The following is a 50353-nucleotide window of genomic DNA, read 5'->3' as shown; positions in this document are numbered from 1 at the left end:
AAAGGCAACTCACACGGCCCTATTAAAGTGAAATAAATTTTTATTGTTACAGCGATAATCCGCCGCGTGCTCTTGCCCGTCTGTCGCGGATGGACTGAATCACCGGAACCAGGAACATAGCCACAAGGCCGCCTGCGAATCCGTTGTTATAAAGATTCATACCTCCATATACGATTCCCACATTCAGTGCTACGGAGGAATGTAAAAATCCTGCGATCACACCGGCAATGATTCCAAACTCACCGGCAATCGGTGCCAGGGTCGTAGATAACAGCAGTGCCAGGATCGCGGACGGATCCGTGATGCTCCAGCTTTTCGCCTCGCTGGCGATCAGCACACCTGCCATGACCGGCAGGATGTTGCGCAGATGCTTACCGGTGGCACTGAAGCCCACGACGGTAAAGATTCCGCCGATTGTCGGGCCGTTTAAGTCCCCGCCGACCATAACGACAAACAGCATGGCAGCCAGGCCGTTCACGCCCATATTAATCATGACAGCCGCGCCGCCCTCCGACTTATAATAATCCGTACCGCCCAGGCCATAGGACCGCAGGATGCTGCGATAATCCTCCAGTGCCATCGGATCCGTCAAAATGCCGTAGGCGATCATGGTTCCGAACAGAATGGACAGCAGAAGGATAAAGGTCTGGTTCTGCCCGGTAAACCAGATCAGGCGCGATTCAATGGTCACGCCAAATGATTTCAGGATAGACACGATGACTGTCGCGATGATGCCGCCCGCAAATCCCACATTATAAAGGGAATAACCTTTATGGGAATAATGGACATGGGTACTGAGAGGCGGTAGCACAAAGCCAATGATGATCCCTGTTGCCGCACAGAGCAGCAGTCTGAGCGGAAGCGGCAGGTTCACGATATGCATGACCTGGCTCACGATCGGTGAGAGGCTCGTCCCATAAAAGCCCACATACAGGTAACGCTTCACCGTGGTCTTATGGTATTTCGCATAAAGAAATACTCCAAGCAGGATCATCCAGATGTTCAATAGGTTTTTCCCAAACAGGGAGAATCCAAACATCAGACAGGTCGATGTGATCGTATGTCCGTCAAAGTTCATATCCAGGGCATACATGATACCGATGCAGATCAGTGTCAGGACACCCGCGTTGATAAAAGCCGCACCGACACCACCGATCACAAAGTAGTCTGTGATCAGAAAGTCCGGTTCCCGTATGATTTCCACGATCCCGTGAAAAATTCCGTCTATCGGCTGCATAAATAATCCGGCCACAATAAAATAAACCGGAAGCAGGGACAGGATCAAAAAGCATTTGTTTTTTGAAAGTGGTCTCTGTATTCCAAATCGGTTCATCAATTCCTCCATTATCCAAGAAATGCAGTTACCCCGAAATAGAACAGCACGATGACGCCCAGTACGATCCGGTAATAACCAAATACCTTAAAGTTGTTTTTTCTGATGTAGCCCATCAGGAATTTGATGGAATACACCGATACCACAAAGGCGATCACCATACCGGCAATCAGGTAAAACAGCTCCAGCCCGGTAAAGTGGAAGCCAAACTTCACCAGCTTTAACAGACTTGCCCCGAACATGACCGGGATTCCTAAGAAGAAGGAAAACTCTGCTGCCGCACTGCGGGAGCAGCCAAGGATCATGGCACCAAGGATGGTGGATCCTGAGCGGGAAGTGCCCGGTACCAGGGAAAGCACCTGGAACAGGCCTATCAGCAATGCTGTTTTGTAAGAGATCTGTCCCGTGCGCTGGATTGGGAAATCTGTATACTGGTTATGGTTCTCCAGAATGATAAACAGCACACCATAGATGATCAGCGTCGCCGCTACCACATAGCCGTTATAAAGGTGGGCATCCATCCAGTCATCCAGCAAAAGTCCAAACACCGCCGCTGGTACACAGGCTACAATGATCTTCAGCCAGAGTCGTACAGTTCCCACCTTCTGCGCCCGGCTCTTTCCCGGATCAAATGGATTCAGTCTCCGGAAATACAGCACAACAACCGCCAGAATGGCACCTAACTGGATCACCACCCGGAACATGGACATAAATGCGTCGGTTACATTTAAATGGATGATCTCATCCACCAGGATCATATGACCGGTGCTGCTGATCGGAAGCCATTCGGTAAAGCCTTCCACGATGCCAAGCACCAGAACCTTTAAAAATTCAATAAAATCCATATTTCTGCCTCATTTCTATTTGTCTTTCTCCACATTTTCGATCTGCCAGTCGATCGGGCTAAGGCCATGCTCCTCCAAAAATGCATTGGTCTTGCTGAATGGCCTGCTGCCAAAAAATCCCCGGTACGCAGAAAGCGGGCTCGGATGCGGTGCCTCTAAGATCAGATGCTTCGGATTGTTCAGCATCGCCTTTTTCGCCTGCGCCGGACGCCCCCAAAGAATAAAGACGATCGGCCGGTCCTGCTCATTTAAGATTTTGATCGCTGCATCCGTGAATTCTTCCCAGCCGATCCCATGGTGGGAATTCGCCGCATGCGCCCGCACAGTCAGCACGGTGTTTAACATCATCACGCCCTGCTTCGCCCACTTTACCAGATAACCATTGTTCGGTATGTAGCAGCCCAGGTCATCGTGCAGCTCCTGGTAGATGTTGACCAGGGACGGCGGGATCTCCACATCCGGCTTCACGGAAAAGCAAAGGCCATGCGCCTGCCCCACATTGTGGTATGGATCCTGCCCTAAGATCACCACCTTCACCTCCGAAAGTGGTGTAAACTCAAACGCATTGAAAATATCGTTTGGATCCGGGAAGACCTGTCTGGTCTCGTATTCATGTTTTACTGTCTCATACAGCTTCTTGTAATATGGCTTTTTAAATTCCCCGCTCAGCGGGGCAAGCCAGTCATTTGCAATGGCACCCATTTTTCCATCCTCCAATTTCCGATGTGTTACTGTACATGCGTACAGTAACTTCGATATTTCTCCCTGCCTTCCAAGGTAGCAGTTTTTTCCTCTCTGTTTTTTCTGGTGCCGCTAAAATTCCGGCGCACCGGCATTCCATTTTCCGGCACTGCCAGACATCTAAGCAGCCGCTATAACCGCACGGAAATTCCGCGCTCCCGCAGATACTCCTTCAGATCACGGATCTCCAGCTCTTTATAATGGAACAGGGATGCCGCCAGAGCTGCATCTGCCTTGCCCTTCGTCAGGGCATCGTAGAAATGCTCCTTTGTTCCCGCACCGCCGGAAGCAATGACCGGAACCGACACGTTTTCAGCGATCATGGCAGTCAGCTCATTGTCGTAGCCAGCCTTGGTGCCGTCGCAGTCCATGCTGGTAAGAAGGATTTCCCCAGCACCTAAGGCATCTGCCTTCATGGCCCACTCTACCGCATCCAGCCCGGTATCGATCCGTCCTCCGTTTTTGTAGACATTCCAGCCGCTGCCATCTGCCCTGCGTCTCGCGTCAATGGCTACTACCACACACTGGCGGCCGAATTTGTCCGCTGCATCGCTGATCAGCCTTGGGGTATTGATTGCGGAGGAGTTAATGGAAATCTTATCTGCACCTTCCCTCAGAAGGCGTCTGAAATCCTCCACGGTGCGGATTCCTCCGCCCACAGTGAACGGAATAAATACAGTTTCCGCTACCCGGCGGACCATATCCACCACCGTCTCCCTGGCATCTGAGGATGCTGTGATATCTAAGAATACCAGTTCATCTGCACCGGCCTTATCGTAGGCGGCCGCGATCTCCACCGGGTCCCCGGCGTCACGCAGATTCACAAAATTAACGCCTTTTACCACCCGCCCATTATGAACATCCAGGCAGGGAATGATTCTCTTTGTAAACATATACGTCCCCTAACTGCCTTATTCGTTACAGGCTGATGAAATTTTTCAGGATCTGAAGGCCCACCTCACTGCTCTTTTCCGGATGGAACTGGCAGGCAAAGATATTCCCCTGCTCCACCGCCGCATGAATGTGGGTACTGTACTCCGTGGTAGCTGCCACAATATCCGGGTCCTCTGCCTTCAGGTAGTAGGAATGGACAAAATACACATAGGCACCATCCGGGATCTGGGCAAACAGGCAGGTGTCCGGCTTGATTTTTAAGGAATTCCAGCCCATATGCGGAATCTTAAGGCCCGGGCTGTCCGGAATCTTCAGGATCTCACCCTTTAAAAGTCCAAGGCCTTCCACACCATCGCTTTCATCGCTGCGCTCAAACATAAGCTGCAGTCCCAGACAGATTCCCAGGATCGGGATGCCCTTATCCTTTACCGCCTCCCGGATCACATCCACCAGTCCGTACTGGTGCAGGCGCTCCATCGCATCACCAAATGCGCCAACTCCCGGAAGGATCAGCTTGTCCGCTGCAAGGATTTCTTCCTTTTTTCTTGTTACAACCGGCTGCTCCCCAAGGGCAAACAGCGCTTTTTCCACACTTCGTATATTTCCGGCATCGTAGTCAATAATCGCTATCATCGGTCTTCCTCCATGCAGTATTGGTCTGTTCCCGTCCGCAAATCCGGGCAGGAACCTTTCTCCTCTCGCAGCCTTGCCTTGCGGCTACAGGATTTTATTTATACATTATAATCATTTTTCAGTATCCAGTCTACCGAATTTTGGTGAACACCGGCTGCACGTTCCTTCAGTTCTTCGGTTGTCTGCGGAAAGGTCTGGTTCACCCGCAAAAAGAAGGAGCCCTGGTTAAAAAATGCAGTCTTCTCAAACGGGAAACGGATCACGCCCGGATTCGCAAAGCCCACGCCCAGCTCCAGGATCACCAGGTCCTTATTGAAGGTTTCCGTCAGCCACCGGGTATAGCGGTTCCACTGCGGCAGATAGCCTTCTTCGATATACGGGTGTGCCTCGATGGTATTTCCTGTAAGCGGTGCCCCGCAGTGCGGACAGATGCCGGACGGGATCTCATCCGGCTCCCAGATATCCTTTGTGCACCCGGCAGAGCACTGCTTCCAGGTTTCGTTGCCACACGGCGCCACGATCCGCTGCACCCGCTTATCCTTCGGCTTTTCCTTGACCGGGAAGATACGGTCCATGAGTGCCTGGGTCTTATCATCTGCTGATGGGCAGGAAATCTCCTCCATATGGATTTCTTCTGTCACTGCGGTTTCTGTCTCACTGCCAAGCGCAGTATCAAAGATCAGCGCATCAGTTGCCATGGTGATGATAAAATAATCCTTGTCCTTCACCAGCTCATAAAGATTCCAGTAAGCCGCCCGAAGGCGCTCCTCCTGTTCCTTGTCACCACGTTTCCATTTCCACTCCTCGCCCAGGCCGACTAAAAGCTTCTGACAGCCCGAAAGGCGCGTACTAAATTCTGCTGTATTCATGATAAATATTCCTCCTCGTATACGTCATACCATTCCATGCACTGTTCATGCCAGCGCTCCCAGGCCTCATCCATTGCCGTTTTAGCTGACACCAGATACTCCGGAAACTCCTGCTGGCATTGCAAGTTCATGTTCTCCTGTACAAGAGCTTCCTTCTCTGCCAGAGCAAGAGCCCAATATTCTGCCGACTGTCTCCACTCTGCAAGAAATCCCTGGTACGCTTCCTCCAGCTGCGCATACCGCTTCTCCTCCGGCTCCAGCTTTTCCATCACCAGACGGAGCTTCCAGTCTGCGTAGATCTCCTCTGTGGAAAATTCCCGCAGCCGGTGGCGTTCCGCCTTCGGCACGGCCCGCATTCCCTCGATCAGGGCTGCATCCTCAGCCTTCACCTGGGCCGAAAGCTCCTCCCCGTACGCCTCGGCCTTACGCTGCTTTTCCAGATAATGCTCGTAGCCAAACGGATAGTACATCGGCCCATCCTCCGAAAAGATCAGGACGCTCTCTGCCACCTGACGGATAAAGTACCGGTCGTGGGACACAAACAGGATCGTTCCTGTGTAGGCCCTAAATGCCGATTCCAGCGTTTCCTTCGCCTGCACATCCATGTGGTTTGTCGGCTCATCCAGGATCAGAAAATTCGGACGGCTCTGTAAAAGCTCCGCCAGCACAAGTCTGGCCTTTTCCCCGCCAGACAGGTCACTCACCCGTCTGGATGCCTGCTTTCCCCGAAATAGATACGCACCCAGCACACTGCGCACCTCTTTCTCTGTCATCGACGGGAATAAGTCATGAAAATGCTCCGCCACAGACTTTTCCGACTGGATCTGTGCGGAATGCTGGTCAAAATACCCGATGGTGATGTGGTTTCCCAACACACACCGGCGCTCCACCGAACGGTCCTTTTCCCGAAACGGCGGCAAAAGGCCGGCAACCGTCTTTAAAAAAGTGCTCTTTCCGGCACCATTGGCACCAAGCAGCCCGATCTTTTGTCCGCGCCGGATCCGCAGGGAGATTTCCAGAAGCGGCCGGTCATAGCCAATCTTTAAATGTTCCGCCTCGAAGACCCACTTGCTTCCTAAAACCAGCGGCTCGATATTTCCCGGAAACAGATGTACCTCATCCTCTGCCGGGCGCTCCACCCGTTCCATACGCTCCAGCTGCTTTTTTTTGGCCCGGGCAAAGGACGCCTTCGTTGGCTTATGACGGAAGCGCTCGATCACGCCATTTAACCGCGCTTCCTCCTCCTGTTGCCGCTCCCAAGCCTTTCGCTGCCGCTCAGTGCGCTTTCTTTTTTCTTCCCGGTACTGGCTGTAATTGCCTGCATACCGGGTCAGCATTCCGCCGGACACCTCCACGACTGTCTCCGCCACCTGGTCCAAAAAGAAGCGGTCATGGGAGACCATCACCACGGCATGCTCATACCGCTTCAAATACTGCTCCAGCCACTGGATCGTTTCGATATCCAGATGGTTGGTCGGCTCATCTAACAACAGGATATCCGGCTTCTCCAAAAGCAGGCGGATCAACGCGATCTTCGTCTGCTCGCCACCGGAAAAGGAACCGATCTTCCTTGTCTTGTCCGTCCGGTGAAAACCAAATCTGGTAAAGATCCGGTCATATTCCTGCTCATATTCAAACCGCTCCCTCGCATAGGTATCCCGGAACGGGCACGCTGCCAGAAGGATCTCCTCCACGGTCTGTTCCCGGTCTGAAAACGCCTGCTGGCGCAGCATGCCCACCGTTAACTGCCGCGACTGGCTGATCCCGGCCCCCTGGCGTTTATCGTCCCGCTCCAGATGCAATTCACCTGCGATCAGTCTTAAAAGTGTTGTCTTTCCTGCACCGTTCTGGCCCACCAGGGCGATTTTTTCATTGCCCTTTATCTCAAAGTTCACATGGGAAAGAATTACATTTCCTCCCGCACGGACCGTTCCATCTGTAATCTGATATAACATAAAAAGCCTCTTTTCTCTGTCACTGCTAACAGTGTAACAAAAAAAAGAAGCTTTTAAAAGAAAAATCTCACGCTCTATAGCATATTCCCTGTTCATCCTCTACCGGACGGACCTTGCCTTCTGCCTTCAGATGGTCCAGATGCGCCAGACATTCTCCCAGCGCAAACCAGCGCTGTGCCGCAGGAAAGTCATCCCAGCCTTTGCTGCGGATTTTCCAGTGCATCCTGCCTGTGATCTCGTACAGGCAGGGTCTCACGCCCGGCTCACTCTGCAGTGCTTTTACGATCTGTAAGCATTCCGCCAGTCTCCGCTCATGGTGTGCCTTGAGCGCCAGAATGCGCTGCTTCATATCGCCGGCTTCCCGGTGCGAGGGAAGCGGAATGGAGACCTCATACGGGTAGATCTTATCCAGGCTCTTTAAATAATCTCCCAGGGAATCCTCCACACCATCCCAGTCTGTAATGTTCGGCGTAATGTCAAACAGCACATGGTCTCCCAGGATCATGGCGCCGGTATTTAAGATTTCAAAGCACAGATGCCCCGGCGTATGTCCCGGTGTCCAGACCGCCCGGACCTGGTAACGTCCGGCCGGAAGCACGGCCCCATCCTCCAAAAGCGTGTAGCCGGTAAAGGAAAGCGGGGCAGCCATCGTCCGGGACGGCGTGCAGGCAAGCATTGCCTGGATCATATCCTCACTGATCCCATGCTCCCGGAAACGCGCAGTTTTATTTCCCTGCAGGCTCCCATCCATATAGCGGTGATCGATCCGGCTTACAAAAACCTTTCCTCCCGGAGCGGTCAGATCTGCCACATTTCCACTGTGGTCTGCATGCAGATGCGTCAGAAGAATGTCGGTATCCTCCATGGAAACGCCTAAAAGCCCAAGTCCTTCCAACACAGCAAGGCGACACCCCTCTGTGCGAAAGCCCGTGTCTACCAGAAGATTCCGCTCCCCGGCTTCCTTTCTTCCACGGAAAAGATAACAATTTAATTCCTTTAAAGGATTTCCTGCCAGAGGAACCGGAATCCGGAACACCTCCGGCAGTACCTCCCTGATATCATCCCCAGTCATGATGTTTTCCTCCTAGTGTCTTATAAACTGCCTGCCGCGAAACTACAGCGCACAAAACGCGCCAGAGCATAGTTTCGTACCCGGCACGTTTTCTATGCAGCAAAGGGCGGGACACAAACGCATCCCGCCCCTTTGATAAAGGTTCCTTTTAAAATCAGTCTTTTGCTTCTACCTTGTCCAGCTCTTCGATGATTGCCGGGATCACTTTGTACAGATCTCCTACAATACCTACGTCTGCGATCTCGAAGATCGGAGCAGACTCGTTGGTGTTGATGGCAACGATCAGCTCAGAGTCCTGCATACCTGCTACGTGCTGGATTGCTCCGGAAATACCGCATGCAAAGTATACCTTCGGTTTTACGGTGGTACCGGTCTGTCCTACCTGGTAGGAATGATCGATCCAGCCTGCATCTACTGCTGCACGGGAAGCTGCTACTACGCCGCCCAGCTTATCTGCCAGCTGCTTTAATAAGTCAAAGCCCTCCGGCTTGCCAAGTCCCATACCGCCAGATACGATGATCTTTGCGTCGGTCAGGGAAACAGTCTCTTTTAAGCTCTTAACGATCTCCAGAACCTTGGTACGGATCTCGCCTTCCTTAAAGGAAACGTTTAATTTTATAACCTCACCCTTACGGCCTGCCTGGTACTGTGCTTTCTCCATAACGCCAGGACGTACGGTAGACATCTGCGGTCTGTGATCCGGGCAGATGATGGTTGCCATTAAGTTTCCGCCGAATGCCGGACGGGTCTGCTGAATCTTCTTATCGGTCGGGTCGATCTCCAGCTTGGTGCAGTCTGCAGTCAGACCAGTGTTGCAGTTAACTGCCAGACACGGGCCAAGGTCACGTCCGATATGTGTTGCACCTAACAGAACGATCTCCGGTTTGTATTCCTCAATTGCCTTGCCAATGGTAATGCTGTAAGCGTCGGTACGGTAATCCTTTAATTCCGGATCATCTGCCAGATAAACCTTATCTGCGCCATATGCAAACAGCTCATCGGTCAGTCCTCCTACGTTTTCGCCAAGAAGTACGGCACACAGCTCACATCCAACTGCGTCAGCCAGCTTGCGGCCCTCTCCGAGCAGCTCGATTACTACCGGCATGATCTTGCCTTCTCTCTGCTCTGCAAATACCCATACGCCTTTGTAGGCGCTTAAATCCTTTACGTCTGCCATTTCTTCGTACCCTTTCCTTTCACTTGTGCTTAGATGTAATGCTTCTCGACCAGTTTGCCTACAAGCTTTGCACCCATCTCCTGAATGCTGCCCTCAAGCATTTCGCCCTTGCCCTTCTGCGGCGGGGTGAAGGAACGGAATACACGGGTAGGAGAAGCTTTCAGTCCACAGTCTGCCGGATCCAGGTCAACTGCAACGTGATCCCATACGGTGATCTCTTTCTGGTAAGCATCTACGATACCGCCAATGCTCATGTATCTTGGGGTATTTAACTCTTTCACTGCAGTCAGCAGGCACGGCATGCCAACCTCGATGACCTCGTAGCCATCCTCAAGCTGTCTCTGTACGATAACCTTGTCGCCTTCTACTTTGTAATCCTGTACATAGGTAACAACCGGAACACCAAGTCTCTGACCGATCTGCGGTCCAACCTGAGCGGTATCACCATCGATTGCCTGACGGCCAGCGAAGATGATGTCAACCTTGCCCAGCTCATTGACCTTGCGGATACCAGCTGCGATGGTGGTAGAGGTTGCGCAGGTATCTGCACCACCGAATACACGGTCGCTTAACAGATATGCTTCATCAGCGCCCATTGCCAGGCACTCACGCAGCATGTAGGTTGCCTGAGGCGGTCCCATGGTCAGGACTGCAACAGAGGTTCCCTCCGGGTCTTTATCCTTTAACTGGAGAGCTGCCTCCAGTGCATTTGCATCATCCGGGTTTAAGATACTCGGAACACCCTCACGGATCAGGGTTCCCTTAACCGGATCAATCTTTACTTCTGTGGTGTCTGGCACCTGTTTTACACATACTAAGATTTTCATTATGGTCTGCTCCCTCCTAATTACTTCAGTAATTTACCAGAAATTACCATCTGCTGTACCTGGCTGGTTCCTTCGTAGATCGTGAATACACGACAGTCACGGAACATACGCTCAATCTTGTAGTCCTTGATGAAGCCATATCCACCATGGATCTGAACAGTCTTTGCAGCGATCTCGTTGCAGACCTCAGATGCATAGAATTTTGCCATGGAAGCTGCCATGGAAGCATCCTGACCATTATCGATCAGCCATGCAGTCTTGTAAACCAGGTTCTTGGCTGCCTCAAGCTTGGTTGCCATCTCAGCCAGCATAAATGCGATTGCCTGGAATTTTGCGATCGGACGGCCGAACTGCTTTCTCTCTTTTGCGTATTTGATTGCTTCGTCGAGACAGCCCTGTGCAACACCGATAGACTGGGCAGCAACACCCATACGTCCGGTATCCAGAGTCTTCATTGCATTGATGAAGCCCTTGCCCTCCTGGCCAAGCAGGTTGTCTTTATGTACGCGTACGTTCTCCAGAATGATATCACTGGTTGCGCAGCCTACAACACCCATCTTCTTCTCTGGCTTACCACAGGATACACCCTCCTGCTTCATGTCTACGATGAATGCGGAAATACCCTTGGTTCCCATGCTCATATCGGTCTTTGCATATACAACAGCCCAGTCAGCAAGAGGTGCCATGGTGATGAAGGTCTTACGGCCATTCAGGATGTAGTAATCACCGTCTTTTACTGCAGTGGTCTGCATGCCGCCTGCGTCAGAACCAGCTCCCGGCTCTGTCAGTGCGAAGCAGACTTTCTTTTCTCCGGTTACGACCGGACGTAAATATTTCTCCTTCTGCTCAGCGTTTCCAGAAAGAAGGAACGGACCGCCGGAAAGGGAGTTCGGGGAGGAAACATAGATACTTGCGACACCGGATACTCTCGCGATCTCTTCCATTACGATAACGTAGGAACGGGCATCTCCACCCTGTCCACCGTACTGTTTCGGAACCTTAATTCCAAAGAAACCGGCTTTTGCCATCTTGTCGAGGATTTCCTCTGGGAAAACCTCCTCCTCCTCGACTTTATCGAGGACTTCTTTTGTCAGCTCTGTCTCTGCAAATTCTCTTGCCAGCTTTCTGACCAACTCATGCTGCTCTGTGAAAAATGCGTCTGCCATCTTGCTCTATTTCCTCCTTTATGTTGTTATGTATCAAAACCGGATTTCTCCGGCAATACGCTTACCTGTTAGTGCGCCTCGCAGGCTTCCCGCTGCTTTGCCGCACGCGCTGCCGCCTCCCGGCGCAGCTCCTTTAGATCAATTTTACCGCTTGCATTCATTGGGAATGCATCGAACCAGAATACATAGGCCGGAACCTTATAGTCTGCCAGACGATTCTTTAAATAGGAAAGCATCCGTTCCTGGTTTATCCGGGCTCCCGGTCTGGCGATCACACATGCTGCGATCTCCTCCTGGAGTACCTGGGCCGGAACGCCTACCACCTTAACGTCTGCGATGCCTTCATACCGGCGGATCGCATGCTCGATCTCTCGCGGGGAAATATTTTCCCCGGCCCGGATGATCATCTCCTTGATGCGCCCGGTGATATGAAGCTCTTTTCTTTCATCAAAATGACCGACATCTCCGGTTCTGAGCCAGCCGTCCTCCGTGAAGACCTTTGCATTGGCCTCCGGCAGATTGTAATAGCCCATCATGACATTATAGCCACGCACCTGAATCTCACCATCTTGCCCGTCTGCTACCAGGGCACCGCTGTCCAGATCCATGATCCGGGTCTCAACATGCCCGATCACATGTCCGGCGGATACTGCCTTGACTTCGTTTGGATCGTCCCAGTCTGCGATCGCAATACAGGGCGATGTCTCTGTCTGGCCATATGACGGCTGAAGATGCATATGCGGGAATCTCCTGCAGATCTCCAGAAAATCCTCCGGCGTGCACGGTGACCCGGCAATAATGCCCGACTTCAGCTTCGGAGCCTTCCGCTGTGCATACTGCGGTTTGCGGATCAATGCAAGAAACATGCTGGGGACACCATTTAAGATGGTGCATTCATACTTTTCAATGGCATCCCATACATGGGCCGTCCTGAAATACGGGATCAGGCACATGTCCATTCCTCCTGTGATACAGGCGATCACCCCGGCTGTTATGCCAAAGCAATGAAAGAGCGGGACAGTAATGCACATTTTATCGGATGCTCCCCAGTGCATCGCCTCTACCATGGCGCGGCTGTTATTGATCAGCTGCTCATGGCTTAAAAGAATTCCCTTAGGAAGCGAGGTTGTTCCGGAGGTAAAGATCATGCAGGCTGCATCTTCCGGTTTTACCCGGCTCTCTAATTCCAGGATATGGCTTCTTGTCTCAGCAGAACGCTCCCTGTTTCCAAAGCTTTCCACGCTCATCCAGGTGCCTGCTTCCCTCTCATCTAAATGAAGGAAACGCTTTACCTTTGGCGTATCCTGCCGGATCCGGGCGATCACATCGTCGTAAACAATGTCTTTACATCCCATTCCGCAAAACACATATTCTACATCGGAATAATTTAAAATGCCCTTCAGTTCTTCATCCCGGTAACAGGTATTGATCAGGACAGGCACAGCTCCGATCTTCACCAGTGCAAGGAAGGTAAATACCCAGTTCGGGCTGTTGAGACTCCAGATCCCCACATGGGTTCCCCGGGTGACTCCCATTTTGTCCAGCCGGCCTGCCAGCAGGCCGGAAACTTCATCTAACTGGGCAAAATCACAGCTCCATCCAAACATTTCCATTGCGGTATGGCTTCCGATGACAGCTGCCTGTTCTTTCAGATACTGTCCGATTGTTTTTTTCATCAGTTCCATGATATCTCCAACTTGTATACAAGTCATTGCCGCACAGAGGGCTGCCGGACTTATGAAGTCCGTACAGCCCTGTTTCCTTATTCAGATGATAAGGAACACTTACTCATTTTATTTCTTATTCTGCTTTTTTCGGATCTTCCCAGATATAAAGAGTTCCGTTTGCTTTCAGTGCATCAATCTGCTCATCATTATAACCGATTTCCTTCAGAACATCAACACCCTGCTCACCGATTAACGGTCCACGTCTGTAATCCGGAACACCCATATTTTCAAACTTAACAGGTGTACGAACCAGTCTTCTGGTATTGCCATTAGAATAGGTCATATCGTAGAAGCAGTGATTTGCTTCTGCCTGCTTATCGTTACGGATCTCGATCCAGTTCTGGCACAGTGCGAACGGAATATCTGCTGCAGTCAGGATTTCTCTCCATTCTGCTGCGGTCTTCTTTTCGAAAGCTTCCATAACAATATCATAAACTTCCGTAGTCAGACCCTTTTCCTGACAGGTCAGGATCGGGAAGTAATTCTCATTCTCTACCAGATCCTCACGGCCTACTGCTGCAATGAACTTCTTGTAATAAGTGTTGTAATCCGGCATACAGGTCTGAATATAACGGTCATCTGCAGTATGCCATGCGGAGTTGAACGGGTTAGCACCATTGCGGATGTTGATTGGATACTGCTGTGCAATACCTTCATAGTTGGATGCCTGAACCATCATGCCCATGTTGTATACAGCACTCTCAAACAGGGAGGTCTCAACCTTCTCACCGACACCCTTGGTCTTTGCCTGATATAATGCAGCCAGAATACCGGCTACCAGGTTCATACCTACGTTGTGGTCACCGACACCAGGTGCACCGTTAAACGGAACATCGCTTCTCTGACGCAGAGTCTCAAAGTATCCACCTCTTGCAAAGAATGCGGTAAAGTCAAATCCCGGAAGATCCTTATCCGGACCATACTCACCATAACCGGTACAGATTGCATAAACCAGCTTCGGATATCTTTCCTTTAAGGTTTCATAGTCAAGACCAGCTCTCTGAAGAGCCTGTACGCGCCAGTTGGTGATCAGGACATCTGCGGAATCCAGCAGCTTGAAGAATGCCTCCTTGCCCTCCGGAGTTTTCATGTTCAGGGAGATACATCTCTTATTGCCATTCTCCAGATCCCAGGTTGTATTCTCATACATATCTAACGGACGTCCCTCAGACGGAGCGGTATATCTTAACGGATCACCCTTTGCGGACTCAATTTTAATAACATCCGCTCCAAGGTCAGCCATAAATCTGCCTGCGGTTGCCGCAGCGATAAAGGTTGCCAGCTCAATAACTTTTACACCTTCCAATGGTTTGCTCATTTTATGTTACACTCCTTTTTTGAATTATAATGTTCCAGAATCTCAATCTTTGGTATCGAACTTGGTAGCTACCATATGTACCAGATACGGGATCATGATAACCGGGATGGTTAAGTATCCAAGGTACTTATAGCCAACTGCAACGATCTTGTTCAGGCCAAGCTGTGCGATACCGAATGCTACTACGGTACAGATCAGGGTGACAATGATAACCTTTGCGCCCGGTTTTGCAGTCGGGTCAAAGTTTTTGTCCAGAGAAGAACATACACGGTTTGACATACCTGCGATCATGTTTACTGCAGTAGATACGGAGCCAAGTACGATCAGGATGGAAATGATCGGACGAAGGACACCCGGTGCTACGCCCTTATTTACCAGGATCAGCAGCGGAATACTGGAGGTTGGGAAGTCTGGATCATTTGTGATTGCCATCAGACCGAGAACTGCCATCAGACAGATCAGTACGTTTACGAAAAAGCCCTGAAGCATAGAGGTCTTCGCGTCATCCGGAGATGCGAACGGTTTTGCGTGCTGTACTAACAGACCGATGGATGCCAGCTGGAAGGCTGCATATACGAAGCCGATCCACAGTGCCTTGCCAAACGGTGCCGGATTTGCCATGCTCGCGGAAATGTTTGCGGAAATATCACCCCACTGTGCGATGATATTCGGAATATAAACGATCAACAGTCCCGCAACAATCAGTACCGATAAAGTAGCAGCTACTTTACGTACTACGTTGGTGCCATATACAGCTACCGCAAAAATAAAGATTCCTACAAAGATCGTTCCAACCCAGTGATTAATACCAAACGCACTTTCCATAGTGCTGACGCCGGTTGCGAATGCTGCTGCCGGAGCTACGCAGATCGTCACAATATATACCAGCTCATACAGATTGGAAAAAATCGGTGCGTACTTGCCGTAAAAACTGTTGTTAAAGCTTCTGTAATCGTATACCTCATGCTTTTTTGCATATTTCAGTGCATACCACTGGAAAAAAGCACCAAGAAACTGAGCCATAATGCAGGTTACGAATGCCCAGATTCCGAACTGTACGAAATACTGACGAAGCTGGTTGCCTGATGCAAAACCGCCGCCGAACTGTGTCGTAAACCACACAAATGCAACACCTACTGTTACGGACATTTTATCTTTACTGATCATAATGTCTTCCCCCTATTTTTTTCTGCAGATCCTGTTCTATGAAAGGCTTCCCGCCTGACATAGTTCCCACAGTTTCTTTTATATCGCGAAGCGGACGATTCCGGCCCGCCCCGCGGCCAACATTTTGTTACAGCATCTCCTTGAACGCCTGGATCATGGTGGCTGCCTGCTCGTAGTTTACCATCTGGCGGTCAACCTCGATATTTAAGTTCATGAGACCTGCTTTCTCACATGCTCTCTTGATCGGAACGTAATCGAACTCCTCCGGATCACAGAACTTGGTCATCAGAACGATGATGCCTTTTGCATTGTGTGCCTTTGCCTGCTCAACAATGTAATCCACACGTTTCTTTTCTTTATCATAAAGCAGTGTGCAGTTGTCCATGTTTGCGAATTTCTGTGCAAGGGCATCGACCGGATTTGCCATCTCCGGAGTATCGGTACGGTACTGTCTGGTCTCGTCTGCAACATCATCTGCAACGATCTGGATACCGTTCTCATCGAAGATCTTTAACAGGCCAGGAGCATCTGCCAGAATACCGCTTACCAGAACGCGTGCGGTGCGGGTGCTCTTCGGGCCGGCTAAGAGCTCAGCAGTCAGCTCTTTTACGATCGCGGTGTGCTCCTCCGGAAGCATGAACCATGCGCTCTTGAATACATCGCTTCTCTCAGCTGCGGTGATATCTGCATTTGCTGCTGCCTCAGAGAATGCTCTCATAGCTGCGTTGTGCTCGTTGTATACCTTAATGGACTCAGCCAGTGCAAACTCAGAGAACTGTGCTCCGGTTGCAACGGTCAGGTCGTTGATGACTCTCTCGTAGCCAGCCTTGGTGAACTTAATACCGAAGTCCGGTTTACGGTTCTGCGGATAAGTCATCGGGATGAACGGAATGTCTTTTACTGCATATTTCCAGTTCTGTCCCAGAGTTTTTAAGGAGTCACACAGAGACGGAATGATGATAGCGGAAATACCTTTGTACTCACCCTTGATTCCTAACTCCAGAATGGTCTGCATAATGGAGCAGATGAATGCCGGATAATATTTTTTCGCCTCGTTGATCTCCATGTCTGCGCCCCAGACACCCATCGGTACCAGACCCATGGAATGAACGATCTCCTGCGGTGTATAATAGGTTACTGCAACGACTTTCTTTCCCTCAGCCAGATATTTGTCAAGCTGTTTTCTGGGATTTGCAGCAACTTCATGAAGCTGTGCTAATAATTCCTTTGCTGCCATCTCTATTTCCCTCCTTTATTTGCTTCCATGATCTCTGTCAGGCCCTGTACACGGGTATCGTACTGTGCCTCAGAGAAGTTTCTCGGATCTGCCTGGTCGCCATCGAAGGAAACAACCGGGATGCCACATGCCTCACCGATCTGACGGCTCATCTCCGGCATGAATCCGGACCACAGTTTGCAGGAGCGGTTGGTATGTACTAACAGTCCCTCAACATGATTCTCTTTGCAGAGCTTAATACGTTTGTCTCTGGAATGCTCCAGGTTCATAGCGTTCGGAACGTTTGCGTATGCACGGCACATTCCGTCAAAGTCATCGTAGATGAAGCCGAATGCGTCAGCATAAATGGTGGTTACCATGTTGATGCCTCTGCTCTTTAAGCCGGTAGAGGTAACACGCAGCCACGGCCAGCATGCAATACCTTCGAACATGATACGGTATTTCTCTTCTGCGCGGAAAGTAGAAGTGCCCTTTTCATGGTTCTCTTTGTACTCTTTTAACAGGGTTTCCATAGCGTCGCCTGCCTCTTCTTTACCACGTGCGGTAACCATAACTGCCATGTGGTTTAACAGGTCAAATCCGTTAAACGGAGATGGAACATATTTTGCCTGGGAGGTTGCCTCGATCCATGCGCGGCTTGCGCGTCCGGAGGAAGCCATAACCTCTTTGAAGCGCTCATCGCTCCATTTCTTGCCGGTATACGCTTCCAGACCATGGATAACATCCCAGAACTGAGCCTTGATGTACTCGGTCTCCGCATCGGATACCTCGTAATCCGGGTTGAACGGAATATCGATCATGAACATTGGGATGTTCAGCTCTTTTGCCAGGTTTTCGTACCATTTGATCATACAGTTACAGATGTTGTTGCAGCAAAGTACGAAGTCCGGCATCGGCATATCCTGCTCAGGAGCGGATTTCAGTTTTGCATAAGCAAGGGAGATACGTGCGTATGCGCAGATATCGTTGGAGTAGCCATCGCCCTCTGCTTCGTTACACATTCTCTCGCCGCCGCCTCTTGCTGCAATGCCGGCTGCCTGGTTCTCCGGGTAGCAGACATACAGTCCGAGTGTTTCCGGGATCTCTACCGGGAAGTTACTTGCGCACCAGCCAACCATCTCTCCGCGTTTCTTGGCCTCCATTGCATCACTGTAAGCCTTTGCCGCGATCTGGCCCAGCTTATACTTTGCCGAGTTCGGATCTGGAGCCGGTCTGCTCTTTTTTACTTCTTCAGCCATTGTGAAAAACCTCCTTTATACATTTTCGTTTTTGTTTCCTGAAATAGGTTTTTGCATTGCCGTTTCCGGTAATGCCTTCTGGCCGTCCGCGCGTCTTGCGGCGCCTGTCCGGTCTGTATATCAGCCCGCGTTCCTCCGCAAAGGAACGCGTTAAGCTTTCTTAAATAACTTATGCCTGGGCAGATTTCCCATATGCGTAGATCGCTGCACCAAGAGCTCCAAGCTCCTGTGCACGCTTGTCGTAGTAGATCTCCACGCCAAGCTCCTTGGCCATCGCATTTCTGACTCCGCCATTCTGTGCAACACCGCCGCTCATGCAGACCTCCTCACGGACGCCCACACGCTTTGCCAGGGAAGCAACCCTGGTTGCCACGGATTGGCAGATTCCTGCGACCAGATCCGGGATGTCCGTTCCTGACGCCAGCTGGGAAATAACCTCAGACTCCGCAAATACGGTACAAGTGCTGGAGATGCTGGCCGGCTTTACAGCCTTTGCAGCCTCTGTTTCCAGCTGGGAAATATCGAGCTTTAAGATATTTGCCATAACATCGAGGAAACGTCCGGTTCCTGCTGCACATTTGTCGTTCATGACGAAGTTTACCATGCGTCCCTCTTCATTTAAAGAAAGGACCTTAGCATCCTGACCGCCGATATCAATGACGGTTCTTGCACCCGGACATACAAAATGAACACCCAGGGCATGGCAGGTCAGCTCACTGACCTGGTAATCTGCACCGTCGTAGGTCTGGCGGCCATAGCCGGTTGCCACTGTGCAGGCCATGTCAGCCTGTGTAAGACCACTCTCCTTCATGACATTGTCGAGTGCCTGGCTGACACCATCTGTTCCAACGGTAGCTACTACGATCGAGGATGCCACAATTTCTGCCCCATCCTTCAGGATGACGGCCTTGGAGGTTGTGGATCCGATATCAATTCCCAGTGTATACATAACTGACACCTCTTCAAAATTTTAAATGTTACCGCTCGCGTGTTATAGTTGTTAAAAATTAAACAAGTTTGAGCAAATAAAAATGACGTCACCTGTGTGGCTTACTTTTGGTATTCTAGTATACAAGATAAACGTCATAAAAAGTTTGTCGTCCTTTTTCCTATTTTGGACAACAAACGGCTTAACTCATGCTCTTATCTTATCAAATTTATCAATAGATGTAAATAGTTTCTTCTGTTTTTTTGTTGTTTTTCTCTAATTTCTTTTTTTCTCCAGTTTTTCCCTTTGCCTTTAGTTTACATAACTTAAGCAGAAATTGTTTATTTTTAAACAGATGCTTCCCGTACTGTTTTTGCCGGAAAAGTACGAAAAGAGCCGGAAATCCGCACTTTTCACGTTTTCCGGTTCTTCTTTCCCCTGCCCAACCGGGTCAACCATTTTTAAAATAGGTCGGGTACTTGGCCGTCGCCCGGTCTGCGATCGCCGTAATGGTCTCCAGATGCTCTCCCATACATTCCTGGGCCTTCTGGATATTTCCCTCCCGGATCGCGGCAACGATTTTTTTATGCTCCTCGATCAGCTGCGGCACACGGTTGTCGAACGCTACATCAAAGTTTCTCCACCGGGACAAATGCAGCATCAGGCTGTCTAACATGCGCATCATGGCACTGCGCCCTACGCTGTCGATCATGATCTTATGGAAATCTGCATCCAGATCTGGGAACCGGCCAAAATAGTCCGCCTCATCCCTATATTTTTCCTGCTCCTGCAAGTTTTTTTCCAGACGCTCCACCATCTGCCTGCGCTCTGCCTCACCCAGATCAGCAAAGATTTCATAGAGCACTTCCTTTTCCACGGCAGTACGCAGCGTCAGAAGATCGGCAATATGACTCAGATCCATAAGACTGACATACGTTCCCCGCTGTGGGTAAATTTCAATAAAACCCAGCTGTTTCAGGCGCGTAAAGGCAGTCCGGATGACTGACCGGGAGACACCATATTCTGCTGACATCTGGTTTTCACTGATCAGCTGCCCCGGTTCCAGACGCAGCTGGATGATTCTGTTTAATATCTGTTCAAAGATCTCATCCGATGTGATCGGATGGTTCTCCACGGACTTTGCATAGATCATATCCATTCCTCCGCTGCTATTATTCAAAACTCTAAATCCTGTTTGACACAATTCTACGGCAGAATTTCCCACCTGTCAACCGCCCAAAATTTCTCCTTTTAAACAATATCACGCGATAACAAACGAGGGGTGAAAGCTCCCGCAGCCGCCATACATGGCGGCTGCGGGAGCTTTCGCCCCTTTGATTTACTGTGCGTTATTTTTACTTTGCGGCTTTCGCTGCCTTGATCTCCTCGATCATGTGCGGAACTACCTCGAACAGGTCGCCAACAATACCGTAATCTGCACACTCGAAGATCGGAGCTGCCTCATTGCTGTCTACTGCAATGATCGTCTCAGAATCCTGCATACCAGCCTTGTGCTGGATTGCACCGGAGATACCAAGTGCTACATAGATACGCGGATGAACAGTCTTACCGGTCTGTCCTACCTGGTGGTCAGAAGACAGCCAGCCTGCATCGGTAACTGCACGGGATGCGCCTACAACGCCGCCGCCCAGAGCCTCTGCTAACTCCTCTGCCAGCTTGATGCCCTTCTCCGGATCCTTGCTGATACCACGGCCTACACTGACAACGATATCTGCACCGATCAGGTCAACCAGTTTCTTGGTTTCCTTAACAACTTCCAGAACCTTGGTTCTTAAATCAGCATCGGTTAAGGAGAACTGAGCCATCTCGATCTCACATGCATCAGCCTTAGCCTGGTCAAACTCTGCTTTCTTCATAACGCCCGGACGTACGGTGGACATGCACGGACGGAAGCGCGGGCAGATGATGGTAGCCATCAGATGGCCGCCAAATGCCGGACGGGTCATCTTTAAGTTGGTATCATCCATTTTGAATTTTACTTTTTCCAGATCAATGGTGGAAGACTCCTTTAAGAACTGCACATAGCGGTCCATATCGATGTCGAGGTGGGTTGCATCTGCAGTCAGACCAGTGTGAAGTCTTGCTGCAACACGCGGACCAAGGTCACGGCCGATGTTGGATGCGCCGATTAAGAGAACCTCCGGTTTTTTCTCCATAACCACATCGCACAGTACCTTGCTGTATGCATCGGTGGTGTAAACTGCCAGGTTTTTATCTGCGCACACGATCACTTTGTCTGCGCCGTATCCGCCAAGCTCTTTTGCGGTGTTCTCGATTCCCTCGCCGCCAAGTAAGATACCTACCAGCTTGGAACCTCTCTCGTCTGCCAGCTTTCTACCTTCGCTGACCAGCTCGAAGTCAGTATTCATCAGCTTGCCATCACGCTGCTCACAGAATACCCAGATATCACTGAATTCATTGATCTCAGCACTATTATAAGACATATTCTTCTTCCTCCCTGTTCCTAGATTGCGTGTTTCTTTGCAAGCAGGCTTGCAAGCTCTTTAGCAGCCTCTTCAGCGGTACCGCCAAGGATCTGTCCTGCACCCTTCTGCGGCGGGGTAAAGGAACGGAATACGTTGGTCGGTGAACCCTTCAGTCCGATGGTGGTCGGATCGATGAGCGGCTCGTCCTTCAAAGCGTTGTAGTCCAGAACAGTCAGAGGCTTGTCCCAGCACTCCAGAATGCCTTTTACGGTCATGTAACGGACTTCGTTTAATTCTTTTACACAGGTAACCAGACAAGGTGTCTGGACCTGAACGGTCATGTAGCCATCCTCAAGCAGACGTTTTACGGTCAGGCTGTTGCCCTCTTTCTTGATGTCTGCTGCGTAGGTAACCTGCGGAATGTTTAATTTCTCTGCGATCTGCGGGCCAACCTGTGCGGTATCGCCATCGATTGCCTGACGTCCACAGAAGATGACATCCTCCGGACCAACACCCAGGTTGTGCAGTGCGCCTGCGATGATCTGGGAGGTTGCGAAGGTATCGGATCCACCAAACTCACGGCCAGAGATCAGGACTGCGTCATCTGCCCCCATAGCGATCAGCTCTCTTAACATGCCCTCTGCTGGCGGCGGTCCCATGGTAACTACGGTTACCTGGCATCCGGTAGCGTCTTTTAATTCCAGGGCTGCCTCGGTAGCAGCCAGGTCATCCGGGTTGATGATGGTCTGCATGGATGCACGGTCCAGTGTTCCATCTGCTTTTACAGCAACTTTTCCGGAGGTATCCGGAACCTGTTTTACACATACAAAAATTCTCATTCTAAGCTTCCTCCTACTTTAACAGACTTCTGGAAATAACGATCTGCTGTACCTGGCTGGTTCCTTCATACAGAGTCATAACGCGGGCATCGCGGTACAGGCGCTCTACCTTGTACTCTTTGATGAAACCATAACCACCGTGGATCTGGATTGCCTTTGCCGCTACGCGGTTTGCCATCTCAGATGCATAATATTTTGCCATGGAGCACATAACGGAAGCGTTCTTATCCCCTGCATCCTTTGCCATAGCGGTGTTGTAGATCAGGCAGCGTGCTGCTTCGATCTCAGTTGCCATGTCAGCCAGCATGAAGCTAATGCCCTGGTTGTAGGAGATCGGCTTGCCAAACTGTTTTCTCTCTTTCGCATAGTTGGTAGCTTCCTCCAGGCAAGCCTGTGCAATACCAAGGGACTGTGCGGCAACACCAAGACGGCCACCATCCAGCGTGGACATTGCAACTGCATAGCCTTTATTTAACGGTCCTACCAGATCACTCTTGTGGACTCTTACATTCTCGAATACGATATCACTGGTCGGGTAACCGTTGATACCCATTTTTGCCTCCGGCTTTCCGCAGGAAACACCCGGCAGCTTCATATCTACGAGGAAAATAGAAATGCCCTTTGCCCCCTTCTGGGTCAGGTCGGTCTTTGCGAATACGACTGCGTAATCTGCGATCGGGGCACCAGAAATAAAGCACTTACGGCCATTCAATACAAAATAATCGCCGTCCTCTACTGCCCTTGTTGTCATGCTTCCTGCATCGGAGCCGGCACCCGGCTCAGTCAGTGCAAAGCAGATATGCTTCTCACCCTTCGCTACCGGAATCAGATATTTCTGGAGCTGTTCCTCATTGCCGCATGCCAGGAGCGGGCCGCCGCCCAGGGAGTTGGAGGTGTTTGCATAAATAGCAAGGACCGGACATACCCGTGAAAACTCCTCATTCATCAGGACATATGCGAGGCTGTCACCACCCTGACCGCCGTACTTAACCGGGATCTTAATGCCAGGGAATCCGTATTTTGCCATTTTTTTATACATTTCTGAATCGAATCCGCCCTCTTTATCCAGTCTTTCCTGGATCTCGGTCGTAAACTCTGTCTCCGCAAAGTTGCGGAAGTTCTTTCTCATTAACTCATATTTCGCAGAAAGAATCATGTTTTGCCTCCTTTTTCCTACGGAAAACCAGGTTCCGTATTTGCGCTCCGGCTGCAGGTTTCCCCGGACCGGTTTTGTTTGATTTGTTTGTTATTTCTCTAACATATGTATAAATTATAACACATTGCCAACAACATGTCTATAATTACATATCTGACCAGAACACTTTTTCTATTTTTCACAAATTTGCTCATCCAATTTTGTGCATTTTCGCGCATTCCAAAGTCTCTGGATTTTCATTTTTTGCATGATCCATATTTCTATTTCTTTGTGCTGGTGATCTCCGGATTGGTGCGGATGATCTCTGCTGCCTGTCTTTTTAATTCTCCCAGCATCACCTTCCCGCTGGCATTCACCGGGAAAGATTCCATACGCACAATATGGGCCGGCAGCTTATAGTAGGCAAGATGGTTTTCCAGGTGGCTCATCAGACCGGTCGTGCTGATCGTCATGCCCTCCTCCGGGATGATGCATGCCACGATCATTTCCTGCAGGACTTCTGCCGGAAGACCGATCACCTTGTTTTCCCGGATCCCCGGATATTTACTGATCACTGCCTCGATCTCCCGTGGTGAAATATTTTCCCCTCCACGGATGATCATTTCCTTCATGCGTCCTGTCACATGCAAAAAGCCGCGGGAATCCAGATGCCCCAGATCCCCTGTGTGCAGCCAGCCGTCTGCATCGATCACCTTGCCGGTTTCCTGCGGAAGCTTATAGTAGCCCTGCATCACCTGGTAGCCACGCACGCAGATTTCCCCGTCTTCTCCGGCAGAAAGCTGTCTTCCTCCGGGATCGAGGATCCGCACCTCGCAATGCCGGATCACTTTTCCCGCTGAGCAGGCGCAGTCCTGGTCAGAATCCTCCACATCGCTGATGCTGATACAGGGGGATGTCTCGGTCTGGCCATAGGAGATATGAAGCTTCAGGCCCGGTATTTCTTCTCTGATCCGGTAATAATCTTCTTCCGTCACCGGGGAACCGGCAATGATCCCGTTTCGCAGGCTGCCCAGATCGAAGTCTTTATGCTTTGGATTCCGGATCAGCGCCAGAAACATAGACGGCACCCCGTTTAAGACGGTACAGCGGTGCTTCTGAATTGCCTGCAGCACTGTCATGGTCTTATAATATTCAATCGTATGCATCGAACAGCCTGTCTGGATTCCTGCCAGCAGGCTGGCTGTCAGGCCGAAGCAGTGGAACATCGGAACCGCGATCAGCATTTTGTCCTCTGCGGTCCATCCCATATGCCCGCAAATCTCCAGTGCATTATTCACCATGCTGTAATGGCTCAGCATAACGCCCTTCGGCATTGCCGTGGTCCCGGATGTGAAGAGGATTGCTGCTGTATCCTCCGGGCTAACCTTGCGGATGTAACCGCCGATCTCCTTTGTTGCCTTTTTCATGCGCTCTGCAAATACAAAGCTTTTTTCTGTCATCCACTTGCGGGAGGTATCACGGCCGATATAGATCCAGCGTTTTACAATTCCCTCCAGCTGGGTAGAAAGATGCGCCACCATATCCTCATAAACCAGCTTTTTGTAGCCCTCGCCATAGTACACAAACTCTGCCTCTGCGTAGCGCAGCACCTTCGCCAGTTCCTCTGTGCTGTAGCAGGTATTCAGAAGGACCGGAACTGCACCAAGCTTGCTCAGTGCCAGAAAGACAATGACCCAGTTCGGGGAATTCGTGCTCCAGATCCCGACATGGGTGCCCTTTTGGATCCCGCAGGAATGCATTCTTCCTACCATATAATCGCTGAGGGTATCCAGATCCCTCCAGGTATAGCTCTGGCCATCTGCCTCCAATGCAACCCGGTCCGCACTTTCCCTCACCCGGCTTCTAAGACATTCCGCAATCGTCTTTTTTATCAGTCTCATAACAACTCCCCTATTTCTTGCACACTTGTCGACAAGTTATTCTGTTAATAACTTAACACCTTTTAGGACTCATTGCAACTGTTTTTTCGGCCAGCTTCATTTCTTCTCATTCATAATAGATAAAATACTGGGATGACACCTTTTCTTTGATATACTTCTGTCGGTTTATCGTATTCAAATGTGCATGGAGGATCTCGTGGGCTTCCTTGGTCTTATTCTGCACCAGCGCTTCCATGAGAGCTGTATGCTCTTTTATGATCCCAGCCTGGCGCCCGGTCTTGATCACATCAAAATTTCTCCACCGCCTGAAATGGACATAATCCTCCCCGATGAACGCCATTGCTTCGCGCTTGCCAACAGCCTCCAGCAGGCATCCGTGGAATGCATTATCCAGCTCATAAAATGCATCCATATCGATCTGGCGATCAATTGCCTCCTGCTGGCGTTTCAGACAGTTCTTCATGGATTCCCCCATCTTATCCCGGACCTCCTGTGCCTCGAACTGTAAAAGGCGGACTGCCTCCTGTTCTACCGCCTCGCGGATAAATAAGATCAGTTCTACTGATTTCATATCGATCAGGCTGACAAAGGTTCCCCGCTGCGGATACACGGTCAGAAGAGCCCGTTCTTTCAAACGTCCGATCACGGTACGGATGATATGTCTTGACACACCATATTGTCTGCAAAGCTCGTTTTCGCTGATCTTGTCTCCAGGAAGATAGACAAGCTTTTCTATTTTACTGCATAGATCCATATAAATCTCATCACTGTCCATGGCATTCTGTGGTATCATAATTTTCTCCCCATTCATACATTTTTTGCATGAATATTCTATCTTTTTACAGACATTATACGGTATCTGCTGTTTTTTTACAAGACAGGGAGTAACTCTGGACTTTCCATCCGGTCTATGCTACGATAACAGACAGTTTATTATAGAAAAGAGGGGTTTTATGATCACACCAGAACAGGCACGGGCCGATTACGGCTTTGCCGACTGTACCACACGGGAAGATAATATGACGCTTGGTCTTTACCACGCTGCACAGGGACTTTTTTCCAACCGGCTGATGCAGATTGCCGAATACTCTGCGCCCTTAGTCGTTATCTTTCTTGCTCTGGCAGCGCTGGCCGGCATTATCACCGCAGGCTTAAGTCCTATGCTGCTTTTGATTCTCGGGGCACTGGCCATTGCCTTTATCCCGCACTACCTGAGGCTTTCCAAATTACGGCGTGAAAACTCCGGCATGTGCCACATCCGCTCCGAGCTTGGGAACCACTTTTTGATCAGCTATGGAACCTGTTCCAAAAAAGAAACCAGGACCCGCCATACCCTGTTTGGCCCGGTTACAGACTACACGCTGCGCATTGTTTTTTCCAAGCACGTCTATCTGGACAATGTCCGGATCATGAAGGAGCTTTATGAGCAGGTCGGTGAAGGTGCCCGCGTCTGCCTGATGATGGCAGACAGCCCAAAGGCCAGCCAGATCATCGCAGCTCCCACGAATTTCACGGAAACCGTGATCGACAAAAAGGGCATTGCCGCCCAGCAGTTCGAAGCTCCAAAGACAGAGCTGGTCCGCGAGCTCAGCGAAGCAGAGCGCACCATGTACATCAGCCAGTACCAGGACCAGATCCAGGGCTGGAACCGTAATTACGGAAAAAAATACCTGTTTTCCATTGTTCTCTTCTTTATTTTTGGTCTGATCACCCTGTTCTTTGGTATGCAGGGCGCAACAACGATCTCCTGGGTTTTAGTGGTTGCCGTGCTTTTTGCTCTGCTGTCCCAGAAAAAGGAATTCCGCTACCATAAGACTTTCTTACAGAAGGAACCGGTCCTGACCGCAGTGGATGTTCTTGCAGAACGCGAGGATTCCTACACAAGCAGCAATGGAACAAAAAAACATCCCAATTCTGCAGTACACTTCAAGGACCGCCGCGGTGCCGTTCTCTGGACCCTGCGCACCTCGGAGGATTTAAAGAATTTCCAGCCGCACGAACAGGCAGTCCTGATCATCCACGGAAATGAAATGCTTCCGCTGCACAAGGACAGCGCACAGTTTACTCTTTCCCGGTAAACACAACAAGAATGTAACTGCCACACTCTTACGCCTGGGCGCATTTCCTGCAAAACAAAAGGCATGTAAAAAATGAACCGTTTCCCATCAAGGGAGCTTATCATTTTTTACACGCCTTTTTTATTATCCCAGGATCATAGCCCAGACCGGAATGGATACCAGGGACAATAATGTAGAGATTACGATACATTTTGTCGCAAATTTATAGTCACAGCCATATTTTGCCGCAAGGATCGCAGAAGTACTTCCAGCCGGCATACCTGTGATAATGGTACATACACCTGCCAGGAACGGATCGATCCCGACAAGACGACAGCCGGTCAGGACAATGGCCGGCAGCACAACCAGACGGAGTGCGGAAATAAACATGGTATTTTTATCGATCATGCTCCGCAGGGACATACCGGAGAACATCATACCGATCAGGACCATGGTCATGGCTGTGGTACAGCCACCGGCAGAACGGATTCCCTTATCCAGCGCGCCGATGAGGACCTTAGCCAGCTCCGGGACCAGTGGAAGGTTACATCCAAGCACCGCTCCATAAAGCTGGTTCAACGGATCCTGGAAGATCATCAGGCCCAGACCGATGTACACCGCAATGATGCACGGATGAACGACCAGCTTCTTCACGACGCTCTTCATATCCGGGCTTTCCGTAAAGCAGGCAATTCCTGCCGACCACATCATGACACGCATCGGAATGATAAAGACAGACGCGTACATCATTCCCTCTGCACCATAAATTCCCTGCGCGATCGGGAGTCCCAGAAAGCCGGAGTTGGAAACGATCGTGCAGTACTGCATAACACGCTTTAATTCCTTCGGCACATGGTTATATAACAGCTTGCTGAGCGTATAGCTCACAAACTGGACAGCCAGGGAGATTCCCAGGACTACCGCAAATTTTTTTAAGATTTCCAGATTAAATTCCATCCGGAATGAGTTTATAATATTGCAGGGAAGGAACAGATATAAAACCAGATCCGTCAGGACCGGCTTCGCATTATCTTTTAAAATTCCCTTGCTGGTCAGAATAGCGCCTGCAGCCACCAGAAGAAACATCATGACCTGCAGGGTCCACAAATTACTGATATCCATGGTATACCCCCGTTTTCCTATAATCATCGGACGCGCCACCGGCGCCTCCTCGATATGCCAATCAAAAATGCGGCTGGTCAGTAAACGACCGGCCGCACCTAGTAATCTTTTTTATCTTATTTCATCTGCATACCAACACGGATCATGCGGAAGGTTCTGTCTGCTGCGTTTGCGTAAAGCTCCTCAGCACGCTCTAATGCTTCCTCCAGATCCATTGCACCGTTGATGGTCGGAACAATGCTCTCTACGCCAAACTCATAGATCTTCTCTGCGCCGGTTCCCATGCCGCCTACGATAGCCACAGCCGGAACACCCTTTGCCTTACAGCGCATACCGATACCGCTCGGTACCTTACCGAATGCAGACTGCCAGTCGATACGTCCCTCACCGGTCACTACCAGATCGGTACCCTCTAACAGGCCATCGAAATCGATCAGATCCAGCACGGTCTCGATACCGGATTTTAAGTTTGCTTTTAAGAAACCGCAAAGGGCTGCACCAAGTCCGCCTGCTGCGCCTGCGCCTTCCTTATTCTCAACATCCATGCCTTTTGCACGCATAACAGCTGCATAGTTCTTCATGCCAGCTTCCAGACGGTCCAGGATCTCCGGGGTACCGCCCTTCTGTTTGCCGAAGGTGTAGGTTGCACCATCCGGTCCGGTTAACGGATTGGTTACATCGCACATAACGGTAATCTCAGCCTCGGCTACTGCCGGATGCAGGCCGCTCATATCGATATCTGCTACCTTCTCCAGATCAGAACCAACACCGGTCAGCACATTGCCCTGTGCATCCAGGAAACGAACGCCCAGTGCACTCATAGCACCCATACCGCCATCGTTGGTAGCGCTGCCGCCAATTGCGATGGAAAGCTTACGGTAGCCGTTATCCAGAGCATCCTTGATCAGCTCACCGGTACCATAGGTTGTTGTATTTAACGGGTTTCTCTTCTCGGTCGGAACCATCGGAAGTCCGGATGCTGCTGCCATCTCGATGATAGCAGAATCGCCGTGGAACACACCATAGGAAGCCTCTGTCTCCTCCATGAGCGGTCCATGTACCTTTACCTTGCGGTAATCGCCCTTGGTTACTGCGATAACTGCGTCAACAGTTCCCTCGCCGCCGTCCGCAACCGGAACACCAACAGTCTCACAGCCCGGGAATACACGCTGTGCGGACTCATTTAACAGCTTAATGATCTGGTCAGAAGATAAAGTTCCCTTGAAAGAATCGGATGCAAACAGTAATTTCATAAATCCTCCTTATACATAAGTGAAATCAGCGAACACACCATCAGCGTCTTCGCAGCATGACAGACAATGAAAAAACGGACCGGCATCCAAGAAGAATCGCCGGTCCATCATCAATGCCGTAGTTTCTATTCAGTTAAACGAAACGATTAAAGCAGACCAGCCTTGGTCATCTCAGCTTTGATCTTGTCTAATACCGGACCCTCCGGAGTAGCCAGGTTCGGGGTATACGGAAGGCCTACGTTACGGCCGCGTAAGTTAGCCATATCCTTTGCTGCTACCGGGAAGCTTGCGCCGTCCATGGACAGACGTACCGGATTTAATTTGAACTGAGCCTCAAGGGAGCCCTGAAGATCGCCTGCAACATACTTGTTGTATACATCAGTAATCAGCTCCGGCATGAAGTTTGCTGCGGTACATACACCACCTACTGCGCCGTGGCACATGGAAGCATAAAGCAGGGTGTCTTTTCCGCCGAATACCTTGAAGTTTACGTCTCTGTTTCTGCGGATGAACTCAGAAGTCTGGGTGATATCACCACTGGTATCTTTCATACCTACGATGTTCGGAACCTCATGAGCCAGTCTCTCAACCAGGTTTGCAGACAGGGTGTAGCCTACACGTCCCGGGTTGTTGTAAAGCAGTACCGGAGTCTCCGGAACAGCGTCTGCGATTGCTTTGAAGTGAGTAAACAGCTCGGTCTCAGTTGGCTTTAAGAACATCGGCTGCAGAACAGATACGCTTGCTGCGCCGTTTGCTACTGCCATCTTTGCAAGACGGATGCACTTTTTGGTGCTGATAGCGCCGATACCGAAGTATACCGGAACACGTCCAGCTGCCTGATCTACAACGATCTTTAAGCCTCTCTCCATCTCATCTTCTTCTACTACATAGAACTCACCGTTGCTGCCGAATAACAGGATGCCGCTTACGCCGCCATCGATTACATAATCAACCTGGCTGCGGATTGCAGCTTCGTCGATCAGCTCATCTTTGTCGATCGGGGTGATCATCGGGACAACTACGCCCTTAATAAAATCTGTATTCATACTATCTCCTTCCAGCGCACATGACGCCTTATCTGACACACTGCTGCCCACGGACCCGTAAGCAGCAGTGCATGATGACTTTTCTTAAATTATTTTATCTGGTAACGCTTATTATTTAACGATGCTGGTACCAGAAATCTTCTCGTAGTACTTAACGATGCTGGAGTGATCGTCTTTGTCGCATCCCTCAGATCTTAAGAACTGCATGATCTCCATCATCTCAGCGGTTAACGGAGCCGGAGAGCTGATTGCATGAGCTGCGTTCAGAGCATTGTTCAGGTCTTTGATGTGAAGCTCGATACGGAAGCCCGGCTTGTAGTTGCCAGCCAGCATCATCGGAGCCTTAGCGTCCATAACGGTAGAACCAGCCAGACCACCGCGGATTGCCTGGTATACTAACTCAGGATCGGTGCCAGCTTTCTTAGCGAAGGTCAGAGCCTCAGCTACAGCTGCGATATTGATAGCTACTACCATCTGGTTAGCCAGCTTAGCTACGTTACCGGAACCAAGGTCACCAACGTAAACTACAGAACCAGCCATAACCATCAGCATGTCATAGTACTTGTCGAACAGCTCTTTCTTACCGCCGCACATAACGGAAAGGGTACCGTCGATTGCTTTCGGCTCGCCACCGGATACCGGGCAGTCCAGCATATCGATGCCGTGCTTAGCCAGCTCAGCGCCGATTGCCTTGCTCTCGGTTGGGTCGATGGAGCTCATATCGATTACAACAAGACCCTCTTTTGCACCCTCAACAACACCGTTCTCGCCCAGAACTGCTGCTCTTACGTGCGGGGAGTTCGGAACCATGGTGATAACAACGTCAACCTGAGCTGCCAGGTCCTTGTTGCTCTCTGCTGCGGTTGCGCCGCAGGATACCAGGTCTGCTACTGCATCTTTATTGAAATCGAAAACAACCAGCTCGTGACCTGCTTTAACCAGGTTCTTTGCCATCGGTCTTCCCATGATACCTAATCCGATAAATCCAATTTTCATTTTGAATTCCTCTCTTTCTTAAATAAAAAAGTAAAACATCATTTGGTTTCCCTGACAGGCTTCGTGCTTTCGCATTTCTCTCTGTCAGCTTATGTCTGAATTATAATCAAACCGGTTCCGCCAAACAATAGGCAGAATATCCAAATCCAGATCAAAAAATGAAGCAAATGTGATATTTTTGCATTTTTATTTCATATTTATTTCATTTCATTTTATTTTCATTGCACCCGCATGTCATTTTCTCAATATCCGGTTATTGGGGGTATTATTTTCCCCGTTCTTGATTTCTTTTCCCGTTATCTCCGCAGTTTATTTTTTTCACGGCATAATCCCAGGATCAGGTGATATCATACTTTTTCATATGGCGCCAGAGCGTTGCCTTGCTGACTCCAAGCTCCCTGGCTGTCTTCTCCCGGTTCCCGCTGAATTTATGCAAAAGCTGCAGGATCCTCTGTGCCTCATCTGGCAGGGTATCCCACTCCCGCGCCAGTGCTTTCCCCATTTCTGCAGTCTTTTCCTGCTCCTTCTTGAAATCGTCTCCCATCGCCTGCTCCGGATACAGCTCCTCTAAAAGCCTGCGTACTGCAATCTCATCAATGGAACGTTTTCCGGCCATCAGGATCAGACGCTCGCAAAAGCTCTCAATCTGGAACAGGTTTCCTTTCCACGGATAATCCAGAAGCACCTCCATGGCTCCCTTCGTCAGGACATGATATCTAGAATAATGCTCACAGCAGTCATGGATCGTGTCTTCAATTTTATCGAAAAGATCCTCCCTGCGTTCGCGAAGCGGCGGGACAAACAGTTCCAGTCCTGATAAAAGATAGTAAAGATCCGGGCTGATCTTGCCCTCTGCCATCAATTCAGAAAGCGGGCAGCCGATCGTCACCATAACCCGCACATCCACCTTCCGCAGGCTTCCAATATCTGCACCGTGGCAGACCCTAAAACGAATCAGCTGGTAAAGCCGGTACTGGTTGGCCGCCGTCAGCTCTTCCACATCACGCAGTAAAAGTGTCCCGCCCTGTACCTGAAGCACCGCGCCGCGGTTTCCGAAGATCATGTTCTTCTGCTCCTCCCCGGAAAGTCCCTCACACGGCACATCGAGAAATGGCCCCTGTGCGCGGATACTGCTGTTGTGGATACTTTCTGCCAGCATGCGTTTTTCCGTCCCGGGCTCTCCGATGAGTACCACCGGGTGCTCGGAAAGCGCATACAGGTTTGCCTTGCGGATACATTCCTGCATAGCCTTTGATTTCTGGAGGATATCTTCAAACTGTACCAGTGGGGGAAGTGCCCTTTCACTTTCCTCTTTCCGGATCATCCGAGACCGGTCCGGTGTCACGGTCTTTTTCTTCATTTTATGACAGGTGACAATGGCGCCGTCCACGCGGGATTCGTATAAGACCGGAGCCAGCACTGCAAAGATCGGAGTCTGGTTCCACTCAAAGAACAGGGAATAATCCTCTCCCTCCTGGAAGACCCGGTTCCACGCCTCTTTGCCGATCATAGGCGCTGCTTTCCGGATATCCTGGCCCTTTAACTCGCTTTCCGTTTTGCCGATCATATCTTCCATCAGCGGGTTTACCGCAGTGATGATGCCATTTCCATCCAGACGGATAACTCCGCTGTAGGAATAATCCAGCAGGGTCTCCAGCTGTGCTGCAGTTTTCTTTTCCACATTCATGGCATATTCCATGTTTTCTGCTGTAGAAAATGCCTGCCGCATGGAATCCTCCGTCATGGAAAGGAACAGAGACGGTACCCCGGCCTCTGTTGCGATGGAAACCGCCGTGTCTCCGCCGATCACAACATCAGCGCCATCTAAAATTGCCCTGCGCACCGCAACCGGAAGCTCCGCTCCCTGATCCGCAAAATACGTTTTCAGTTCAATATTATAAAGCTCATCAAAGTAAGACATATCACAGAACATATTCCGGAACCCGACCACGGCCACGACCGGCTTTTCCTTTCCAGCGATCTGCTTGGCACGCATGACCAGAAGCGCCATCTCCTGCGCCGTCAGGACGATCTCAACGACCGGGGTATCTGTATACTGTTTGATGATGGAAGCCTGCAACCCGCGGGCAATGATGATCGTTGCCCCGTCCGCAATAGACCGCCGCGCCTCCATAACGGTATCCTCCGTATGGATCACCCGCATTTCCTGGATTTCAAATTTCTTCTCCTGCAAAATGTTATGGGCCTGGTGGATCATCTCCTCCCTGGACACCAGAAGTGCTATCTTTCCCACTCGTTTACCTCATTTTTAAAATATGCCGCCACGCTTAAACGGCGGGCGGCACAGATTTGTTTACTGCTGCTCTTTGATATTCTTAGATACCGTGATCTCCTGGTTATCAATATGCTCACGGATGGCTTTCTTTGCCTCTGCCACGTGTCTGGAGCGGATCGCTTTTAAGATATAATCGTGCTCGACTACCAGGATCTGACGCTTATCTGCATCCTTAATGTACTCCAGGCGGTAACGGTACATCTGTTCACGCAGGTTATTCAGGATCTGGACCAGGCGGTTGTTGCCGGTTCCATTGTAAATGATGTCATGGTAATGCTCGTCGGTCTCTGCGATGGTCATGGCATCTGCACTCTGGATAGCATTGCGGAATGCCTCCTGTGCCTCCTCCAGCTCTTTGATGTCCTCTTCCGTCATACGCTGGCATGCCAGCTCGATCGCAAGTTCTTCTAAGGAACGGCGGACCTCCAGCACATCACGCAGGCTCTTTTCGGAGATTTTTGCAACCTCAGCACCCTTACGCGGGATCATGAGGACCAGTCCCTCCAGCTCCAGCTTGCGGATCGCTTCACGGATCGGGGTACGGCTGACACCCAGACGGTCTGCAAGCTGAATTTCCATCAGACGCTCGCCCGGCTCCAGCTCTCCCTTTAAGATTGCCTGACGCAGGGTATTAAACACCACGTCTCGCAGCGGCAGATATTCATTCATATTAACCTTCAGCTTGTTTTCCATGATTTCTCTCCTTCTGATTGTAAAAATTCGTCAAATATACCTGTTTTGCCAGCTCTGCGGATTTCCCGAAGCGCAGCTCCTCATAGGCCTCCTGTGCAGCCTTCGGGTTTGTGAATAACCCGAATACAGTCGGGCCGCTTCCGCTCATCAAGGAACCGATCGCACCATATTCCAGCATTTTATCTTTAATTTCCTGAATCACAGGGTATTCCTTTATGGTAACCGTTTCCAGAACATTGCCCAGTCTTCCGGCAATCCCCATGAAATCCTGATCCCTGATTGCCTGGATCATTCCATCGATATCCGGGTGGGCATCCGGGCTCAGGTCATTGGCATGCAGATTTTCGTATACAAATTTCGTGGAAACATTGATCCCTGGCTTTGCCACCAGCACCTGGCACTGCGGAACCGGCGGAAGCTTCGTCAGCACCTCGCCAATTCCTTCCGACAGGGCAGTTCCGCGCAAAATACAATAAGGTACATCTGCGCCGATCTTTACGCCGCGCTCCATAAGCTGCTCTGTAGTCAGCCCCAGACGGAACATTTTATTTACGCCAAACAATACTGCTGCCGCATCGCTGCTGCCGCCCGCCATTCCGGCTGCCACCGGAATAAATTTTTTCAGCCGGATCAGCAGGCCATCCTGGACCTGAAACTCATCCATCAAAAGCTTTGCCGCCTTATAAACCAGATTATTTTCATTTACCGGCAGATAATAGAGATTTGTTTCAACCTGGATTCCCGGCTCTTCCTTCCAGACCAGATCTACCCGGTCAAAGATACCGACTGTCTGCATGATCATACGCACATCATGGTAGCCATCTTCCCGTCTGCGCAGTACATCAAGACCCAGATTGATCTTGCCATACGCCTTGAGACTTAAATGCTTTATCATTGCTTTTCTCCATTTAGGTTCTTTTGCTGATTGTATTTATTCGTTACATTGTATACAGTATATTATAATGCTGGATACGCAAATCTGCAAGGTATTTTGCTATTCTTTTCGCTTTTGTCACATTTTGACAAAATAACAGGCCGTGGGAGCTGCCTTTCGGCAACTTCCACGGCCTGTCATCTTATCATGATCATGCAATTATTTAGCGGAACTTTGCTGCTCTCTTTTCCTTAAATGCAGTAAATCCTTCGATCTGGTCCGGCGTGCCAAAGCATGCTGCCATGTAGCCCAGCTCGATATTCTTGCCGATATCAATGTCCATATCAGCGCCGACATTGATCATAGCCTTTGCCATTGCGATCGCGGATGCAGAATTGTCTGCGATCTGGTTAGCCATTGCGTAAACCTCGTCCATCAGATTCTCCGGCTCGGTTACCTTATTTAAAATGCCAAGCTCCAGTGCATCTGCAGCGGTCAGCATCTTTCCGGTAAAGATGATCTCCTTTGCTTTGCTCATGCCAACACATTTCGGCAGACGCTGGCTTCCATTAAAGCCAGGGGTAATGCCAAGGGTAACCTCCGGCAGACGGAGCTTTGCCTTGCTGTTTGCAATACGGATATCGGTGCAAAGTACAAACTCAAAGCCGCCGCCGAACGCATAGCCATTGACTGCAGCAATGGTAGGCTTATCCATCAGCTCGATCTTACGGAATACAGCAGCACCCTTGCGGGAATAACGGATTGCTTCCATTGCGGTATCGCCGTCCATCTCTTTGAGATCTGCACCGGCAATAAAGGATTTTCCTTCGCCTGTAAAGACAACAACACGTACCGCATCATCTGCGGCCACATCGTCTACTGCAGCATTCAGGTCATTCAGTACATCGCTGTTTAACGCATTCAGTGCCTCTGGACGGTGAAAGGTGATCGTTGCGATCCCATCCTTTTTTTCCAGTAAAATATACTTTAATTCCATATCCATATCTCCTTTCGAATTTATAAAGCCCTCACTTAAAAACCCAGAAAAGACATAACACCCTTTTGCGTTGTCTGTACGCAAAAGGGTGTCTTTTATGCCAACCATTTTATTCAGATAAGACTGTTTTTATACGCACAAACCTGTTTGAATCTGTATTGCGTTTATACCGGGATATAAGTCTGGCCGGTTACTACAATGAACAGTAACATCAGGATTACTGTGATGATCGGAGCAAGAACGAATACAACTGCACATGGCATGTAAGAGCTCTTGTGGCTGTTTCCGGTGTAGCTCAGTACAGATACGACCAGTCCGCAGTGCGGAAGGGAATCCAGAGTCAGAGCTGCGATAGAAGTACAACGGGACAGAGCTTCCAGGTTTACATGGTTCGGGTTGGTTGCAAGATCGCCGATGAAATTTTCAATAACAACCGGCATTGCAAGACCGATACCACCGGTACCAGAACCGGTAACACCTGCCAGACCACCTACGGTAACAACAGATGCAACGATCGGGTTGCTGAATGCGCCAACCAGCAGGCCGCACAGGGTAGCGTAAGCCGGAACCATCTTTACAACGGAACCAAAACCTACGATTGCTGCGGTATTGAACAGGGAGGATACGCCACCCATAGCACCGTCGCTCATCATCTTCCAGAAGTTCTTAAGATCGAAGCTCTTGAAGAATAAGATAACAGCGGCCAGAATACCAACCAGCAGGGACAGCGGAACTGCTAATTTCACTACATTCAGGACGATCATTAAGATCAGCATCGGAGCCAGTGCTAACAGGAAGGACGGTCTGTTGGAGATATCCTTTGCAGCCTTCTCCTCCATAACCTTTTTATCTGCCTCAGTCAGCTCGAAATGCTCGCCGTTTTTCTTGCAGCGTGCGGTATACCAGAATACGAATACTACAACAAGAGCAGTCTCAAAGATTGCAAAACATACACCAGGAACCAGCCATGCAGTCGGTGCTACACCTAATGCAGTAGACGGGAGCAGGTTATGTGCCTGCGGAGATCCTGGGATCCATCCTGAAGAAGTACCTGCGCCTGCGAAATAGAACAGCGGCAGAAGTCTTCTCGGGATATCAGCCTCTTTGAACAGGGATAACATTAACGGATACATTGCAAAGAATGCAACGAATACGGAAACGCCGCCGAAGGTTAAGATCCAGCCAACCAGGATGATTGCCGGGATAACAGCCTTTGCGCCAAGCTTTGCAACGATAGTCTCTGCGATCGCATCTGCTGCACCGGAGTTATCGAATAACTTACCGAAGATTGCACCAAGTACGAAAATGCAGAAGTTGCTGGTGAAGTAACCACCTAAGCCCTGTACATAAGATGTATTGGCTGTGTCAGTCATGCTCTGTAAGAGATACTTGCCAACACCTACATCTACTCCTGCACCTGTGAACAGCGCTGCGGTCAGCAGGCAGAACAAAGATGCGATGAATGCGGAGTAGAAAACCGGGACACCTTTGAATACGAGCAGGATAACAATTGCGATACTCAGAAGAATCAGAAAAATGCCCATGAGTTGAAACCCCCTTCTTTATTTTGCATATTACCATTCCTGAACAATCCTGTAAGCTTACGCGATCCGCTGGTCAGACGTACTGCTCTCTGCAAACGTTCCTGCTCAGAATCCGGACGGCTCTGCCTTATCTGTTCAAAGCCGCCGGACAATCTCTTTTATTATATTTGTTGGATATTTTTTTGACAATAGCATTAATCGACAAAAAACTTGTCTACTAGTTGGTTAGTTTTGACAATGATTTCACAAAATGGTAGTGGCAATTGCAAGGGCCAATTTCATTGTGCTTCACGCAGTGAAGCTGTTACGGTTCGCACAGGCGTGCCACAGACCGGACAATCAGTCTCTTGCTTTCATCATAAAGGTCCATGCCATATCTGTGATCACGGTACCCTCCTGGTTTACCAGCTTCGCGGTGCATTTTAAAATACCTCTGCCCGGCTTTTTGCTGTGGTGTGCATCGTCCGGTGTCATCTCCAGATGAACGGTATCACCGATGCACAGCGGTGCAAGATATTTTGCAGTCATCTCCAGAAATGCGATGGTTGTTCCCTCGAAAATTCCCATCTGGTTGGATAAGCCGGTAGAAATGATCAGTCCCAGTGCGCCATGGGCAACACGTTTTCCAAACATATTGTTTTTTGCAAACTCGTCATCCATATGGAGCGGGTTGAAATCACCGGAGACTCCAGCGAAATTTACCACATCTGCCTCCGTAATGGTACGTCCTACGCTCTCATAGCATTTGCCGATCTCAAAATCCTCCAGATAATAACCCTTTGCCTCGTAAGCCATGTTTTTTTCCTCCTAATCGTTTATGTTTTTTATCATATAAAGAACTTTTTTCCATCATGCATTGCGGGGAAGTGTTCCCCGCCTTTTCCAAATGCATGATATCTTTGCCTTAAGCCTCTGCCTTTGCCTTCAGGATCTCTTCCAGTCCGAACGGCTCCGGTGCAAACAGGCGTGCATCCATCAGCGCAACCTTCTCCGGGATGACCGGCTTGAATTCCATATAAGGAAGGATATCCTTCTCAATGTCAATGCCAGGTGCAACCTCAGACAGCTCCAGGCCCTGATCGGTTACCTTGAATACGCAGCGCTCGGTAATGAAGAGCACATGCTGTCCTTTCTTCCGGCTGAAATCTGCACTGAAGGTGATCTGCTCTACAGACTTCTTAAATTTAACCTTCTTGCCTTCCTGGAGGATGACAAGCTTTCCATCACGCACTTCTTCCTTTAAGCCGCCTGCAGTCATGGTGCCGCAGAAGATCACATTATGGGTAGACTGGGAAATATCAACCAGACCGCCGCAGCCTGCGATACGGGTACCAAACCGGCTCACATTGACGTTACCTGCATTATCTACCTCTGCGAAGCCCAGGCAGGTCATGGAAAGGTTGCCGCCGTTATAATAATCGAACTGGGAAGTCATCGGAAGAGCCGCCCATGCATTCACTGCACAGCCGAAGTCCTGTCCGCCTGTCGGTACACCACCGATCAGTCCACTCTCGATGCTTAATGTGATCTGGTCACCGGCACCTTCCTCTGCTGCTACTGCTGCCACGCCCTCCGGAATACCGATACCAAGGTTTACAACGGAATTCGGCATTAACTCTAAGGATGCACGGCGCGCGATCACCTTACGCTCGTCAAATGGAAGGGATGCAAAGCCGACACCATCCAGCTTGTAATGTCCAGCCAGTACCGGGTTGTAGTAAGAGCCTGGGGTCTGACGGTGGTTTTCTTCTGGATTTTCACTGACAACGATCGCATCAACCAGGTTTCCAGGTACCACAACCTGGGTACGGTCTACGGATCCGGAGGCTACATAGTTTTTCACCTGTGCGATTACCTTGCCGCCCATTGCCTTTACAGCCAGGGCTACATCCAGGGCATCGATCGGAGCACCCTCCTCTTCCATAGTGATATTGCCATGTTCATCTGCTGTCGTACCACGGATAAGGCCAATGTTTAATTTCGGCATCTGGTAAAACAGATACTCTTCCCCAAGAATATCTACCAGCTTTACCAGATCGTCCTTGGTGGCATCGCTCATTTTACCACCCTGCAGACGCGGGTCGCAGAATGTACCAAGACCGATCTTTGTGATCTCACCTGGTTTTCCTGCTGCTGCCGCACGATACATATGGGAAATAACACCCTGCGGGAAGTTCCATGCCTGAACCTTGCCGGCATTGACTAAATCTACCATTCTGGTGTTGTTTGCGAAATGTCCGGTTATGTAACGTGTGATGAGACCTTCATAGCTCATCTCACAGATACCCTGGTCTTTATTATTTCCATTGCCGGCTCCATGCATCAGTGTAAGTCCGCACGGATGACCGGTCTCCTGAAAGCGCTCCCCGATCGCGCGGTAAATCTCGCGCGGCACAGTCATCAGCATAAATCCGGAAACCGCTACGCCGTCTCCATCATGGATCATGTCCAGTGCTGTATTCAGGTCTACTCTTTTACCCATTTTTACATACCTCCTTTGTGATACTTATTTATTAAGCAAAATCCATGCCAACTTACCGGCTGCATTTTCGCCACGCATTTGACACATTTTTAACATCTTTTTTCAAAATCCCTTGTTCGGAAGTTGCAGTTTTGCACATTTCTGTGTTGCAGTTTTGCAATATTCGTTGCATATTAGCAACATTTTGTTTATAATCAGATTTAGAAAAACAACACATTCAACGGATAGGGGTATTTTATGGATACAAACAGAACAAACGGATACGAACATAGTTATTTGTGTGAAAAAATCATCGAGGAGTGTTACGACAGCATCGTAGTGACCGATGCCGATGGACGCTATATCATTGCAAATAAAGCGACTGAAGAATGTATGGGACTTTCCAAGGAACAGATTCTTGGAAAACGTCCTGACGATATGATGGCAAAGCATGTATACACCAATTCCACCATTCTGGAAGCCATGCGCACAAAAAAAACCGTCACAGGTCTGGTGAATGTGCGGGGTGTCAACCGGCTCTCTACCAGTCTTCCATTTCTGGATGAGCAGGGCAATGTCGAATTTATCATGACCAACAACCGTTCCAATATCATCATGGACGAATTTGCCAGACAGCTTGCCTACGAGCAGGAGCAGCACGACCGTTACCGCAACATTGCGGATTATCTCTACACCTCCAACGAAACCGATATGGTCTGCAAAAGTGAAAAAATGCACGCCCTGCGGCGGGACTGCGCAACCATTGCCATTGCCGACAGCTCCGTTATGCTGATCGGGGAATCCGGGGTCGGAAAAGAACTGATCGCCAAATTCATCCATTCCCAGAGCTCCCGCAGCATGCAGGCATTCATCGCCGTAAACTGCTCTGCCATTCCCCCAGAGCTGTTCGAATCTGAATTTTTCGGTTACCGCCCCGGCGCCTTCACCGGTGCAAGCGCCAAAGGAAAGCCTGGCTTTCTCCGCATGGCCCACGGTGGTACCCTCTTTCTCGATGAGCTTGGGGAGCTTCCGCTTTCCATGCAGTCAAAGCTTCTGCGCTTCACGGAAAGCGGGGAATTCTACCCGGTCGGAAGCACACAGACTGAAAAAGTCGATGTGCGCATCATCACGGCAACCAACCGGAATCTGATGCAGATGGTAAAAGAAGGAAGCTTCCGCAGCGACCTTTATTACCGTCTCCATGTCATCCCGATCCGTATTCCGGCTCTGCGGGAGCGCCCGGAGGACATTGAAGCCATTGCTGCCTACTACATAGAACGCTACAACAAAAAATACTGTAAAAAGACCTGCCTCTCCGAAGACAGCTTAAACCTGCTGCTGCAGTACCGCTGGCCCGGAAACGTGCGGGAGCTGCGCAATGTGATCGAGCGTGCTGTTCTCATGTCACAGGCTGGCAGCCCGGACCTTCCCTTACGGCCCATGCTCCATTCCGACTGGGACGCCAGAGAACTGCGGGAGCAGGACCTCACTGGACAAAACCAGGAAATGTCAAACGCACTCAAATCCCTGGAAGCTTCCGTTCCTTCCATCCCTATGCCAGATCCAGACCTGCCTCTTGCAGATGCCATAAAGATCTTTGAGCAGCACTATATCGACGCAGTCATCGCCCGCCATAACGGAAAGCTCAGTGAGGCAGCCAGATCCCTTGGCATCCACCGCACCACCCTTTACCGGCGGCAGAAAGCCATAGATGGTCTAAGCGGTGCACCTTCTGGGAAATTCTGATTATAGATCATACAAAGCAGCAAACCCCCGGACCTGTATCTGCCAGAAACCAGCTTGCCGCTGACATTTTCTGCCAGAAGCGAAAAAACGAAGAAATTCTGCCAGAAGCGAAAAAAGACGGAGAAATCCAGCAAACTGGATTTTCCCGTCTTTTCTTCATTTCTGTTAAATTAACCCGCAAATCACATAAAACAAAAATCATATAAAACAAAAGGCACTCCTTTTCAGGAATGCCCTTTTTATACGTGCGCGAGAAGATTCGAACTCCCGACACCTTGGTCCGTAGCCAAGTGCTCTATCCAGCTGAGCTACGCACACATATTTGTTATTTTGTTGAGCTCTTGTTCGCTGCAACGATGTATATGATACCGCATGTTTCCTGTTTTGTCAACACTTTTTAAAAACTTTTTTCAAAAAAATTTTAAAGCCGTTTTTCACGGTTTTCCAGTACCGGTCGACTGCGGGAAAAATGGCTTAAATACGCCATTTCCCGCAGTTTTCTCTTTCGCCGGTATGCCACAGGAATCCAAACTTTTCTTTTCCTGGTCTTATGGAATGACTAAATTTTTTACACGGTTCCCAGCAGATAATTGATAAACTGCTGTGCAGTACGTCCGGAAATTCCGCCATGGCTTAACTCCCACTTGTTTGCTTCCGCACGGAGCTCGTCATCGGACATGGCCAGTCCGGCACGGTGTGCCAGCTCTACGACAATGTTGAAATACTCCTTCTGGGACGGCTTAGAGTAATTGATGGTAACACCGAAACGATTTACCAGGGAAAGCTTTTCCTCCATGGTGTCGGAGCGATGCATGCCGTTCTGGCTCTCAACATCGTCGCGGTCACTCCAGTTTTCTTTGATGAGGTGTCTGCGGTTAGAGGTTGCATAGATCAGGATATTATCCGGCTTGGTCTCTACGCCACCCTCAATGACCGCCTTCAGGAACTTATACTCAATCTCAAATTCCTCGAAGGAAAGATCATCCATATAGATAATGAAACGGTAGTTACGGTTCTTGATCTGGGCGATCACAGAAGACAGGTCCTTAAACTGGTGCTTGTAGATTTCGATCATGCGCAGGCCCTGGTCATAAAACTCATTGACGATTGCTTTGATACTGGTAGACTTACCGGTACCGCTGTCACCAAAGAGCAGAACGTTGTTGGCCTTTTTGCCCTCCACAAATGCCAGGGTATTGTCGACCAGCTTTTTCTTCTGGATCTCGTATCCGATCAGGTCATCCAGCATGACGGCATCCATGTTGTTGATCGCGCAGAAGTTTACGCCGCCATCTTCCCTGGACTGGATGCGGAATGCCTTATTCAGGCCAAACATACCAACGCCATAAGCTTTATAGAAGTTCGTCACTGCGTCAAAGAACTTATCCTCATCCGGTGCAGCCGCCAGCTTTTCACTCAGCATACGGACCTTCTCGCTCACATTTTTATTATACATCAGTTCTTTTTTCCCAATTGCCTTATAATCGGTCAGGCGGGTGAAACAGTCAATCCCCAGGTATCCCTCCAGACCACTGAAATCATAATGGAACAGCTCCATAAATGCTTTAAAATCACTCTTTGCAAAGTAATTAACACTTCCATCGTTAGCGCCCACCTTCTCGCAGGTAATGCTGAACGGGTTCTCATTGGTGATCAGCAAAAATGTCAGGTAATTCTGCCATAAATTCTTGTCAAAACCATAATCGGTTGCCACCTGGAGCAGGTGCTTTACCTGGGTAAATGTTCTGGTAACCAGCTCTTCCTTTGTCTGGCTTTTGTCATCTGCCTTCCGGGTGATATCTGCCAGCTGCATTAAGATGGTATCCTTCGGCATATCGCCGTAAATCAGTAACCGTGAAACAATCTTGTACATTTCTCCCCCCGCCTTTCTTCGTTACTGTTCAGTAACATCTTTTCTTCTAAAACGTGATCATGTCCTCGTGACATTTTACCACATCTCTCCATAAAATAAAAGACAGAACAGCTTGCGCCATTCTGTCTGGTATGGGGGAACAAATAAATTGAAAGTCTCGTATTCTTATGCTGCTTTGTACTTCTCGATGTTGTGGAAAAGATCTGTGCAGTCGTTGCTGTAGATTTTTAAGTTTACAGTCTGGTTAAAACCAAGATTCATGATTCCCAGTAAAGACTTTGCATCTACTACAACACTTCCACGGCAAAGATCCATATCAAAAGGATACTGCTCTACCGTTTTTACAAACTCCAGTACTTCATCCGGATTCCGGAAAGTCAGATTTATCTCTCTCATAATGGTCACTCCTTTAAATCTGCGAAAAACGAAAAATATGATCAATTTGTTTTATGTCATCTTCTTTATGTTGACATTATTCTACCATTTTCGCAGAAAATGCAAAGAGGAAATTTTTAAAAAAGGAGTAACTATTTAAGGTGTTATTCTTTTATCAATGATTTTCTTTCCGGAACTGTGCAGGAAGCATGCCAACCTCCTCTTTAAATACCTTGCTCATATACTTTGGGTCCGAATATCCCACCATTTCCGCGATCTGGTTCAGTTTCAGCCCGGAATGCAAAAGAAGCTCTTTGATGCGCTCGATCCGCATCTTCCGCACGGTTTCTGTAAAAGACATGCCCGTTTCTTTTTTGATCAGCATGCTCAAATACTCATCTGTCACGCAAAGACGCCCGGCCAGCTCTTCCAGCGTGATTCCCTGACTGTAGTAAGCTTCCATCATGGAGAGAGCCTTCTTTACCAGCAGGCTGACATTTTCCGGACGCTCTAATCCTCCGGTGATTTCCTCATAAAAATGCTGCATCAGCTCCCTGATACGCTGCCATGAAATTGCCTGGGACAATTCCCCGACAATGTGCTGCATGGAAATGTTATCGGTTCCGCGCCCCATCGAGTCAGAAACAGTAACCAGGGCTACCACCAGCCTTGTCCATGATTCCCGGATCTCATCTGGATGATGCGGCTCTTCTACACAGTACGCAATGATCTGCTCCAGAATACGGTCATATGCTTCCTTATCCCGCTTCACCACAGCCTGCTTCAGCTGGGACTCTAAATCCAGTGAATATTTTATCGGCACTGTCTGGGTCGCACCAATCTGTTCTTCCGTCATCAGGTTTCCTTCCGGAAAGCATAGCTTCCACATTCTGGCATGCTCCAGCTTCTCAAATCCCGCTGAGAATTCCGCCAGTCCCTGACAAACTGTCCAGCTAAAGATCGGAGCATGCTCCAGCGTGCGGTATGCTGCCGGAATCACCTGCTTCTCATACCAGTTCCTGATCTTTTCCGGATCCTTCATCTGGTAGAAGATCACAACGATCGCCCGGTAACGCACCGTTGTCAGCATACAGGCCTTATATTCACTTCCTGCCTTCACATACGGCTCCAGAAAGCGTTCAGCAGGCTCATAATAATTGTCATAGTAATCGCTGAGATAGGCCATCATGATTGCAAAGGTACCATGGCTGTCAAGACCATACGCCGCTTCTGTATAGTTTTCCAGTTCTTCGTCCACATCCAGCTCCGCAAGCAGGGCGGAACGGAAAATCTGCTCCAGTGAAAGCAGCTTTTCCTGGATTTTTCTGGTTCCTGCAGCCTGCTTTAAAGACGCACTGACTCCCTGGAGAGTCTTTTTCAGCTCCTCAATCTTGATCGGCTTTAACAGATAATTCTCAATTCCCAGCTCAATAGCCCGCTTTGCATAGGAAAAATCAGAGTATGCCGTTAAAACGATCGCTTTCCCCTGAAACCCGTTTTCCCGCAGCTTCTCCAGCATCGTCAGACCATCCATCTCCGGCATTTCAATATCCATGATCACCAGATCTGGATTTTCGCCGGAAATAAGCTGGTATCCTTCCTGTCCGTCCTTTGCAGCACCGGCTACCTCATATTCTGGATCCAGCTTCGGCAGCATCCTTGCAAGTCCGCTGCGAATAGACTTTTCATCTTCCACTATTATTATCTTCATCCTGACTGCCTCCACGTATCGCACGAATAAACAGATGCACACTGGTTCCTGATCCTTCCCGGCTCTCGAAGTACATCCCGTGATTTTCCCCATAATAGAGCTCCAGACGTTTTCTTACATTGGCAACGCCCACATGTGCCCCGGCGCTGCTCTTCTTATTATTTAATTCTCTCACAAGTTCGGGCGAAATGCCACACCCATTATCATGAATCCGGATATAAAACTGCTCTCCGGATAATTTCATGGAAATTTCAATCCGGCATGGCTCCTTCATGCGGCGGAATCCATGATTGATCGCATTCTCTACAAAAGGCTGTAACAGGAGCTTGTGGATCCGGTATCCCATCAGCTCCTTGGGGATATCCGTAACAACCGAAAGAGGCTGCTCCAGCTTTTCCTTCTGCAGCATGATATAACGCTCCAGCCAGGATAATTCCTGGCTGATGCTCACCATATCCCCAGGGTTCCGAATAGAATAGCGCAAAATATCTGCCAATGCCCCAACCATACTGCTGATTTCAAATTCATCGCACTCCAGAGCTTTCCAGTTAATGGTATCCAGGGTATTATACAGAAAATGGGGATCGATCTGCGCCTCCATGGCCTGAAGCTCTGCATTTTTTTGTTCCACGGTAGACTGCTTTACTGCCTCCATCAGCTTCTTTAGCTGAACAGACATCTCGTTAAAACCGGCTGAGATCCGCTCCAATTCATTGGCAGGCTGGGATGCTAGTGGGATCTGCACGGAAAAATTTCCATTTTCAATCTCCGACATCGCATATCCTAAGCGGCCCACCTGCTCCAGCATGGGGCCTGTCATCAGACTGACCAGTGTTAGGGAAAGCAGCATCAGGGCTGCAAGTGTTCCCAATCCAATGCAGATATTGGTAAATACCATCTGCTCAAACTGGGCCGTCTCATAAAAATGATAGACATCCCATCCTGTTTTTTTATTTTTTGTCTGCAGCACCCGGTATCCCCGCTGCGGCTTCGATAAAATACTGCTTCCAATCTGCTTCGTATCAGCGGCAGCAATGATCTGTCCCGATTCACAGACATAAACCGATGACTGGGCACTGACCTGAATCTCCTTCCATAGTACAGACTGGTCCACACTCAGGATGACGGTTCCGATCCTGCGGTTGATATTCCGGTAATCTGCCAGACGCCGGACCAGCTGGAACATATGAACCGGATGCTCCGCCTCACCGATGACCTCAGAACTTCCGCGGTACAGCGCCATCTGATCCTGTATATCGCTGACCGAAATCCGGTTTGCCCACTTTGTAGAAACAAAAGAGGCTGCTCTCTTATCATAAAAGCAGACCTGTCCCGATTCTGTTATCAGGGTGATTCCCTCTACCCCTTCATTCCGGTTACAGATGTGTGCCAGATTACGCCGGATCTGGTACTTTAGCGCATCAGATGGTTTTTCCGATTCATTGATGTCTTCTACCAGCTCGATCATCGCATCGTCCGTGCAGAAATCGTAAAGGACCATATCATATTTGTCCACAATCATCTGCAGTATATGGTCGGCCGTATTCAATTCCCCGCTCAGCTCCCGCTGCAGGTTGTGTTTCATGATCTTCCAGGTCTGTGCCTGCAGGTAAAGGGAAAAACACAGGATCGGAATCACCAGGACAACCGCCAGAAATATGATCATAGACCGCAGGCTTCTACTCTTTTTCATAACTTTCCCTCCTGATCCGGTTGATCCGCTCAGACAGCTGCTCTAATTCTTCTGGTTCATCTTGCCCCAGAATAACCCGGTTGATGCTTTCCGCAAGCTCCATGGAAAGCGACGGCCAGTAAGCCTCTCTCTCCCGGAGCTTCGCTTCCTTTAAGTAATCCCAGCACGCTTTCTTTTCCGGATTGTTCTGAATCTGCGCCTTCAAAAGATCCTTTCTGGCAGACAGGTATCCCATGCTTTCTATATACTGGCTAGTCTGTTCCGGCTCTGCCATATATCTCACAAATTCCCTTGCCTCTGCCTCATGCTCCTGGCAAGCCACGGCAAGCACCTCTCCACCACTGACTGTGATCGAATTTTCCCCACATGGAAGTCTGGTCACTGCAAAATGAAGATCTGGATTTTCTTCCCGGATCTCATTTTCATAGCCCGATATCATAAAGACCATAGCAATGTTTTCATTGGCAAATTCCCATGCAATATCGGAAAGAGTCATATTTACGTTGTCCTCGCTGAGTGCCCCATTCTCGGCCAGCTGCTTCAAGAAGCCAAATGCCTGCTCTCCAGCCAAAGAGTCGATCTGTGCCAGCGTTCCCCCATAATTCCAGAGAATTGGTAAAAAGCAAAAACTGCTTTCCTCACTCTGCAATGCAGGAAATGCGCAGCCAGATACCCGTTCTGAGGTAACACGCTCTGCAGCCTTCACGAATTCTTCCAGTGTCTTAGGCGGCTCTACGCCAGCCTGGCTCAAAATATCTATATTATAATAAAACATCAGACAATTCATTCCCAATGGCAGACCAACCAGATGCCCGTCTTCGCGGTGGCAGCTGATCAATGCCCTGGACAGGTAATCTTCCTTACGGATATCAGATGACAGGTCCTGTAAGATTCCTGCCTTATCGTAATACTGGATATCCGAAGAATCAACCACGACCAGATCTGGAGTTTTCCCCTCTGCTGCAGCAAGAATCAGCCTTTTCTTAAAATCTTCATCCGCAATATAATTTGCCTGGATTTCAATCTCTTCATGGGTTTCATTAAATTTCTGAATCAGCGATGCAAGACAATGCCTGGCATCTTCGCTTCCCCAATAATGCCATAGCTGAAGCACCGTCTTTTTCTCTGGCTGGCTCACCACCTCCGGTGTACAGGCCGTAAGACACACTACCATACAAAGCAGCATGAACAGAACCATTCTTTTGTCTATTTTCTTTCCTGTTTCCTTTCCTGGCATCTTCACCGTCCTCTTTGCCGCTTTCCTTCCCATCTTCGCCACCTTCTTCTCATCGTTCCGGTTTCTATGGCAAAACATTGTCTCTATTTCTGAGGCTCTGCCGCAGATTGTTTCATGCGCTCATGTTCTTCCTTTATTTCCTCATATAAATGGTAAAAGGTCCAGCTTGCATTAGTTGGGGTGATAATTGCTTTTAATTCCACCTTAGGTACTCCGGCCTTCCGCAAAGCAGCTAACAGTTCATCGATCCGGCGGCTGGTAAAGCCCTGCATGACCAGCACTTCCTCCGGTATCACCTTTGCTGGATTCTCGTTTCCCTGTTCCTCCAAATTTCCCACCTTTTCAAACCCTGCAAGACCTGCAAGCGCACCCACTGTTTCCATCACCTGTTCCGGACCTACATTGCGGATCCGGATTCCCATACGCACCAATACCCCTTTTAGCTTCATTACCTTTGATGATGGCTGCGGATTATAATAAAGGATCATCTCGCGTGCTGAATTTCGAATCATGTTCTTTACCTCTTTTCTTTATTTTTTGTCCACCGCATGCAAGCATGCGTGTCCACATGTGTTCCGCGTTCACTTTTGCCTTCGCGCACATTATACACGATTCACGAAAAAAAAGGTATCTCTGTAAGTACAGAAATACCTTTTTCACGTAAATGCCGCAGGCCGGAATCGAACCGGCACGGGAGATTAGTCCCGCAGGATTTTAAGTCCTGTGCGTCTGCCAGTTCCGCCACTGCGGCATCTATGGCTGACTCGCCAAATGGGGCCTATAGGGCTCGAACCTATGACCCTCTGCTTGTAAGGCAGATGCTCTCCCAGCTGAGCTAAGACCCCTTTTCCAATATGGAATTGTAGTAATCTGAGAAACAGATCAGCGACCCGGATGGGGTTCGAACCCACGACCTCCGCCGTGACAGGG

42 protein-coding genes and 3 tRNA genes are annotated in these 50353 nt (G+C 49.5%); 2 read left to right on the top strand and 43 right to left on the bottom strand.

What is annotated here, in order from left to right:
• Positions 1–46: 46 nt before the first annotated feature.
• From DW922_RS15620 to DW922_RS15510, 23 genes are all read right to left on the bottom strand, one after another.
• Positions 47–1333: a DUF1576 domain-containing protein gene (locus DW922_RS15620; protein WP_118718697.1), complete on the bottom strand. Its 1287-nt coding sequence runs from the start codon at positions 1331–1333 to the stop codon at positions 47–49.
• An 11-nt stretch (positions 1334–1344) separates the two neighbouring features.
• The gene (locus DW922_RS15615) at positions 1345–2178 is read right to left on the bottom strand and encodes an undecaprenyl-diphosphate phosphatase (RefSeq protein ID WP_118718696.1); all 834 of its coding nucleotides are present in this window, start codon (positions 2176–2178) and stop codon (positions 1345–1347) included.
• Positions 2179–2193: 15 nt separating this feature from the next.
• On the bottom strand, positions 2194–2880 hold the full coding sequence (locus DW922_RS15610; protein ID WP_118718695.1) for a uracil-DNA glycosylase: 687 nt from the start codon (positions 2878–2880) through the stop codon (positions 2194–2196).
• A gap of 170 nt (positions 2881–3050) precedes the next feature.
• Positions 3051–3812 (bottom strand): imidazole glycerol phosphate synthase subunit HisF, encoded by a 762-nt coding sequence (gene hisF / locus DW922_RS15605; RefSeq protein ID WP_118718694.1) that lies wholly within the window; start codon positions 3810–3812, stop codon positions 3051–3053.
• 25 nt (positions 3813–3837) lie between these two features.
• Positions 3838–4446: an imidazole glycerol phosphate synthase subunit HisH gene (gene hisH / locus DW922_RS15600; protein ID WP_118727055.1), complete on the bottom strand. Its 609-nt coding sequence runs from the start codon at positions 4444–4446 to the stop codon at positions 3838–3840.
• A gap of 98 nt (positions 4447–4544) precedes the next feature.
• Positions 4545–5315: a hypothetical protein gene (locus DW922_RS15595; protein ID WP_118727054.1), complete on the bottom strand. Its 771-nt coding sequence runs from the start codon at positions 5313–5315 to the stop codon at positions 4545–4547.
• Positions 5312–7270 carry an ABC-F family ATP-binding cassette domain-containing protein gene (locus DW922_RS15590; protein ID WP_118727053.1) on the bottom strand — a complete coding sequence of 653 codons (1959 nt, stop codon included), beginning with the start codon at positions 7268–7270 and terminating at the stop codon, positions 5312–5314. The genes DW922_RS15595 and DW922_RS15590 overlap by 4 nt, the downstream gene beginning before the upstream one ends.
• 67 nt (positions 7271–7337) lie before the next feature.
• Complete coding sequence (locus tag DW922_RS15585) at positions 7338–8342, bottom strand: MBL fold metallo-hydrolase (protein WP_118718690.1); 1005 nt, start codon at positions 8340–8342, stop codon at positions 7338–7340.
• A 154-nt stretch (positions 8343–8496) separates the two neighbouring features.
• Positions 8497–9519 carry an electron transfer flavoprotein subunit alpha/FixB family protein gene (locus DW922_RS15580; RefSeq protein WP_118718689.1) on the bottom strand — a complete coding sequence of 341 codons (1023 nt, stop codon included), beginning with the start codon at positions 9517–9519 and terminating at the stop codon, positions 8497–8499.
• A gap of 29 nt (positions 9520–9548) precedes the next feature.
• Positions 9549–10346 carry an electron transfer flavoprotein subunit beta gene (gene etfB, locus DW922_RS15575; RefSeq protein WP_118541787.1) on the bottom strand — a complete coding sequence of 266 codons (798 nt, stop codon included), beginning with the start codon at positions 10344–10346 and terminating at the stop codon, positions 9549–9551.
• A 20-nt stretch (positions 10347–10366) separates the two neighbouring features.
• Positions 10367–11512, bottom strand: a complete 1146-nt coding sequence (locus DW922_RS15570; RefSeq protein WP_118727052.1) for an acyl-CoA dehydrogenase family protein — start codon at positions 11510–11512, stop codon at positions 10367–10369.
• A 68-nt stretch (positions 11513–11580) separates the two neighbouring features.
• Positions 11581–13197 (bottom strand): AMP-binding protein, encoded by a 1617-nt coding sequence (locus DW922_RS15565; protein WP_182436793.1) that lies wholly within the window; start codon positions 13195–13197, stop codon positions 11581–11583.
• A gap of 115 nt (positions 13198–13312) precedes the next feature.
• Entirely contained in the window at positions 13313–14557 is a 1245-nt protein-coding gene (locus DW922_RS15560) for a CaiB/BaiF CoA-transferase family protein (protein WP_118718687.1), read from the bottom strand.
• 42 nt (positions 14558–14599) lie between these two features.
• Positions 14600–15724 (bottom strand): hypothetical protein, encoded by a 1125-nt coding sequence (locus DW922_RS15555; RefSeq protein ID WP_118727051.1) that lies wholly within the window; start codon positions 15722–15724, stop codon positions 14600–14602.
• Between the two features lie 127 nt (positions 15725–15851).
• On the bottom strand, positions 15852–16961 hold the full coding sequence (locus DW922_RS15550; protein WP_118727050.1) for a 2-hydroxyacyl-CoA dehydratase family protein: 1110 nt from the start codon (positions 16959–16961) through the stop codon (positions 15852–15854).
• Between the two features lie 2 nt (positions 16962–16963).
• Complete coding sequence (locus tag DW922_RS15545) at positions 16964–18199, bottom strand: 2-hydroxyacyl-CoA dehydratase family protein (RefSeq protein ID WP_118727049.1); 1236 nt, start codon at positions 18197–18199, stop codon at positions 16964–16966.
• 169 nt (positions 18200–18368) lie between these two features.
• Positions 18369–19148, bottom strand: a complete 780-nt coding sequence (locus tag DW922_RS15540; RefSeq protein WP_118718683.1) for an acyl-CoA dehydratase activase — start codon at positions 19146–19148, stop codon at positions 18369–18371.
• A gap of 430 nt (positions 19149–19578) precedes the next feature.
• A complete protein-coding gene (locus DW922_RS15535; RefSeq protein WP_118727048.1) occupies positions 19579–20280 on the bottom strand; it encodes a GntR family transcriptional regulator in 702 nt (233 codons plus the stop codon).
• 202 nt (positions 20281–20482) lie between these two features.
• The gene (gene acrA, locus DW922_RS15530; RefSeq protein ID WP_118727047.1) at positions 20483–21592 is read right to left on the bottom strand and encodes an acryloyl-CoA reductase electron transfer subunit beta; all 1110 of its coding nucleotides are present in this window, start codon (positions 21590–21592) and stop codon (positions 20483–20485) included.
• Between the two features lie 20 nt (positions 21593–21612).
• The gene (gene acrB, locus DW922_RS15525) at positions 21613–22413 is read right to left on the bottom strand and encodes an acryloyl-CoA reductase electron transfer subunit gamma (protein WP_118718681.1); all 801 of its coding nucleotides are present in this window, start codon (positions 22411–22413) and stop codon (positions 21613–21615) included.
• Positions 22414–22426: 13 nt separating this feature from the next.
• Entirely contained in the window at positions 22427–23569 is a 1143-nt protein-coding gene (locus DW922_RS15520) for an acyl-CoA dehydrogenase family protein (RefSeq protein ID WP_118718680.1), read from the bottom strand.
• 260 nt (positions 23570–23829) lie between these two features.
• Positions 23830–25449 carry an AMP-binding protein gene (locus DW922_RS15515; RefSeq protein ID WP_118727046.1) on the bottom strand — a complete coding sequence of 540 codons (1620 nt, stop codon included), beginning with the start codon at positions 25447–25449 and terminating at the stop codon, positions 23830–23832.
• Between the two features lie 106 nt (positions 25450–25555).
• A complete protein-coding gene (locus tag DW922_RS15510) occupies positions 25556–26242 on the bottom strand; it encodes a GntR family transcriptional regulator (RefSeq protein WP_118718677.1) in 687 nt (228 codons plus the stop codon).
• 160 nt (positions 26243–26402) lie between these two features.
• Between DW922_RS15510 and DW922_RS15505 the strand changes: the two genes are divergently transcribed.
• Positions 26403–27527, top strand: a complete 1125-nt coding sequence (locus DW922_RS15505; protein ID WP_118727044.1) for a hypothetical protein — start codon at positions 26403–26405, stop codon at positions 27525–27527.
• Between the two features lie 123 nt (positions 27528–27650).
• Here the strand turns inward: DW922_RS15505 and DW922_RS15500 are convergent, their stop codons facing one another.
• The 11 genes from DW922_RS15500 to DW922_RS15450 all read right to left on the bottom strand — a co-directional run bounded on the left by DW922_RS15500 (position 27651) and on the right by DW922_RS15450 (position 40809).
• The gene (locus DW922_RS15500) at positions 27651–28628 is read right to left on the bottom strand and encodes an AEC family transporter (RefSeq protein ID WP_118727056.1); all 978 of its coding nucleotides are present in this window, start codon (positions 28626–28628) and stop codon (positions 27651–27653) included.
• 116 nt (positions 28629–28744) lie between these two features.
• A complete protein-coding gene (locus tag DW922_RS15495) occupies positions 28745–29881 on the bottom strand; it encodes a glycerate kinase (RefSeq protein WP_118718674.1) in 1137 nt (378 codons plus the stop codon).
• Positions 29882–30027: 146 nt separating this feature from the next.
• Positions 30028–30927, bottom strand: coding sequence for a dihydrodipicolinate synthase family protein (locus DW922_RS15490; protein ID WP_118718673.1), 900 nt, complete (start codon positions 30925–30927; stop codon positions 30028–30030).
• A gap of 111 nt (positions 30928–31038) precedes the next feature.
• Positions 31039–31923 carry a 2-hydroxy-3-oxopropionate reductase gene (garR, locus tag DW922_RS15485; RefSeq protein ID WP_118718672.1) on the bottom strand — a complete coding sequence of 295 codons (885 nt, stop codon included), beginning with the start codon at positions 31921–31923 and terminating at the stop codon, positions 31039–31041.
• 337 nt (positions 31924–32260) lie between these two features.
• The gene (locus DW922_RS15480; protein ID WP_118727043.1) at positions 32261–34177 is read right to left on the bottom strand and encodes a PrpR N-terminal domain-containing protein; all 1917 of its coding nucleotides are present in this window, start codon (positions 34175–34177) and stop codon (positions 32261–32263) included.
• 60 nt (positions 34178–34237) lie between these two features.
• Entirely contained in the window at positions 34238–34912 is a 675-nt protein-coding gene (locus tag DW922_RS15475; protein ID WP_118718670.1) for a GntR family transcriptional regulator, read from the bottom strand.
• Positions 34890–35807 (bottom strand): 4-(cytidine 5'-diphospho)-2-C-methyl-D-erythritol kinase, encoded by a 918-nt coding sequence (gene ispE, locus DW922_RS15470; protein WP_118718669.1) that lies wholly within the window; start codon positions 35805–35807, stop codon positions 34890–34892. Before ispE ends, DW922_RS15475 begins: the two co-directional genes overlap by 23 nt.
• Positions 35808–36009: 202 nt before the next feature.
• Entirely contained in the window at positions 36010–36783 is a 774-nt protein-coding gene (locus tag DW922_RS15465) for an enoyl-CoA hydratase-related protein (protein WP_118718668.1), read from the bottom strand.
• A gap of 164 nt (positions 36784–36947) precedes the next feature.
• Entirely contained in the window at positions 36948–38327 is a 1380-nt protein-coding gene (locus DW922_RS15460) for a GntP family permease (RefSeq protein ID WP_118718667.1), read from the bottom strand.
• Between the two features lie 339 nt (positions 38328–38666).
• On the bottom strand, positions 38667–39122 hold the full coding sequence (locus tag DW922_RS15455; RefSeq protein ID WP_118727042.1) for a MaoC/PaaZ C-terminal domain-containing protein: 456 nt from the start codon (positions 39120–39122) through the stop codon (positions 38667–38669).
• Between the two features lie 109 nt (positions 39123–39231).
• Complete coding sequence (locus DW922_RS15450; RefSeq protein WP_118727041.1) at positions 39232–40809, bottom strand: CoA-transferase; 1578 nt, start codon at positions 40807–40809, stop codon at positions 39232–39234.
• Positions 40810–41046: 237 nt separating this feature from the next.
• Here DW922_RS15450 and DW922_RS15445 point away from each other — a divergent pair, with 237 nt between their 5' ends.
• A complete protein-coding gene (locus DW922_RS15445) occupies positions 41047–42534 on the top strand; it encodes a sigma 54-interacting transcriptional regulator (RefSeq protein ID WP_118727040.1) in 1488 nt (495 codons plus the stop codon).
• 244 nt (positions 42535–42778) lie between these two features.
• On the opposite strand, the gene DW922_RS15435 is transcribed toward DW922_RS15445, so the two are convergent.
• The 9 genes from DW922_RS15435 to DW922_RS15395 all read right to left on the bottom strand — a co-directional run bounded on the left by DW922_RS15435 (position 42779) and on the right by DW922_RS15395 (position 50268).
• Positions 42779–42852: transfer RNA gene (locus DW922_RS15435), tRNA-Arg, on the bottom strand.
• A gap of 250 nt (positions 42853–43102) precedes the next feature.
• Positions 43103–44407 carry an ATP-binding protein gene (locus tag DW922_RS15430; protein ID WP_118718662.1) on the bottom strand — a complete coding sequence of 435 codons (1305 nt, stop codon included), beginning with the start codon at positions 44405–44407 and terminating at the stop codon, positions 43103–43105.
• 165 nt (positions 44408–44572) lie between these two features.
• Entirely contained in the window at positions 44573–44803 is a 231-nt protein-coding gene (locus DW922_RS15425) for an HPr family phosphocarrier protein (RefSeq protein WP_118718661.1), read from the bottom strand.
• Between the two features lie 154 nt (positions 44804–44957).
• Complete coding sequence (locus DW922_RS15420) at positions 44958–46493, bottom strand: response regulator (protein WP_195715090.1); 1536 nt, start codon at positions 46491–46493, stop codon at positions 44958–44960.
• Positions 46468–48186, bottom strand: a complete 1719-nt coding sequence (locus DW922_RS15415; protein WP_118727038.1) for a sensor histidine kinase — start codon at positions 48184–48186, stop codon at positions 46468–46470. Before DW922_RS15415 ends, DW922_RS15420 begins: the two co-directional genes overlap by 26 nt.
• Positions 48173–49423, bottom strand: a complete 1251-nt coding sequence (locus DW922_RS15410) for an extracellular solute-binding protein (protein ID WP_207666307.1) — start codon at positions 49421–49423, stop codon at positions 48173–48175. The genes DW922_RS15415 and DW922_RS15410 overlap by 14 nt, the downstream gene beginning before the upstream one ends.
• 83 nt (positions 49424–49506) lie before the next feature.
• Positions 49507–49935 (bottom strand): DUF3783 domain-containing protein, encoded by a 429-nt coding sequence (locus DW922_RS15405; protein ID WP_118727036.1) that lies wholly within the window; start codon positions 49933–49935, stop codon positions 49507–49509.
• Positions 49936–50088: 153 nt separating this feature from the next.
• Positions 50089–50174 (bottom strand) — tRNA-Leu (locus DW922_RS15400).
• A gap of 21 nt (positions 50175–50195) precedes the next feature.
• Positions 50196–50268, bottom strand: a tRNA-Val gene (locus DW922_RS15395).
• Positions 50269–50353 lie beyond the last annotated feature (85 nt).

Source organism: Clostridium sp. AM42-4, assembly GCF_003480105.1.
In the GTDB taxonomy this organism is placed as follows: domain Bacteria; phylum Bacillota; class Clostridia; order Lachnospirales; family Lachnospiraceae; genus Brotaphodocola.
The sequence above is the reverse complement of the archived record's forward strand: the minus strand, read 5'-3'. Positions and strand labels throughout refer to the sequence as shown.

Bases quoted from the DNA above. Each gene is read 5' to 3' on its own strand.
- DW922_RS15620 (WP_118718697.1), bottom strand. From the start codon at position 1,333: ATGAACCGATTTGGAATACAGAGACCACTTTCAAAAAACAAATGCTTT.
- DW922_RS15615 (WP_118718696.1), bottom strand. From the start codon at position 2,178: ATGGATTTTATTGAATTTTTAAAGGTTCTGGTGCTTGGCATCGTGGAA.
- DW922_RS15610 (WP_118718695.1), bottom strand. From the start codon at position 2,880: ATGGGTGCCATTGCAAATGACTGGCTTGCCCCGCTGAGCGGGGAATTT.
- hisF (WP_118718694.1), bottom strand. From the start codon at position 3,812: ATGTTTACAAAGAGAATCATTCCCTGCCTGGATGTTCATAATGGGCGG.
- hisH (WP_118727055.1), bottom strand. From the start codon at position 4,446: ATGATAGCGATTATTGACTACGATGCCGGAAATATACGAAGTGTGGAA.
- DW922_RS15595 (WP_118727054.1), bottom strand. From the start codon at position 5,315: ATGAATACAGCAGAATTTAGTACGCGCCTTTCGGGCTGTCAGAAGCTT.
- DW922_RS15590 (WP_118727053.1), bottom strand. From the start codon at position 7,270: ATGTTATATCAGATTACAGATGGAACGGTCCGTGCGGGAGGAAATGTA.
- DW922_RS15585 (WP_118718690.1), bottom strand. From the start codon at position 8,342: ATGACTGGGGATGATATCAGGGAGGTACTGCCGGAGGTGTTCCGGATT.
- DW922_RS15580 (WP_118718689.1), bottom strand. From the start codon at position 9,519: ATGGCAGACGTAAAGGATTTAAGCGCCTACAAAGGCGTATGGGTATTT.
- etfB (WP_118541787.1), bottom strand. From the start codon at position 10,346: ATGAAAATCTTAGTATGTGTAAAACAGGTGCCAGACACCACAGAAGTA.
- DW922_RS15570 (WP_118727052.1), bottom strand. From the start codon at position 11,512: ATGGCAGACGCATTTTTCACAGAGCAGCATGAGTTGGTCAGAAAGCTG.
- DW922_RS15565 (WP_182436793.1), bottom strand. From the start codon at position 13,197: ATGGAACTGATGAAAAAAACAATCGGACAGTATCTGAAAGAACAGGCA.
- DW922_RS15560 (WP_118718687.1), bottom strand. From the start codon at position 14,557: ATGAGCAAACCATTGGAAGGTGTAAAAGTTATTGAGCTGGCAACCTTT.
- DW922_RS15555 (WP_118727051.1), bottom strand. From the start codon at position 15,724: ATGATCAGTAAAGATAAAATGTCCGTAACAGTAGGTGTTGCATTTGTG.
- DW922_RS15550 (WP_118727050.1), bottom strand. From the start codon at position 16,961: ATGGCAGCAAAGGAATTATTAGCACAGCTTCATGAAGTTGCTGCAAAT.
- DW922_RS15545 (WP_118727049.1), bottom strand. From the start codon at position 18,199: ATGGCTGAAGAAGTAAAAAAGAGCAGACCGGCTCCAGATCCGAACTCG.
- DW922_RS15540 (WP_118718683.1), bottom strand. From the start codon at position 19,148: ATGTATACACTGGGAATTGATATCGGATCCACAACCTCCAAGGCCGTC.
- DW922_RS15535 (WP_118727048.1), bottom strand. From the start codon at position 20,280: ATGATCTATGCAAAGTCCGTGGAGAACCATCCGATCACATCGGATGAG.
- acrA (WP_118727047.1), bottom strand. From the start codon at position 21,592: ATGTCTTATAATAGTGCTGAGATCAATGAATTCAGTGATATCTGGGTA.
- acrB (WP_118718681.1), bottom strand. From the start codon at position 22,413: ATGAGAATTTTTGTATGTGTAAAACAGGTTCCGGATACCTCCGGAAAA.
- DW922_RS15520 (WP_118718680.1), bottom strand. From the start codon at position 23,569: ATGATTCTTTCTGCGAAATATGAGTTAATGAGAAAGAACTTCCGCAAC.
- DW922_RS15515 (WP_118727046.1), bottom strand. From the start codon at position 25,449: ATGAGACTGATAAAAAAGACGATTGCGGAATGTCTTAGAAGCCGGGTG.
- DW922_RS15510 (WP_118718677.1), bottom strand. From the start codon at position 26,242: ATGATACCACAGAATGCCATGGACAGTGATGAGATTTATATGGATCTA.
- DW922_RS15505 (WP_118727044.1), top strand. From the start codon at position 26,403: ATGATCACACCAGAACAGGCACGGGCCGATTACGGCTTTGCCGACTGT.
- DW922_RS15500 (WP_118727056.1), bottom strand. From the start codon at position 28,628: ATGGATATCAGTAATTTGTGGACCCTGCAGGTCATGATGTTTCTTCTG.
- DW922_RS15495 (WP_118718674.1), bottom strand. From the start codon at position 29,881: ATGAAATTACTGTTTGCATCCGATTCTTTCAAGGGAACTTTATCTTCT.
- DW922_RS15490 (WP_118718673.1), bottom strand. From the start codon at position 30,927: ATGAATACAGATTTTATTAAGGGCGTAGTTGTCCCGATGATCACCCCG.
- garR (WP_118718672.1), bottom strand. From the start codon at position 31,923: ATGAAAATTGGATTTATCGGATTAGGTATCATGGGAAGACCGATGGCA.
- DW922_RS15475 (WP_118718670.1), bottom strand. From the start codon at position 34,912: ATGGAAAACAAGCTGAAGGTTAATATGAATGAATATCTGCCGCTGCGA.
- ispE (WP_118718669.1), bottom strand. From the start codon at position 35,807: ATGATAAAGCATTTAAGTCTCAAGGCGTATGGCAAGATCAATCTGGGT.
- DW922_RS15465 (WP_118718668.1), bottom strand. From the start codon at position 36,783: ATGGAATTAAAGTATATTTTACTGGAAAAAAAGGATGGGATCGCAACG.
- DW922_RS15460 (WP_118718667.1), bottom strand. From the start codon at position 38,327: ATGGGCATTTTTCTGATTCTTCTGAGTATCGCAATTGTTATCCTGCTC.
- DW922_RS15455 (WP_118727042.1), bottom strand. From the start codon at position 39,122: ATGGCTTACGAGGCAAAGGGTTATTATCTGGAGGATTTTGAGATCGGC.
- DW922_RS15450 (WP_118727041.1), bottom strand. From the start codon at position 40,809: ATGGGTAAAAGAGTAGACCTGAATACAGCACTGGACATGATCCATGAT.
- DW922_RS15445 (WP_118727040.1), top strand. From the start codon at position 41,047: ATGGATACAAACAGAACAAACGGATACGAACATAGTTATTTGTGTGAA.
- DW922_RS15430 (WP_118718662.1), bottom strand. From the start codon at position 44,407: ATGTACAAGATTGTTTCACGGTTACTGATTTACGGCGATATGCCGAAG.
- DW922_RS15425 (WP_118718661.1), bottom strand. From the start codon at position 44,803: ATGAGAGAGATAAATCTGACTTTCCGGAATCCGGATGAAGTACTGGAG.
- DW922_RS15420 (WP_195715090.1), bottom strand. From the start codon at position 46,493: ATGAAGATAATAATAGTGGAAGATGAAAAGTCTATTCGCAGCGGACTT.
- DW922_RS15415 (WP_118727038.1), bottom strand. From the start codon at position 48,186: ATGAAAAAGAGTAGAAGCCTGCGGTCTATGATCATATTTCTGGCGGTT.
- DW922_RS15410 (WP_207666307.1), bottom strand. From the start codon at position 49,423: ATGCCAGGAAAGGAAACAGGAAAGAAAATAGACAAAAGAATGGTTCTG.
- DW922_RS15405 (WP_118727036.1), bottom strand. From the start codon at position 49,935: ATGATTCGAAATTCAGCACGCGAGATGATCCTTTATTATAATCCGCAG.